Here is a 44,973-nt window from a genome sequence, read left to right as displayed (position 1 = left end):
TCCAATTCGGACACATCCTCTCAAAATAATTGTAAGGACTTAATTAAACTGTGTCCATGAAACTATACTAACTCCAGTTCCAGTTGTGAAATCTTATTAAGCTAACGGGTGCTTTAGTTAAAAAAGAATTAAACAACTTTATTATTCATGTTTAAATATAAACACATTTATATGAATAGAAATTAAACAACTTTAATGAGCCTTGCTACAATAAAATGTAGCAAGGCTCGTATCTTTTAAAACAAAATTCAATAACTTTATTATCAGTAGACACATCTGCTTTCTTCATTTTTCAGGGGATCGACTTTTTTAGTGATTCGCTAACGCAAAAGTTTTAGTAATGTTGCTGGTATTAATTAAGTATAGCGTTTTTTAGTTTACCAACGATTTTTTATTAATTTGTATAATCTATAGAAAAGAGTGATGTTCTTTATGTCGTTGTTTAATCAGGGCAAATTTAACAAAGCGGTTAACATACTTTACCTATAGGGGCTTTACTTTAATAACAAACTTCCACAACCGGGCGTGATTATGGAACAGGAAGTAAAAGGGTGATACCTATTAGTCATGACTAATAGATATTATCCTTTGCTTCGTTACAACTTTTTACGGATTAGGTGTGGCTATGATTTGTTTTTTTAATTATTATAACAGCATTGTTTTTCGAATGTATCTTAGATGAATCCGATCCTTTTAGGGCAGTAATTATCCAAAATTATTTAACCTGCCCAATTTACTGCATTCACTTTAGTGCGTTAAGGGTGATCTCGGCAGCCTGCGCAATCAGCGCATCGTCATATTTGGCATCCTCGGTATCATGACGAGACATAATGGCCATAACGATGGGTTCCCTGTCTGGTGGCCAAACAACTGCAATGTCATTTCTCGTTCCGTAACTTCCAGCTCCACTCTTATCACCGACTTTCCAGCCTTCAGGCGCCCCCGCACGAATCAGTTTATCGCCTGTAGCATTCCCTTGCAGCAAATCTGCGAACTGTTCACGCTTCTCACCCGAAAGCAAGTCGCCGATTGCAAATGCCTGGAGACTAGTGGCAAGAGCTTTCGGTGTACTAGTGTCACGAGTATTTCCTGGAGTAAATGTATTTAAATCTGGTTCAAAGCGATCCGCCTGGGTAACGTTATCACCTAGTTGTCTTAAGGCTTGTTCAAATCCTTTAGGACCTCCCAATGCCTCAAATAAGAGGTTCCCCGCAGTATTGTCACTGAATCGAACTGCCGCCTCACTTAATTCCAAAAGGGTCATCCCGGTATCTATATGTTTCTCTGTAATCGGAGAATAAGGAACTAAATCATCCTTGGTGTAGGTGATAACTTCTTTAAGCTCTTCCAAAGAATTTTGCTGCAGCAAGAGGGCTGCGGCTAAAGCTTTGTAAGTAGAGGCAAAGGCGAAACGCTCTTCTGGTCGATATTCGATCGTCTGGTTCGTGCCCGTATCAATCGCATAGACACCAATCCGAGCATCAAACTCGTTCTCAAGCTGGGCAAGCTTTTCGTCTATATTTGCTCTTTGTCCTACTTCATTTTCCTCTTTAGATGGGGCCTCAGTCGAATGGTCTTTATCCACGCAAGCAGTGAGTATAATCACTGCCAGCAACAACATGAGCTGTGTAAAATGACGCATGCTAAATTTGTGTTTATGTGTGTTTTTCAAATCCATAACCTCTTTCTAGTTTTTATCTATTCAAAATGTAACGGGCTTCTTTGGACTAGCCATAATGAAGCGAGTCCTGTTTTCACTGATTGGCTACTAAAGAACATTGATTGGCTGGCTGTTTACTTATAGCGCTAATTTAAAATCACTGAGTAGTCACGAAATATCCAATCTATGCCTCCCTTAATCAATATTGGACTACATTTGTAATCAAATATTACATTTGTAGTCTATAGAAGTCAATCTCTTTAAACTAAAAAAATTTCTCACTCTTTCAGGAAAAGATCCTAAAGGCCATGATTCTCTAAGATTATGTGTTTTAACACTTTATACTGAAAATTGATAAATAGATAATGAAGTGCTAAACTTGAGTGCTTCAAAGATGTGATAAAATTGCAAATGGATAAGAAACAAATTGATGTCCATTTTTATGGAATAAATCACAATAAAGGCAATTGAAATTCTTGGAAGGGATCAGGGGAGTGTAAAGGATTACAGTGATACTTCGGAAAATGGAGGTAAGGAGATATGTTCTTCAGCCATTTAGTCACAAGTTTTATTGTGTCATCTATGACTATAGTAGTTATTTTGCTTATTAGGAAATTATTCTCTGATCAACTTTCAGCAAAATGGCAATACAACCTATGGTTTTTATTATTAATCGCATTAACGCTTCCATTTATACCGAAGCAATGGATTCATTTTGAAAATCATTTTAATTTGTTCAATATCAATCACGGCAATAGAGTTGGTAACGCTTCTATCCATGCCACTGAAGGTTCTGCGCTTAGTAATACAAATTGGATAGAGGACTTTACGGTATCTGTCAATCATCTTAATTTGACATTCTTGAATGCTGTTTTAACAAGTATTTGGATTGCAGGCATGTTAGTTATGGCTGTCCTTTTCCTCCATGCCTGGTTTAAATTAAAGAAAATAAAAAATACGATAACCGTCTTGAACAACAAAGCCATTTTACACTTATTTGAACGATGCAAGCAGGATTTAAATATATCTAAACCTTTAATAGTAGGAGAATCACCACTCGTCAAATCTCCAATGACATTCGGTCTATTTAAGACCTATGTTGTGCTGCCGGTACGTCTCGACGAATGGTTGTCCAGAAAAGACATCGAATACATTTTTATGCATGAACTGCATCACTATAAATACAAAGATATAGCAACGAATTATCTCATTATGATGTATCAAATTTTGTATTGGTTTCATCCGCTTGTATGGATTGCTTTTAAAAACATGAGAATGGATCGTGAAATAGCTTGCGATATGGCTGTTTTAAAATCTTTAGATGAGCATTGTCATACAGATTATGGGAATGCGATTATTAATTTTGCAGATCTAGCATCACACTCAAAAGACTTGGCTTGGGCCAATCAGTTTAATGGTTCCAAGGAGCAGATAAAAAAACGGATTGAAAAAATCGCATCCTTTACAATTGAGTCGAAGTGGATGAAGCTGAAAAGTATTTCAATCTTTACCGTTATAGGTGTATTTGTAGCAAGTCAGATCCCCTTCATTTCTGCAATGGCCACTACTAATGATCGCTATGATTTTACTAATGATCGCGCGTTTTACAAGGATTTGAGCGATTATTTTGTTGGATATGATGGAAGCTTTGTATTATACGATACGAAAGCTAATCAATATAGTATATATAATAAAGATAAAAGCACGCTGAGAATTTCCCCGAATTCTACTTACAAGATTTATAGCGCGTTAATTGGACTAGAGTCAGATGTAATAACAAAGGACAATTCCATTATGAAATGGAATGGAACAAAATATCCTTATGAATCTTGGAATGCGGATCAAAACCTATCAAGTGCTATGAGAAATTCAGTCACCTGGTATTTTCAGGAGTTAAACCAAAGAATCCCGCAAGACACCATCAAGGCTTATCTCGAACAGATAGGCTATGGAAATTCTGATCTTTCTGGTGGATCAGATTATTGGTTGGAATCTTCATTAAAGATTTCTCCCATTGAACAGGTACAATTGCTATCAGCATTTTATACAAATCAATTTGGTTTTGAGAATAAGAATATCCGAACCGTGAAGGATGCCCTTATATTAGAGGCATACAACGATTCCCAGCTCTCCGGGAAAACGGGGACTGGCAATGTTAATGGCAAAAATATAAACGGTTGGTTCATTGGATATGTAGAGACCAAGGATAATACTTATTTCTTTGCAACAAATATACAAAATGAAGATAATAGTTATGGAAGCAAGGCAGCGAAAATAACGTTATCAATTTTGAGAGATAAAGGAATCTATTAGGGAAACAGCAGAATAAGTTGAAGCATGTTGTATGTCATCTAAAAGAAGGAGGAGGGTAAGGTTGGCGAAGGAAATCCCAAATATTTCAGAGTCAGAATGGGAAGTAATGAATGTTCTGTGGAAAAAGGCTCCGCAAACGGCCAATGATGTTATATCTGTCTTGCAGGAAAAAACGGATTGGAAGCCGAAAACTGTGCGTACTCTTTTGGATCGTCTCGTTCACAAGAAAGTGATAGGTGTCAATAAAGGTCAGAGGGTCTATACCTTTTTTCCACTTTATTCGCAAGATGAATGTCAGCGCGCCGAGGCACAGTCTTTTGTTAAGCGAATTTATGGTGGAGCGTTAAAGTCGATGCTAGTTCAGTTTATCCAAGAGGATTCCTTGTCAGAAACGGACATTAAAGAATTACGTTCCATTTTGGACGAAAAGCCTAACAAAAAGAGAACCAAAAAGTGAATTGCAGGTAGTTGAAATCATAACATTTGATCACTGAATGTCCATTATAGTTTGTAGTAGGAGAAAGAGGAGGGTTACCATGTGTTACAGCTCCTCTATATTTGATAATAGGGGGGCAGAAGACGAGGATCGAAAAGACAATCACTTAGGAAATGGAGGCTTTATGTAGTTGCACAAAAAGCAGTAATTTTAAGAATAATTTATCGTTAATTTTTTTGGCATAGGAATCTAATTTCCATGTTTTCACCCACAAAAACTTTCAGATTTGTGGGTGAAAACCATTGTCCAAATGAAGTGGTGCACATAATCTTATCCATTATAAAGGACTTTTTGTTTGTACAAACTAATAAAATTGAACATTTTAATTGTCTTGAATAGCGTGATTAAATGAATGCAACGCTAGGGCTATTCTACGGTTTCTTTAAAATCCTTGCCCTCTACTTCGATTTGGTTCATCAATTTCTGGTAATTTTCTTTCTCTTTGGTTGATTGGCTCCAAGTTTCCGAGTAAAGATGTGTAATTTGTCCTCCTGCCGCTTGGACAATGGCCTGAACGTTCTCTTCCTCATTGATCAACAAAAAGTAAGAAATAGCTAAGCCTAATTTTTGATTGCTTACTTTGTCTATTTTAGCGTTGGCTAATTGTTTTAGAAGTGGATGATTGATATTTTCCTGTAGTGCTGGTTCATAATCTTTGGCAACAAATTGTTCCATAGTATCTATTAGGCTGCCATCTTTTAAACTTTGCGTAAAATGAGTGACAGCAGGCGTATTTTCCTTGATAATCGCCATGTCCTTGTCTTGCTTTTGCTGTTCTTGTACCATAGTAATGGATTCTTTCATTTCTGGTGATACAGGTTCAGGACGATTATAATCGTCGATCATCGCTGGAATAAATCGTATCATAAAGCTTAGAACAATCCCTAACATTAAACAATAGGCTGGCCACTTCCTATATTCCTTTGGCCAATCCATCGTTGTCTCCTTTTTTTGAATAGCCGGCTCAGGCTGTAGTACAGCACCTTTCACCACTGTTTTCTCCTTAATGGCGTCAATGTATGCAGAACCCCAAATTTGTGATAATTTTACTTCTAACTCATTGGATGACAATGCAGCTTGCGTTTGAATAGGCTGCTCTTGATTTTTTGCCAGCTCTTTTCTCATCTCCTTTAATGCCGTTTTTTGCGTAGCTTTTGTTTTCCTCTGCATTGCCGCTTCTTCCGATTCAGTAAACCCGGACTTTATTAATATCGATTTTGCTATTTTTGAACATATAAACAGGACCAGAAAAAAAGCACCCATGATAATAAATAAGTTATTCCCTAAAAGAGCGTAAGATCCGGCTAATTCTAAAAGCAATACAATCACTGCTAATAATCTTAACGATATTTTATCTTTTGAAAATCTCACAATAAATTGAACAGGAGCAATCCATATTTTTTGTAGAGTCAGCATCATTTCTCGTTTTGCGCGAATGAAGACATTTTTGGTAGGATAGATTTTTTTATAATATTCTCGAATGGTTGGATCATTAGGTTCGAGTCTCATTGCTTCTTCAATCAGCATTTGGGCCTTTTTATATTTTTTTCTCTCGTAGGCGGCCCAGGCAAAATCCAGCAAATTTTTGCTATTTTCCGGATTTGCTTGCAATGCTAGCTGCTCATATTTTTCTGATTCCTTCCAGTTGCCAAGATTAAACATGGCCATACTATAATCCTTTAAATAATCATCATTCTGAGGATGGAGCCTGATTGCCTCTTGAAGGGCAGCTAATCCTTGCTCCTGTGTAATAGAAGAGAGACGGGCATATTGAGAGTGCAGATAATGACTCTGAGGGTAGAGACGGAGGCCTGTTTCTATCAATTCTTTCCGCTTTGATTCCTCTATTCGGAGATCATCGTACATCAATACCGCTAGCGTAAGCACTTCCTCATCTTCAGGTGCTCTACGAAGTGCTTCGTTTATCCAAACCACCACATCATCAGGCTGCTTTAACGTATAGTAATGATAGGCCATTAATAAATAGCCAGGATAATCTTCTGGCTGTTTTCGAATAACCTCTCTAGCCTGCTCTCTTGATTGATCAATTTCCCCATTCTGGATGTAAGACTTAATGAGGTTCACTTTGCTAATAAATGATTCTTCCATTTATTTCATCCTTTATTTCAAATTGTTTTTATAAATATAGTCCAGCACATCTTTATATTCTTGATTAGCATCACTGAACGTGGCATAACTTTTGGCTGTTGCAAACCATTCAAGCGTCGTTGGCTGCCGTTTTTCCATCGCAGACAATAAATCTTGATTGGTTAAAGGCTGAATTTCTCCTGTTTCAAATGATCTAGCAATGGCTGAATCAATCGCGTCTTTCACTAGGTATTCTAAATCTGCACCAGAAAAATGTTCAGTATATTTTGCCACTAGATCCAATTGCAGGCCTTGCTGTGGTTTTCCTTTCGTCTTAATCGTTAAAATGGCTTTCCGCTCTTCTAATTCCGGCGGCGGCAGAAAAATCAACGAATTAAATCGGCCAGGACGTCTTAGTGCCGGATCCAGATACCATGGGGTATTGGTAGCACCAATGACATAAATTCCTTCATTATCTGAAACCGAGCCGTCAAGTTCAATTAACAATTGATTGACCAGCATCCGTTCATGATGGGCAGACATTTTTTGCCGGTTCCCTCCGAGGGCATCTAATTCATCAATAAACAATACGCAGGGGGTTCTTCTTCGAGCATCTTCAAAAAACTCATGCAAATTTTGTTCTGCCTCACCCGTCCACTTTGAAAGAATGGACTGCAGGTCTAAATGGATAAAACGAGCATTAATTTCACCCGCTACCGCTCGAGCCAAAAAGGTTTTTCCACATCCAGGCGGGCCGTAAAAGAGTAAGCCGCCCCCTATTTCCTTTCCAAAGGCTTTAAAAATATCCGGCGATTGAATCGGCAGGATAAAATCCATTTTTATTTTTTTCTTCACTTCTTCTAAACCGCCTACATCCTCAAACGTTTCGCGCTTCTGATCTAACTCCACAATTTTATTTTGTTCCTTATCAAACGAAATCACTTTTAATTTGTCCTGTTGATTTTCCTGATTCATTTTGATTCCCCCAGTCAAGGACTTTACAGATTGAAAAATCTTTGTCTAAAAGTATGAAAAATCTTACTAGAAGGTATTACCAATAAAGCACCTTATTCATCATAAGTCACTAAATGCCTATTTTTCAATATTATAAAAGTCTTAATGTTCTAGAAAATCGGATCAGATCCGCGCTTAGCTAATATTTTAATGAAGAGGAAAAATGATTTTAATAGTACGGTTAATCATAAGAATCCTATAAGTGAATTCTCCGCAAAAGGGCACAATTGCCGAGCAATACAGGGCCAACCTTTTTATAAAATCAGAATAAGCTCGTTGGATAAGAAATCATTTTGATCAATCTTTTTTCAAAATGGTTTCTTTAGGGTGTGGTGAATGTGGTTGTGACAGTTTTTTGTTCTATCGTTTCAAGCATACTGGGAGGAATCTCCTGCGTTTCAAATAAAATGGTTGCATGATGATGGATGTGTGTATATATTGTATATATAGTGTATATACAATATATAAAGATTTGAATGATCATATGTAAATCGCTCTTCAATGACAATCACTGAAAGGGTAACAGCCAGCTACCCTTATCATCTATTTAAGGATCGTTTAGTAAAGACTCAGGATGTTAAAACGTGAGAGGAGAAGACTTCAATGTCAGGCGTAGAAAAAACACTTCCTATGAATCGAGCAAGACGCTGGATGATCACCATTGGACTATTTTTAATGGTTCAATTGCTCTTTGTCGCTATTGATGGCACTTTCCTGGAGCCAAATATAAATGATAGTGGCCATTTATTTGCCAGAATAGCGAGAGGAATTTTAGGATCGAGATTATTTACAGAATGGATTACTCCTTATTCCTTCCCGTTTTTTAATATGTTCATGACCATTCACGTTATAGCTATAATGATTCAGGCCGTACAAGACCTTATTTCAAGTATGTTTTCAAAAAAGTAAAGAAGAGGGATTGGCATGCAAATAATTATTTCCAACAGTTCAAAGGAGCCGATTTATGAGCAAATTACGAATCAAATTAAATCGTCTATTTTAGCAGGTGAGTTACAAGAGGGGACAGCATTGCCTTCCATACGCCAGCTTGCAAAGGATTTGCAAATTAGTGTGATTACAACGAAACGAGCCTATGAGGAATTGGAGAAGGCGGGCTTTATTTATTCTATTGTTGGAAAAGGCTCTTTTGTTGCAGAACAAAATTTAGAGGTTATCAGAGAGAAGAAACTGAAGGTCATTGAGGAGCAGCTAAGTGCGGTGATAACGAATAGTAGAGAAATTGGACTGTCACTTGATGAATTGCAGCAATTATTGAAGATTTTATATGAGGAGTGAAACGGATGGAAAATGTGGTTGAACTAAAGAATGTCACGAAAAGATTCAAAGATTTTTCTGTAAAAAATATTAATTTACAAGTGAAGCAAGGCTTTGTAACGGGATTCATTGGAGCAAATGGAGCGGGTAAATCGACAACGATCAAAATGATGATGAATCTATTAAAGCCCGATGACGGGGAGGTGAAGATTTTCGGTTTAGACTACACGACACATGAGAAGGCGATCAAGGAGCGGATTGGGTTCGTATATGATGGCAACGTATTTTTTGAAGGGCTGAATTTAAAAGATATAAAACGCATTGTGGCGCCAGCTTACAAACATTGGAATGATACACTATTTTATCAATATATCGAGCAATTCGAATTACCGCTTAATAAAGCGATAAAAACTTTCTCAAAAGGGATGCAAATGAAGGCGTCATTGGCGATAGCCTTATCGCATCATGCAGAGCTGATTATTATGGATGAGCCGACAGCAGGCTTAGATCCCATTTTTAGACGGGAGCTGCTGGAGTTGTTACAGGAATTAATGATTGATGGTCAGCGTACCATTTTCTTCTCTACGCATATTACAACAGATTTAGATCGTATCGCAGATTATATTGCTTTTATACAGAGTGGAGAAGTCGTATTTAATCAATCCATCCACGATGTAGCTGAAAACTATGCGCTCGTTAGAGGAGGAATGGATCTTTTAGATAGAGACACAGAAAAAGCTTTTGTTCACATTCATCGCGCACCAACAGGATTTGAAGCATTAACCGATGATATTAAAGAAGTCAAAGATATCTTTGGAAATTCTGTTGTCATTGAACGAGCGTCTCTAGAGGATATTATGTATTACTTGAAAGGAAGAAAAAGCTATGCTTAATTTAATCAAACGTGATGTCATCCTACAGAAACGACAGCTATTGATCTTTATTCCTTTTATTGTATTTTTTATTTTCATGGACTCACATCCGGCTTTGATTTTTCTAGTGGCCAGTATTTTTATTCCTTTTAATACGTATGCCTATGATGAAAAAGCAGAGACAAATATTTTGTTAAATTCCCTACCTTATACACGTAAGGAAATTATCGCATCACGCTATTTTGGTGCCATTATTTATATGGTTTTAGCTATTGGTGTGACAAGTCTAGCATTATTTGTATTAAATAAATCGTTTACGATGACTGATATGGCGATCGGCAGCGGCTTATTTTTATTATTCGCTTCGTTTACCTTCCCATTATTTCATATTTTCAAACCGGGCTATATTACAACGGTCGTACTTATTAGCTTTATCGTTATAGCAGGGGTAGGTCCGCATATTGTATTGTTTATAGCTGAACGTTTGACAGTGATAACTGATTTTATCCTCAATTTATCCAGATCGGCTTTATATACAGGAGCGGCAGTGGCTATCCTGACACTCTATGCTGCTTCTTGGGGGATTACCACTGTTATTTATCAGCGGAAAGCATTTTAAAATGATATCATTCGCTCATCTCAAGATGTATAGGCCAAACAAGAGAGAACGGTTTCATTAATGGTTCGTCTGTTAGACATTGGTAATAACTTGCTGTAGAATAGTTTCAATGTTTAGTGGATTTGGGGAGGATATGATGAACGAAGAAGAAAATAAAGCTGGTTGGGATGCAATTGATCAAGCAATGAAGGATTTATATGGAGAACAAGAGCCTAAACATTTTGGAACGTTGATTTCCTATATGCTCGGTGGGAATGACCCTTTAGATGGGATCAGTGTATATGTGGCAAAAGAACCTATTGAGCATTGGCATTTTGTGACCTATGGATTTTCAGAGCTCTACGAAAAAGAAACAGAAGATCCTGAAAACAGCGGCTTTGGATTTGAATTAACGTTCAGGCTAGCAAAGGCGGATTATGAAACAGAACCGCCAAACTGGGCACTGAACCTTTTACAAAATCTCGCCAGATATATATTTGGAAGTGGAAATGCATTTAAAAAAGGTGATTACATGGATGCCAATGGCCCCATCTGCCTTGAATCAAATACAGCTTTAACAGCACTTGCATTTAAGAACGATCCTGAACTGTCTAGTATGGATACGCCGAATGGGAAGGTCGAGTTTATTCAAGTTGTGGGAATTACAGCGGATGAATTGGAAGCCATGCAAATATGGAACACACTTGGTGTCTTAAAGGCCTGTGCCAATCATATGCCCTATTATATTACCGATCTATCGCGTACATCCTTTCTTCATGACGCAAAGGTAAATGACGCTATTCAAAAAGGAAGTAAAACAGACGGATCAAATACTGGCTTTCTTTTTAACGAACAAATCACATGGAAGCCTGCCCAAAAAAAATTGTTCAAGAGATTGCCTGCTACCGTAACATTTGGAGCTAAGCAAGCGAATACTATTGGGAAGGTACTTCAGGGGCGTGCGGTGAAAAAAGAACCGCTTAGATTAGTAAGTAATGAAGCGAAAGTTGTTTTTTTATTCGGAGATCAGCCACAGGTAACGGAAAAAGAAGGTTACATGGAGATTATGTTAAACGAAAAGGCCATGAAAGAATTAACAGAGCAGCTTCAACCTTGTGTAAAAAAGTTTTCCATCCCTTCTTTAGAATCGGTTGTCTTTGAAATTGTGAAAACAGATGTAAAAGATTCAGAGGGACATGTCGTTGAAACGATTGGGTAGATCTGATTTGGAGATAAAGTTTGATAATTAAAGAGCATAATCAAAAGGATTAGCATGTAAATAAAAGAGCTCCCTCATAGGGGCTCTTTCGTTCGTCGATGTTGCATTTTTTAGATTTGAAATAAAGCACGGTGTTTATAAAAAGCTTAACTAAAACCCCTGAGTTGATAGGCAGGATTTTTTCTTTTTCTACAAACGGGCCCAATTCTTAAATAAGGAATGTGGCATCAGAAAAAATACGGATTTACAACGTGAAGGAAATGTGAATGCTACCATCAAAGACGTTATGCACTTATTTTATAATCTCTAACAGGCTTTCTAATTTATTTATTTCGTAAGTAGGTGTTAAAGTGGTGTTATTTTCCTTGTGCTGAGAATTGAACCAACAAGTATCAATACCATAGTTCATTCCACCTTGAATATCAGAAGTCAACGAGTCGCCCACAATTAGTACGTTGGCTTTTTCTGTAATCTGTAACTTATTAAAAGCATAATCAAAAATACCTGTTTGCGGTTTTTGGAATCCAGTGGATTCAGAGATAATAATATGTTCAAATGTACCGTCTAACGGGGAATGATGAATCCTTGATGTTTGTACATCAGTGTAACCATTCGTAATAACGGCTAAGCGTTTATGCGAGAGACCCCTAATGACTTTTTCGGCTCCTTGGACGAGATGCGTTTGTTCTCCAAGAAATTCTAAATAATCTTGATTGAATACAACGGCGTCAATTTCGAGTTCATGTTCTAAAAATAATCTTCTAAATCTCTCTGGACCTAGTTCAACAAGGCTTGTTTTTCCACTTTCTACATCTCTCCACAATACTTTACTAATTTCTTGGTAACTCTTTTCGTATAGCTTTAAGCTATTTAATAAATTATATTTATCAAAGACTTTACTAAAAGCTGCTTGCTCTGATTTAGTAAAATCAAAAAGTGTGTCATCTATATCAAAAAATATAATATCGTAATTTTTCATTTTACCCACTACTTTCTCATTCAGTTAAGCCTGCTTAAAAATTATCTGATTCCTATACACCTCTTCTCACAAATCATTATTGTTTATTGAAGTATATAGAGCGCATTTGCAAAATAAAGTTTTGAATGGCTGTTAGATAAAGACTGAGAGGTATTTCTTAATGAATCTTTATTCGTTGCCGTGATGTACAATAGTTAGCCCAGGTTCCCCGTACAAGGTGTTCACTTTATTAGCCAGGCTTCCCCACTCAAATTATGTTGACTCATTTAGCTTTAAAATTGTTCATCTGTCATGATGGTCATAAAGTCAGAAAAGAATCGTTGATAATTGAGATAAAAAGCAATACGGTGTTTATGTTCGTTTTCATCGAATGTCTTCCAAGGACGTATGTCAGCAATAGCTTGCCCCCGCGAAATTCCTTCTGCCGTCACAACATGGACAGGCAAAGTTTTAAAGCTGAACCAATCATTGTGAATGATGGCCATTAATGTGATAGCATCATGAACAGGGCTTCCTTCAATGGCTGGATTGCGTTTTTTATAAAAATGATAATAATAATCGAGCAAGGGTTTAAGAATTTTTGCCTTTCCTTTTGCATAAATGTAATCTACCATCTCTGGTGTGACGATGGCTTTTTCTGTGATATCCAAGGGTATAATCGTTACATTTTTCGCGTGTTGCAAAACGATCTGTGCGGCCATTGGATCCCCATAAAAATTGGCTTCCGACACAGCGGTCACGTTCCCTGGAACAAAAAAAGCTCCTCCCATGATATAAAATTCCTTTACTTTCTCCATCAATCCACTGTGTGAAATAAACAACATAGCTAAAGAAGTAAGGCGGCCGATATTGACAATGGTTAATTCTTTTTTATATTGGTCAACTAAGTTAACAATCTCATGAAAGTTTTCAATAATTGCCCCTTCCAGTCCCTGTATGGGAGCTGGTTTAATCGGTCCTAGGCCGTAAACACCGTGAATTTCCGGAAAAAAAACTGGTTCTTCTCCTGTCATGGGTTTTTTCGCTCCTGCAATCACTTTAACATCAGGAATGTTAAACAGCCGGATTAAATAATGAATGTTTCGTACAGTTTGATCACGGGAGGTGTTCCCATAATCAGCCACAACGCCCACGATATCGATTTGTTCATTAAAATAACCATATAAAAGGGCAACCGTATCGTCAATGCCTACATCTCCAAACAATAACACCTTTTTTCTCATATAACCATCCTTTGCAGGTTTACTTTAAAGGGGTAGATTAGGAACTATTTTCTAATTATTCCTATTAAAGGAACATAGCTTAGTATATGTTCTTTTTTAGGATGGAATGATTAGACGTAGTCTTAATTCTTTTTATTAAAAGTTAAACAACGTGATTATTGCTATACAAAAATGGCATCGAGAAAGAGGGCTGTAGTTTTATAAAAAAGATTGATAGTTTTCAAGAGAGTTTGATTAAAAATCCTGTATTGGTATATAGGATTTTTTTGTTCTATACTCTGTACTGTAGATTTGGAATGAGGTCGCGATGTGTTGAATAAAGTCATACTGTTTATAAAAAGTTGCACCGTTTTGCCTCTTTAGGTACGATCATCTAAAGAGGTGTTTTTTTACAGTGAGTGGAAAAAATATGCGAGTAAAAAAGAGGGGGAAATAACTCGTATTAAAGTCTAATAAAGAGGAGCTATTTTTATGGATCAAAGAGTTCCCACACCAGTTCAAAATATTTTAAATGAGTATATTTCCTTATTTCATGAACGAATTCCTAATACCCTTGAAGGATTATATTTACATGGTTCCATTGCTCTTAATGCTTATATTCATGGTTCTAGTGATATTGATTTCATTGCAATTGTTAACCGTCAATTAACTGAAGCAGAGATAAAAATTCTATCTAATACTCACCGAAGTTTAACCAACAAATATAAAAAAACAGGAATGGACGGATGCTATCTTCTTTGGGAAGACATCGGTAAGAAGCAGACTGAAACCAAAAAATGTTTATATGTAAACGAAGGAAAAGTAGGATGGAGCAATCATGAAATCAACCCGGTCACTTGGTGGACTCTGAAAAACAAGGGCATTAGTATGATAGGTCCTGATGTTACTTCATTTCATTTTGACGTTGATGAAAGTGATCTGACTAATTATGTACTAAATAATATGAATACCTATTGGTTGAATCGAATAAATACTATGAAAAGATTCAAAAAAGTGGCACTTCTATTGCCAAACAAAATTTTAGAGCAGGAGTTACAATGGTCTATTACTGGAATGTTACGCCAATTCTATACACTTAAAGAACATGAAATCATTTCAAAAGTAGATGCAGGCAAATATGCAATTGATTATATGCCAGAAAGATGGCATAACATTATTAGAGAAGCGATAAATATTCGAGAAGGACTAGACATGCGTTACTATAATTCTAAGAAACATCGGATTAATGACACTTTGCAATGTATGGACTACATATTTAATTATTGTAGTAAGATGTAGAATATCTCACTATTATATAAACGTTTTTTCAAGAAAAAGGAATGACCGTAGAAAAGTACAGCTAGGGAATGATTAAACTGCTTTATAAAAACTAACCTCAATATGTTGTAAAAGAATTGATTTCGATCAATCTTTTTTCAAAATGAATTCTTTTTATTTATCATAGAATATTAGTTTATGAGGTGTTTTTAATCAAACTTTATTTTAAAGCAACATGTACAGAGATAATAAATTTGTTTAATCCTGAATACCATTGGGCCCGATTTTTGAATACTGAAGGTGGGAGGATGTTAAAGTAAGGAGAAGCTTATGAAGGAAAGTTAGAAAAAGGAGAGCATAATAATGTTTGAAGATTCTTGTTTAATTAATTTTTAAGAAATACTGTAAGGGATGATATAGATTTTATTTGCTATTTAGAATCTGATATAGAAAATTCCCAATTTATAATCCCTTGGTCTAAATTAAAGCATTTGGATGCTTTAACCGACGATAACCTATTACATTTGATAATTGAGGATAAAAATAATAACAAACGTGTTGGATATATTGTATTGGCTGGTTTAAGAGATCTCAATCAAAGCCTCGAATTAAGGAGAATCACAATTGGCTCAAAGAGTAAAGGTTATGGAAATGAAGCGCTTAAAATCATCAAGGATTGGACCTTTAATAAGTTTAAGGCAAAACGGTTATGGTTAGATGTTAAAGTTAATAATATGCGTGCTATGCACCTTTATAAAAAACATGGTTTTACAGTTGAAGGTACATTAAGAGAATGTTTAAAAAGTAATGATGGATATGAGTCACTATTTATAATGTCCATATTGAAACGAGAATACGTAGATTAACGTTCTTTTCTATTCTTATGTTAGTAAAGTAATGCTAACTTTCTATAACGACTTTCAAGAATCGGATGATTTGATTAAATAAGGATTACAGAAATGATCAAACTTTCTTCAAAACGAGCTCTCTCCTTTTCTTTGTTTACCAAGGTTATTAGTCTCAAACTGATCAAATTTCACTTTAAAGCCACAGTAAGAACAAGTTTTGAAAATGAATAAAACTTGTTCTTTATTTTCACCCATTTACACGTTTTCACTTGAGTTAATGTGTAAATGTGTTATAATTTATTCATCAAATAAAAAGAAATAACAAATAAGTTATCCCTTAGATAATACATATTTTTTTATTTTTGGATTACACTTCTCCTCTTGTGTATATGTGTAATCAAATTTATACTAATAAAAAGGAGCGAGAATCATGACTAAAACAATTACATTTGCAAACTTTAAAGGTGGAGTGGGGAAAACAACTGCTAGCGTTTTATTCTCTTATCTCTTACAAAAGTCAGGAAAGAAGGTTTTATTAGTTGACTTTGACCCACAATATAACGCAACAGAAATTTTATTTAAAACATTTGGTGTCAAAGGTAAATTAAAGACGAGTCTTTTTGAGGCTATCGAGGAACAAGACTTATCAAAAGCAGTTGTAAATATCACTCCTACACTCGATATACTGCCAAGTGAAATTGATTTAGCTGGTTTCCCGATGCACTTGTACTCCTTAACACAGGATAAAACAAAGCGGTTTTATTTTCTCGATTTTCTTTTACGCCAAATTAAAAAGAATTATAATTATGTTATCATTGATGTGCCTCCAACAATTAGTGAATTTACAAACAATGCAATTGTAGCTTCCGATTACATCGTTGTTATTATGCAGACACATCAACAGTCTCTTAAAGCGGCAGCACAATCTTATCAGAACATGAAAGTTCTTAAAGAATATAATCCAGCAGTTAAACTATTAGGGGTAGTTCCATATCTAGTTGATAAAAGAGGTAAAGTAGATAATGAAGTTATTGAAGAAGCCGAAGAACTATTCCAACATTATCTTTTCAAAAATTGTATTATGAAAAGAGAACGAATCAAAATGTTTAGTAAAAACGGTATTACTGATGAAGATATGCATGATATAGATGTCTTAAATATGTATCAAAAAGTAGTAAATGAATTCTTAGAAAGGATTGAAGCAGAATGAGCGAAAAGCCAAGGTTTGAGGATATAGATACAAGTAAATATTCAGCACAGAGAAAAAACCCCTTTGAAAAGGCACAGTCGAAAGCTGCACATAAAACCATTCGTATTTATGAGGAAGACTATAAAGAACTTAGAGCGCTTGCTTTTCATGAAGATAAAAGTATCGTTCAGATCGTAGCAGAGGCAGTTGAGCTACTAAAAAGAGAAAGAGGAAAGTGAAACAAAAAAGAAGTAATAAGCAAATTATTACTTCTTTTTCATCGTTATTTTACACAATTATACATGTGTAATTGTGTAAAAGATTGTGATTTTTATATAGCAATAGTAAGTTTTGATATATGATGTTATAATCTTCATACTTTGTTAGATTATAAATATAAACAAACAAAGTTCACAAATTTTCTATTTGTTTGTTGAAAAATAAAAAAGAAAATCCCTACTCCCCTCATTTGTTTGTCCGGTCGCCAAACAGTTCAAACAAATGAGTAACCATGCAGAGAAATTCAAAAAGAGATATTTCTTATTTTTAACACGTTTTTATACGCATCGATTGTATCACATTTTTTTATGAGGTTAAAGTAAAACCTCTAGTTTTCGTTCTCTTTTTGTCTTTCTCTGTTTATAGCACTAGCAGAGATACAGGAGGAAATTTTTGATGGCTGAAAAGTATAATATTTTAGAAGAATACAGATTGAAATATTATCAATTACCTAAAGTTCTTTTCACAAATGATAACTATAAATCTTTATCAAATGATGCAAAAGTAGCTTGGAGTATTTTGCATGATCGTTTTAATCTGTCCAAGAAAAACAATTGGATTGATGATCAAGGGAATATCTATTTTGTTTACAATAACAAAGATCTTATGGATATTTTAAATATCAAAAGTGAAGCTACTGTCATCAAAATAAAAAAAGAATTGGTTAAAGCTAAATTACTTGAACAAAAACGTCAAGGACTGAACAAATGTAATCTTCTCTACTTGCTTAAACCTAGGATTACTAGAAATGATATTTATGCTATTGATAAACTAGAAAACTCAACACCATTAGATGGTGGTCAAAATCAAGAGTCACAAGGAACTACAAAAAATGAAGTTCAAGAAGTCCAAAACTTAGAGTCTATTAATACTGATCTTAATAACTCTTTAAATATAGATACCAATGATACATATGAAGATACAAACATTAGTAATTTTTCAAAAAATAGTCCTTTAAGATTCACCGAAGAGGAACAAGATCAATTATTCAAACAAGCTTTTTTAGCAAATAATACAATTGGTATTGATAAGCGGATTCCGGAACTAATTGTTAAATTTGCGGAAAATATAGATCAGGTTGAGTCCTGGTATGGAATTTTAAAGAGAGCCAAAAGTTCTGCTGAAAAAGAATACCGAGATCAATATTATCGTTTAGCTGAAGAAACAGGAGACACGGCATTACTGAAAAAAATCGAGTCCACAACTTTCTTAGTCACATTAGAAAATGGGGAAGTGGCGAATCAAATCATAAATTCACTCATTTATTGCGTTAGAAAGATAAAAAAAGATGAATTAATCGAAAAAGCAGATAGCTATCTTTTTATATCACTTAAAAAAACATTTTTTGAGATTCTAAAAGAATCCAATTCGTTCAGTGAATATGTCTGTGAACATTTAAAAAGCAAACATATACCGGGTTTATCGCTTGATGAATATATAAATTCTGAATCGGGAGTAGACGAATAATCCTATATTGTGTAAAAAAGAAATATACTTTCCATTTTTTAGAAATAGCACCTCTCTTCCTGTCTACTATCTAATTATAAGGTTATGTTAAAATGATGACTGATGAGGAAAAATCTCATTTTTTGTTGATTAAAATCTAAAAAAAATTGAATTGATATCAATCAAATGTTAGAATCGGGGTAATTTAGATGAAAGAACGATTTTTTCAATCTCTGGAGAAATTTGGCGTTGAGTATAATAAAGAGACAGGATATTTGAGCGAACCTATTATTTTTATTGTGTATAAGAGAAAAAGCCACATGTTGGTGCGGAGAGTTTTCTTAATAGGAGAACAATTTGTAATCTTTCATAACGATACAGTTAGAAAAGTGAGCTTTGACAAAGTTGAAGGATTTAAACTAGAAAAGAAAGCTTAGTAAAGGTGGCCTTTTGGTTTAAAGTATTTAGTTAATTTAAGATGCTAGTATTTTTGTCCATTGAAAACTATTCAACTTTTTCTTTTGCTGCATAGAAAGACATTAGACTGATTTTTATCTGAAAAAGGAATAAGTTTATTTGGGATTCGCAACAGTGTGATATACAAAGTCAGCAACGATACATATAAAAGTTAGACAAGCGAATCCCTCAAACAAGAAAAGTGGTAGATTCAAACCTGCTGCCTTTTTGTTTGAGGGATTTTTATTTTAATTAAAAACTGTGTCTTGATTTGCCGAAATAGATCTATTTGACTGGATTGCGCCTCGTTATGCAATGGAACTAGAATAAAAGTAGCATGATAAAAGTTGTACGGGAACCTATGTTCCTTTTTTAGGATTCTAAAGAAAAGAGGTTTTTTCATGGAATTAACACCACCGTACCTTGAAAAAGATAATGATGATAAATACATATTGTCATACTCGGAAGATCTACGAAAAGAGATTGATCTAAAGGATCTTATACAAAAATTAAAAATAGAGATTGAAATAACTAGCTATTAAAGGTTAATGCTCATTTATCCTTTTCTTTCATCATTCTTTGGATGCGTACATACCTTATGGCTTCTTCAATTTCTTCTGTTGTTGCTTCCCTACCTTCTATTACAAAACGATAATTTTCTTTTAACTCTTCAGGTGTGATAAAAGGGTTAGCATTTAATTTTTTTATTAAATGACTTTGTTCTGGCGAATAGTCTACAGGACTATTTGTTCTAAGTAAGAGATAATCAGCAGAAACATTGAGAATATCTGCAATTTTTTTTAAGGTATCCATATCTGGCTTTTTCTTATTCCGTTCAAAATATGATATTGATGATTGGTCTATATCTACAGCATCAGCTAATTCTTTTTGCGTTAAATCTTTAGCTTTTCTAATATTTTTTAAACGTTCACCAAAAGTATTTAAATTGTTCATTAGTCTCTATCCTCCTCCTATTTATTTTAAAGGTTTTTATATCTTTTAGTCATATTTTGTGTAAAAAAAAATGACTAAAAACAAAAAAAGTTTGACAAAATGACTTACAGTCATATAGTGTATAATCAATTAATGACTTTGAAACATATTGGGGGGATTATCTTGAAACAGTGTAAAGAAAATGAACGAATGATTGAGCTGGGAAAACAGAAAGGATTAACTCAAAAGCAATTATCTAAAGAATTGCAACTGGGCCAAAGTATGATCTCTTCTGTTGAAAGAGGAAAAAAAGATTTGGAAGAGATAATAAAGTTAAATTAGCTAATTACTTTGGTGTGTCAGTTGAATATTTATTTTATAAGAACTATATAAACGAATCATTGAAGATTCAGAGTCAAATTTCTAATGCATATGACCAAAAGTCATAAAAACAAGGAGGTTCAAATGGAACAATTAGCACTACTGCCAGTAGAGAGAGAGAAGGAAGAGATTATTGAGTATGTTTTAAAGGATTGGATAGAACCTTATTATTCAATGAAATTAAAGTCGGGTGGGTACAGTCCAAAAGTAACAAGCACTATCTCAGACATGCCCTCTTCACCAAATAATTCATTTCGCAGCAGCACTGAAGATTTAGTAATAAAAAATCTAACAGCGAAAGAATGGATTATTTATTTCCATAGCAAGTTAAACAATTTACCTGAACAGCTTCAACAAATTATCGAAAAAAAATATCTGTGTAGAGGCAGCGATGGAAAATACCCATTAGATCAAAAAGTCTATCTAGATTTACATTTGAGCCGGACAGTTTATTATATACGTCGCAAACAGGCCTTATATTGGTTAGGGCTTGCACTAAAGGGTGATGGAGAGAATTTTGAAGCGACTCACTAAGGTATCTTTAAGATTGAAAACATATGCCGTATTTATAAATGATTAAGGAATAGGCAAAATGTATCGTTTGTAAGTTGGAAGGAGAAATTTTTATGAAAAAGGTATCTAAATTTGTCATTACTAGCTTTCTAGGAGCCAGCCTTGCATTAATACCAATAACAGAAAATGTGATGAACGTTTTGGATAGTTCCCAAATTGCACAGGCTGCCACAACTCAAAAGAAATTTAAAGATGTATCAGACAATTCTTATGCTTTTGAAGCTATTAATGAATTAACTAAAAGAGATATCATTAGTGGTTATCATGATGGATCATTTAAGCCGGAAGGAACAGTTACCCGTGGACAATTTGCAGCATTCTTAGCTCGATCTTTAAACTTGCCTAATGCAGATAGCAAATTTAAAGATCTCCCGAAGTCTGCGGCATTATATAAAGATGTTAGCCGTGCTGCCAAAGTAGGGATCATCAAAGGAGACACTAAAGGATACGTGAAGGCTGCTGACAAAGTTTCTCGGGCGGATATTGCTGTTATGATTGATCGGGCAATGCAAGTAAAAGGGAAATACAACGAAACAACTGAACTAAGTTTTAAAGATAATGGCTCTATTCCGGCTTATGCAATGGAGTCAGTTAAAAAAATGACAAAGTATGGCATCATTCAAGGAAAAGGAAATAACACATTCGCACCAACTGAATATGCAGATAGAGCAGTTTCAGCCGTATTTGTACATCGTATGGTAAGTATTATGGAAGGCAAGATGGATACTCCTAATCCAGAAAAGCCTTCTACTGGCGACAAGCCTGATTATCATTCTTGGTCATACGAAAAGATGGTTCAAGAAATTGGGTTACATACATTGTTACTTCGTGATTGGGCGACTGGTGAAATAAAAGAATATAATGTCACAAAATATGTTTATGATATATATCAAGAGCAAACGCCAGACAAAACACAACCTCATCCAAGTGAAAGGCTGAAAACTAGACTTGAAGGTTTATCTTATAATGATTCAGCAATGTATCCGCAAGGTGAAATTATTGCTTACAATGGTAAGGCTCTGAAAGACAGTGCAATTTGGTCAGATGAAAGGGTTGCAGCATACCCAAGTAGACAACAAGTAGGTGAAGTCATGCCTACACACCCAAAACAAAACGGACAATTTTTAATTGATGTATATACTTTCAGACCTGATTTTGTCACTTTCAAGAAAGATAAACTGGAATTGGGGAATTTAGGTGAAACTCCGGTTCCTCATAATGACAATGATTACATTATGAATCTTAAAGGATTATTTGCTCAGGCATCAGGCGTCAAAGTAGTTAATGGTGGTGCAGAGATTTCTTACGGTCAGAATAAAATCACTCTCAAAAATGGCAGTAAGACAATGATTGTTAATGGAAAGCAAACTGAATTGACGGCTCCGGCAACGGTAAAAAATGGTCAATATTATGCTCCAGTGAGGGAAGTAGCGGCAGCATTAGGTTTATCAACTAGAAAAGTTGTGCAAGGGGTCGGTTACTATAAATATGATCGGGCGACTGACAAAATAAACTTCGGTTATAAACTAGAAATTGCAAACTTTGATCTCCCGTTGAAGGCAGGCGTTTGGAAGTGATGATTCAATGAAAAGAAAGATCCCTTTTCTTTTATTAATGATCGCTTTTCTCATAGTTCAACCGATCATAGGACAGGCAGCAATTGGGGTTGTTGAACCAAATATACCAAAAGGAAACTGGGTAAACCCTCAAAAATCCCATGTTTATGAAATAACAAATAGTAACGAAACAAGATTTATTTATACAGAAGATTGGGATGTTGAGGTCGATGGTGCAGTTAAAGGGAAAATGATGTTAATGCGCCCTAAATCCAATAACGCTCTAGGGCTAACCTTTGCTCATCAAAATACGCTAAGACAATGGGCTGAAGCTTTTAATGGAAACCCGGACTTTGTAGCAAGTCGTACACCTTCGGAAGTGCTTACGAATATACACTATCCCGGCTCATATAATCGGTTTTATTCAAGGAAAATTGCCGAAATGAGTGGAGCTAAAGTTCTTGGTATTGAAGGGACGGGGAAATACACAGAGTGGGGACATCAAATAGGTAAAGTATTGATAAAAACAACTCCGTGGCCGAAACCACAGATAACAGGTGCATCTACTGTACAAAAAGGACAATCAGCCACTTACACGATTTCAGGAGAAGAATTTAATCCTTATAGTGAGTCAATTTCATGGAAATTTCTACAAGGTTCAGCAATCACTGATAAGGGAGAAAAAGCCAGTGATACTTTCAATAAAACTGTAAAAGTCACTTTTGACAAATGTGGAGATAATGTATTAAAGCTTTATGCAAAGGATTCAGTCGAAAGGGAAAAATCAACTACAAAAACAGTAAAAGTTGAAGGGTGCGAAAATGATGGAGGAGGAAATACGCCAGTTGATCCCGATCCTAACAAGCCTGAGCCTGTCCCTAAACCGCCTGATACCGGTGAACAAGGCGGTGCTGGATCAGCTAAGGGAAAGGCTTTCTGGGAATTGAGAAGATCCAACACAAATGAAGAGAGCCAAGTGTATATTGAAAGCCGTTTTACTATTAATGGCGATCACTATGCCACTCGTAATGCTTCTCATTCTGTTCAATTTGCTGGACGCACAATTCAACAGGCAGGGGCTATCCAGTCAACAGCACCAGGACGATCCGTGAAAGGATCTAATCTAAATTATACTTTTCAATACGAATACACGAATTGGCCAATTGGATGGGAATGTAGTCAGTCCGGGGTTGATGAAGAGGGAAATTCAACTTGCCTGAGTTGGACGTTTAACAGTAATCCCGATTGGTCAAGAGCACAGACATTTCGTTTATCAGGATCAATACCAATTAATCACAAGCAAGGTGAAACTATAAAGGACAACTCTATAGAGGGCATACTAACTCAAAAATGGATCGTTGGTAAAGAAGACAACTGGAATCCAAATAAAAGTACGAAAGATTACTATGAGCAATGGAAAAAATCAAGTGATTCAAAGGTGAAATCCCAATATAATTTGAAAACACAAACTACATTGCCAATCACGCCCGGATCACTCATATATGATGTGGATCTGCCTTCAGGGGAACATTTAAAATCTGGATTTCAAACATTGAAGAAAGAAAAAAGCAACGGTTTCTTTTTTCCACAAGACATAGATGATAGTTTGAAAAATGATTATAAAAATCGAAGTAAGTATTCCTCATATACTTATGCTTTTCCTTTACAACAAAATGTATTGAAGGATAAAGGAACATCTGGAAACAAACGAATATTTGAGTATGGTTATGTTACTGATCTCTTTTTCATGAGTAAGTACACGGGATTTGCTGTAGGCACACCATATGCACAAAAAGTAAAACAAAACTTTGTGAATGGCACTCCTATCCCTTCTTATAATTCCTTGATGCAAGAGGGGAAACAGAAGTTAAGTGATTCGTTTGAATCATCAACAGGAGAAAAGTTTGTTGATGAAGTATTATACACGAAGTCAGCAAATGAAATGGAGCGTTTACAACGTTATGCAATTCCAGTAAGTCCTACTTCACCATTGAAACCGAAACAAAACTACAAAAATCATATCGTTCTCGAAAATATGGGATTAAGTGACTTGATCTTTGAATACGATCAATCATTTAAGTTTGAACATTATCTTTTTGGATCGGGTACTGATGAAGCTTGGATTATTGAACAGCCGGAATCGAGGATAAAGCTAGATCATCTAAAATCTGATGACATTCATACAATTGTAATCAAAGATAAAGATAAAAAACAAATGTACAACCTCAGTCATAATCGGCCAAAAGAAAAGTTACATAAGTTCCGAGTAACTGATCGAGATATTACTACAAAAATTGAGGCCATTGTTAGCGATCTGTAAAGTAAAAAGCAAGAGACTTATAATTTTGGTCTCTTGCTTTTTTGTGTTATGGAAACATTATTATTGTTTAACTATTATCAAGAAATCCCTATAAAACACAGACGTTTCCATAAAAAAATGTTATTCTGTTCTTTTAAAAACAGATAAAAGTATATTCTTGTTTCAAGAAAAAAGTTTACTTTAAGGGTGGGTGTGTCGTGTCTGAATTGAGAAGTTATTTTAAAGGTGCGTGGGTTTTTATTGTAACCCTAGTGGCTATCACAACGGTTTTTCTTTCGTTAATACTCTATTTATTTACGCAATATAAAAAAATTAGTTGGGATGAGGATGCTTATGCTGCTCTTTCTTTAATTGCTACATCATTAGCATCAATAGGGACTCTGATTCTACTATTCTTCACTCTTCTAACATTTATGGAAACTAGGAAGCAAAGAATAGCCCAAGAGGAACCGGCAATAACACTAAGGATGCATCCAGATTCCAAAACGTCAAACCTTCTTAATTTACACCTTAGAAACTCTGGAGGCAGTCCAGCTTATGATTTAACTGTAAAGTTCGATCCTGATTTACCTTATGGAGATAGCACATTGAATCAACTTCCAATGTTGAAAAGGATGCCTTTGCTTGATAAGGGAGAAGATGTATCTTTCCTTTATGACTCTGCTATAGAGTATTTTGCTACTAATAATCCTAGAAAATCAACTGCACATGTTACTTACTATACTTTGCCAAAGAACTCTCGATTTGCACGAAAAAAAACTAGAAGTTTTGAGGTTGATTTTGAAGAAAGAATGGGTCAAATGAACACGATTAAGAGGGACATGAATGATTTGGTAAAGGAAATCCAAGAACTAAAACATGCAATTTTTATTTCTAAAATTGAAAAACAAAAAAATGAAAGTAGTGCTACGAAAAATGATTGAAGCCATTTTTTCTAAAGGGAAAGAGCCTTTAATTTTAGAGGAATGTATGTTGTTTATAGGCTTGTCATGGTATGAGATTGGCAGAACTTATGTATTTGAAGAACATCAAACGCACAAAGTTGGAAAGTTTAAGAAACCGTGGCGCAATCGTCATATTGTTACCGAACATATGAATTATGGCTATTTTTCCTCTCTACCTCGTAGTGGTGTTTTCACTTATGAGTTATTGGAAAGTGAAAGTGAAAAGGCAGCTATAATTGGTTATTCAAAAGGGAAAAAATACTATGTATATGGTATCTCAACAGATAAGTATCGAGATAGATTTGATGGTAAGGGTTATTCTACTGTTATCAAGTTTAGATTTCTCGAATTAAAAGAAATCAGTAAATAATCTTTTTATAATCAAGAACAAATTCGGGACAATTACCGGACTATTTCGGGACAATATGAGAACTATTTAAGGACAAAAAGTCGAATTTTACATGGTATATTATTAGTATCAAAAGAAAAGGGCTTTCCATACAGGTTCGTGAAAAGCATTGAGAATAATATTAATTCAAAGAAGCTAATTGACTTTATGTCACCAATTAGCTTCTTTTTTTATGCTTTTCAGCGTTCTGAAGAATAGTGGAGAGCGCTTTTTTTATGACATTAAAGGGGTGAGAAAGCAGATGAACAACAAAAAAAAGGTTCTTGTAACTTCTTTAGTTCTTGTAAGTGTAGCTGCATTATTTGCGCTTGATCAAAAACGAAAAGCTGACGCTTGGTAGATCTCACGTTAAAACAAAACAACAGTGAAAGGAGGGAAAACAATGGGTGAACATAAAGGGGCTATTACAATAATCATTGCTGTTTTAGTTGTATTCGGTCTTTTTGTCGCTTTCTCAACAGATGTACTAGATCCACTTTTAGATAAGATCGGTGTTGCCTTTACTAAAATGGTGGATAATGTTTTCGCTGGTTCGGGAATGCCGAAGTAATCATGATACGATTACAAGTTGTTTTAATAATTGAATAAAGAAAGGAAGGGAAATCGTGCAAAACCAAGAGTTTTCACAAAGTCAAGAATCTTCACAATCAAGAGCGTCTAGTAATAGAAGACGCTCTAATTCTAAACCTGCCAAACCTTCTGGATTTACTGAATTTGAAGTTTTAGCAAAAGAAATTTTGTCTGGCCAAAATATTTCTTACTATGAATGGCTTCATAAAAAACATCAAGAGGTTGTGCTGAATTTTAATCTTTCTAATAAAGATGAAATTGCACAACTTGCAAAGGAGTGAATGAAATTTGGATAAACTTGTCTCTACTTTTACAGGCGTAGCCGCTGATGTTAAAACTGTAGCTCCGCCATTAGCCGGGTTAGTCCTTATCATTATTGGATTAATATACATGTTTGCAAAAGATCCTCAACGAAAAGAATCTTGTACAAGTTGGATGATCAATGTTGGGGTGGGTTTCGGACTGGTTTATTTAGGTGCTTCATTAGTCACTTGGCTTGGAACAAAAGTTGGTGCTGGCGGTGGATTTTAATAAATGAAATTGGGGTAATCAAGTTTAACTTATTAGTACTTGATTACCCTTTTTTATTTTTGCGGAAAGGAGAGTAAATAAAAATTTGCGAAATTTGTTCATACGATTTAGTGATGAGGGAGAATATTTACGTGAGATTGATGAGGATAGATTCTATTTTTTATGCGAGGCAGAAGAAATTGTACAAAGAATGAGAAAACGATTAAATCGTGAAAAACGAGTTATAGAACCTAAGTCTTTTGAATGTTGGATTGATGGTCAACAATTAGTAGTTACTCAGGTTTTTTTTCAAAACGAACAGTCTCTTGAAAATCAACTGAAAACGACTATTTTAAATTTTGAGGAATGGGAAGAAGAGATTCGACACAAGTATGCTAATAAATTGCGTGAGTATGCTGAATTAGAGAGACAACTATTTTTAAATAAAGAATTTCAATCATTTGCTGTACGAATTGATCAGACACTTGGAAGGGCTGATGTAAGTCCATTTCCCTTAGTATTAGATGTTCAACAATTAAAACAACTGTTTGATGAAGTATATGTGCATGTCACAACTGGATTTTTTTCAGAGCTAGAAGAAATTATAACTACGGTAAAAACAGCATTTCAAGCTACTGTTGAAGAAATGACAGCACATCAAGATTACCAAAATAATGATTTGAAAAAGGCTGCTTCTATTTGGTTTCAATCAGAAAATAATTTTCAACGGTTTGTTCAATATGCGACTGCTAGCTATCAATCTATTCCTAAAGCAAGGCTGGAAGCATTATATATACGGTTTTTACCTTACCAAAAACTAGAAAAGTACTTGTTTGATAAATATGTAGAGCTTAACGGATTTACAAAAGCTTATGAACTGCATGTTAAGCTGATTCATCAATTTTTAAGAAAGTATGATGAGATTTTGTTTAATGGTTTTGTTTTGAACACAGATGAAATTATTGAATCCCTCGTATTTAGTCCAGTAATATCCTCTTATTGGAAAAAGGTGCGTGATGTGGATGGAGAAGAACAGGAAAGTCATTTATCAAAACATTGAAGATGCTCTAATAGATTTGAATGCTAGTGATAAAGGCCGCTATTTTATGTGTACTTGTCCAGAGTGTGAAGAACGTGAAGCTTTCATTTATAAGAACAATTTAAACTTTATTCAGTGTAATCGGCAAAATGAATGTGGTGCTAGAATGATAATTCACTTTCAAGAAAAAGAAGAAACTTTATCTTCTCATCAGTTAACAAACGCTTATCCCACATTAACCAACAAACAAGCCCACAGCTTAGAAATGATTACTCGCTATTTAAAACATATGCAGTTCCAAGTAGAAAGTAAAAGTTTAGAAGGGGGATATAGAGGGCTTTCCCGAAAAACAACAGAACCTTTTTTAATAGATTTAAGTCATCCTTTACTAGTAAAAAAAATGTTTGAACATGGGAGAGAACTATTTCCAAAGAATTATCAAGAAAATGATTGGATGTGCAAAAGAAATCTAGTCTTTCCAATATACGGTGAAGAAGGCTCGGTAGATCGTATTTTGCTACGGTCAAGTATTGATCCCTCTCTTGAACCTAAAGAAATTCAATTAATTGTCAATCCCTCTAAAGAGACGAGGGATTTTTTTATTGATGTTTCGTCAGAAGCAGAATTAATTGTTATTGGAGAAAGTGTGTTAGATGCAGCCTCATTTAGAGAGATTGATCCGGCTATAGGATTATATGCTCTGACAGGTGCAGCTAAATCAAAAAGTTTAAGTGACTATCTTGTCAAAGAAGCAGAAATGATTAAAGAGAAAAAATTTGTGATTGCTCCAGATGATGACATAGCAGGGTGGAGAGCAGCAAGAGCACTTGTTAATTCATTAGAAGTGATAAGAGCTGATTATCAACTTTTTACTACTCCTTCTAACATAAATGATCCGAATCAATATTTAACACAAGACTATGAGGGATTTAGAGAAAGCTTTCAACAAGTCAAACGATCTTTCAGCCATGAAGATAGAAGTTTCATAGACATAAAAGAGAAATCAGATGTAATTGCTTTTTGTTCCTCTAGGTTAGATGCTATTTCATTTCGGTGTGTTGATTCAGAAATAGGAATTGTATCAGCAGGGAATGAAGAAATCCTGTTAAAAATGAAAGAACTACTCAATAACCCTTTAAAAGAAATAAATCAAAAGAAAATTCTGCTTGCTATGCCGAAAGATCCTAAAGGGATATATGCTACAAAACAACTAGAAGCTCTATTAAAAGATGAGCAAGTTCATTATCAAGTTTTTACTTATCCTTCGGGCATAAAAAACATTAGTGATTTTTTTAATCATAGTGAAAAGAAGTTTAAAGCAGCTTATCAACAAATGCAATTAACAAGTTCAGTCCATAAGCCAAGAGAAAGAGCATAACAAGGAAGGTGGCCAAGTATGTTTGATGTCGACTATTTTAGAAAAAATTTGAAGGAGAGAATTGAAAAAAGAAAAAAGACATTAAAACACTACGAACAGGCTTCCAATCCCCACAATGACAAAATGTGTGAGTTGTTAAAAGAGGGGATTAGCACACTAAATTGGACAATTAAAGAGACTCATAAGGAAAACTATTACAAGAACAAGAAAAAAGAGAGGAGGATAATTTAACATGGCGACACCATTAAAATGGTTGATTGCAGCTTTGCTTTTTATGGCTCTAGTGTTAGGAATCTCTTATGCCTCCTCTGTACAGAACATTACAGTAAGAACCACATCAGAAGCAGAAGTTTTAGCCGATACTGTAGCAGCAGGTGCAATCCGAAATGAGTTAAATGAAAACGGAAAGCTAGATCGTGCTACTGAATATGTCAATAAAGAGGAGTTAGTAGCAAATTTATCAGCGAATCTTACTGCTGTACAAAAAAATCATCCTTATGATATTAAACTAGATTATGTATTTGTGGATGGCAAAGGGAAAGTCACAGAAAGTGACCCGGAGATACGAGGAATTCAATTTCGTGTGCAGTTAGTTGATGACAAAGGAACAGTCAAAGGTACAGCAGAGAGGCATCTTTCATTACATCAACTAGAGTCGTAGGAAAGGAAGTGACATTATGGGTGAAATGAAAGCAGCTATTTTTTCAATGGCTCTATTCATTGGAGTACTATTCCCTGGGCTGCTCATGATAGGTATAGATAGTCTTCATAATCACGGTTTTATGAAAGTTACTACAGAAGTAGCTGAATTGGTTAAAGAGGAAGGCGGAGTAACATCTAACGTAAATCGTGTGGTTGATTCTTTAAAGGATAAGGGATATAAAATCACTTTTAAAGATTCAAACGGGAATATAGTATCTGGAAAACGAACGTTTGGAGATACCATTTATATCGTGTACAACTATACGTATCAAAGTGTTAAAAATAAGCGTGAGTTGAAATCACAAAATGTTGTCCATGTGATGAGAAGATAAATACATTTATAAATGAAAGACGTTAAAAAAAGAAAGGGGTGTGAAAGGGTTGAAAGACAGGTTGTTTTTAGAAAGAATAGCCAACACAAAGATATTAATTGTTATTGTGGCGGCTTTCTTATTTATCAGCTTTTTTCTAGCTAATTTTCTCCTAGCTTTCTTACAAGAGATATTACGGGTTTTAGAACAATTTGCTGAGAACCCTGAAAACGTCTACTTTTCTCTTACGGGGAAAAGTTTTTTTGTGTTTCAAGAAGCATATTTCCCTTTTTATATGGGATTTTACATTATTGCGTTAGTTGGAGTAGTGAAATTTGTTTATAACGTTCGCTTAAACTATCAATCTTTAAATGAGGGACAGCATGGAACGAGTGAGTTTGAAACAGTTAAAGAGTTAAAAAAGCAATACAAAATTATCCCTGCTTCTCAAAAAGAATATGAGGGAGAAGGTGGAGCAATTGTTGCTGGATTGCAGGAGAAGTATCGTCCTTATCGTTTATTGATTGATGAGGGGCCAGTTCACACAATGTTGATTGGTATTTCTCGGTCAGGAAAAGGAGAGACTTGGGTAGTTCCAATGATTGATGTATTGAGTCGTGCTAAAAATAAGCCGAGTCTTGTAATCAACGATCCAAAAGGAGAGCTGGCAGCAGCTAGTTATGAGACATTAACAAAAAGAGGATACGAGGTACATGTATTTAACCTAATTCAGCAACATATGTCTATGGGATTTGATCCACTAAAAATAGTTGTAGATGCGTGGAAGAAAGGGCAAACTAGCTTGGCTCAACAATATGCGAATAGTGTGGCTTTTAGTCTTTATAATGATCCAAACGCTAAAGATCCCTACTGGTCAAATTCAGCTAAATCATTAGTAACAGCAATTATATTGGCATTGACGGAAGATGCCGTTGCTACTGGGAAAGAAGAGAAAGTAAATATGTATTCAGTCGCCAACTTTCTTTCAACTCTTGGAAGTGACAATGATGATCAAGGAAACAATGCATTGGATCTATTCTTTAAGGCAAGGGATGAAAATAATCCAGCTCGAATGATGTATGCAACCAGTAACTTTGCGGCAGGGAATACAAGAGCAAGCATCTTCTCTACAGCAATGGATAAGCTACAAATTTTCACACTAGAACCAAATGCAAAGTTAACTAGCTATAACAGTGTACCACTAAGTGATGTTGGATTCGGTGACAAGCCGATTGCTATCTTCATGGCCACACCTGATTATGATGAGTCTAACCATGTGTTGGCAAGTATCTTTATTAGTCAACTTTATCGTGTCAATGCTGAAAAAGCTACCATGAGTCCAAATGGAAAGATGCAAAGACATGTGCATTTCATATTAGATGAATTCGGTAATATGCCGACAATTGATGGTATGGCTGGAATGGTGACAGTAGGAGCCGGACGAGGATTCCGATTCCACTTAATTGTTCAAGCATATTCGCAAGTGAAATCAATGTATGGAGAGGAAGCTGACACGATCATTGGTAACTGTTCAAACCAAATTTATATATTGACTAAGGATGAAAAAACAGCTGAACAATTTTCAGCGTTAATAGGAAAGAAGACAATTACGGATATTGGCCGAAGTGGAAAACTCTTATCTACAGATAAATCACATAGTGAATCTGTAAAAGAGCGTGCATTATTGATGCCGGATGAATTAATGCGTTTAAAAGAAGGAGAGTCTGTAGTTGTTCGAGCAAATAAACGACAGGATAATAAAAAACGAAAAATAGAGCCTAAGCCGATATTTAATCGGGGTGTTACAGCTCAAAAATTCAGATGGGAATATTTATCGGGTGACTTTGATACAAGTCGATCAATCATGGAGTTACCTATTATGTCCTCTACTTATCATGATATGGATTTGAAAGAAATGGTCTTTACTACAAAAACAGAAAACGATCAGTTTATATCAATGGGTAGCCTCATGGGAAGAGAATCCTTGTTAACACTTAGCAGGGACATCCGAAAATTATTGGCCATGTCAGGTGAGGAACTATCATCTGATATAAACTTTGAACAATGGTCGCCTTTACATTTGTTTAGTTATCTGACTTACCAAACAGATATTCAGCCGAGTATGTTTGCGAGAGTGATAGAAAAATGTTTAGCAACTTACATACCTGTATCTGTTTTAAATAGATGGATCAAGCAAATGAAGCAGGTTAGAGACAAACAAAGTCTAGAAAGAGTCAATGAACTTACTAGCCAAGAACTGTATAAAGAAAATTATGAGGAAGAACAAGTTGAAGATGAAGATGAACAAAGTGAGGTTGACATAAAAGAACAATTAAAAAATGAAATAAAAGGAATGGTGTAAATTGATCACAGAGCTGATAAAGGAAAACCATTTGAATATGTATTTGTCCTATTTCCGAATGGATAAAAAGAGATTTTCACGTGTTCGGTATGTGTATGGGGGAATTCTCTTTCTTATTTTCGCTTTGGGAATCTTACTTATCAAAGAGTACCTTTGGTTTATCACATTACCAGTTGCTTTTTATCTCGGTTATAAGATTCCTTTTTTAAATTTAATCTTTAGTAAAAGAAAAAATGATTTACTAAACTCTTATTTGTTTCCTCAATTTTTACAAAGCTTTCTAGCGTTGCTTTCGTCGTCTGGAAACGTGTACCAAACATTAGTGGAAACTATTAAATATACCAGCGATCCGCTTCAGACGGAGCTAAAGAGACTTGTAGAGAACATCGAACAAGGGAATCGTCGTGATGATTATTTAGCTTTTGCAAACTACATTGGAACAAGTGAAGCCTATATGATCATGGATATGATTTATCAATTTAGTGAGTATGGAGTAAAGAAAGAAGCCTTAAAAGAGTTAGAGAACTATATTTACATTTTACATGAAAATAAAACGGACGAATTAATTCAAAGAAAAATGATTGAAATGGACAAGTATAGTTACATGCCAATTTTTATTTCTCTAATTGTATCATTTGGTTTTGCTGCTGTTATTTTCTTTCATTACTTTAAAGACATCACGAATGCAATTAGTGGATTGTAATTTTATAAAGAAAGGGGGGAGTTGACTTGAATGAATTAAGAATGAGCTACACGATTCTAAAAGAAATTGCGGTATTGAATGTAGGTTCAAATGGTTGGACTAAAGAAGTGAACTTAATCAGTTGGAATGGTGCTGAAGCAAAGTACGATATAAGATGGTGGCCACCTAATAAAAAAGCAATCGGAAAAGGAATGACATTAACTCCTAAAGAGATGCATGAGCTAGGCAACGTTTTACACACATTACCACAAAACTTGCATGAAGAATATAGAAAGGAGAGTCTTTCACATGGAAGCTAAACAAATAGAGGAGAAGAGAATACAAGAAATTTTGGAAAATAGTTTTATTGGTGAATATATAAAGGATGAAGGTATTACGGATATTAAATTTAACGGTACATCTTTACGTCTACAACATAATGAAAAGGGACGATACCCTGCTCCAAAGCAACCTAGCTATGAGGAAGTAAAGCGTCTGATTAAACAGATTGCCGATATTCAAAAGGAAGAATTCACTAATGCCAAGCCAGAGTTAAATACGGAAATTGGTTTCCTAAGAGTGAATGCTGTTCATGAATGTATTAGTGAAGATGGGATGACTTTTGCTATCCGTGTCTCACGTCCAAGATTAGCGGTTTCTTCGATTTCCGATCTTACATCGGGTGTGCATACAGATGTTGAGAATTTACTAAAAGTATTAATGTTAGCAGAAAGTAATATTTTGATCAGTGGTAGAACAGGGACAGGTAAAACGGAATTACAAAAATTGCTTGTTAGCTTCATTGATGAAGACTCTAATATTATCCTGGTGGAAGATACAAGAGATAGTCACATTAAAACACTTTATCCTTTAAAAGATATTAGTAGCTGGAAAACGATCTCTGATAAATTTACAATGGCCGATTCTGTGCGAGCCGCATTACGAAATAACCCAGACTGGATCATTATTGCAGAAACTAGGGGTGCTGTATCTGCTGATGTTTTAGACAGCGCAAAGACAGATCACGCAATCATTACGACCATTCATGCAAAAGGTGCGATGAACATTCCTTCTCGATTAATCCCTATGATACGTCAATCTCCTGCGTATGCTATCATAGATGATCAATTAATTGGAAATGAAATCATCGAGTTTTTACGTTTCGGGATTCACTTACAATCAAAAGTAATAAATGGGAAAACAGTTAGACGTATTAAAGAGATTGTAGAATACACTGATTTTACTGAGAAAGGGGCTGTTGGAACTTACTTGTATCGGGAACTAATTAAGTATGATCCGAGTTTAAAAGAATACCGATTTGAACAAGAGTTTAATCCTTTGTCACAAAAAGTATTAGATAGTATAGAGGACAAAGAGTTATATCATCTGTTGCCAGATGTGTTCAAACAAGAAAGGAATGAAATACATGCCATTTAAACAAATATGGAAAGAGATAAGAGTTCTGTTCAGTGGATGGGAACTCTTATTTCATTTGATTTTCTTATTTCTTTTAAACTATGCGTTCTTTTATTTTATCTCAGAGTCCTACATAGTGAGTCTTTGTGTAGGGGGGATAGGATCATTATTTTTCTTTTTTAACTTTACTTATCGACATAGGAAACTGGATAAGCATCAACTTCATCTTAAAGAGCTATTAAAGTATGTTACGAATATGATCTTTTTTATGCAGGCAGGGGAAAATGTTTTGCATTCTTTAAAAGCAACAAGAGAAACCGTTACTGCGGATATTCAGAGGGACATTGACAAAACTATTGAGGACATTGAAAACAATGCAGCATTAAATACAACACACTTCGAGAAATATGAGTTTCCTTCGTTGGATCAATTTCACCAAAATTTAAAAATTAAATATGATCGAGGAGGAGAGGCTAACGACCTATTCAAACAGGTACAGCATAATATGATGTTTGAATTAACTAAACGGGATGAACTCTATAAAAAGAAAAAAATATTTTCTTTTAATGTTTATATTCTTTTAGGAATGGTTGCCTTTATTGCTGTTATGTTACGCACAGTTGTTTCTGAGTTATGGGAAATATTTCTCTCCGTTTCAATTGCAGGAGTAGTTGTGCTGCTATTGATGTACGGTGCGATACTATTAAACCTTTATCTTTTGCAAAAGAAAAAGGTAGATATATCGGTTCGTTTATAACTTGTGTAAAAGAGTGAAAGTGTAAAAGTATACAAGTGTAAAAGTGAAAGGAAAAGATGATATGAACAGCAGAATAAAGTTTCTTAAATGCCTCTTCAAGAATGGTTTGTCTTCTCTATTAGCTGTCTTTTTACTACTAGGAGTGTTGTCCGGGTGTGAGAGTTCATCACAAAAAGGAATGAATGAACTGACTATTTCTCAACTAAAAAAAAAGTTTGAGAATCATGAAACATTTATTTTGTTTTCTTTCACTGCTAATAATAATGACATAGAAAAAACAAAACTAATTGATGCATTTCATGACTCTTTTCGTCGGGCTGGCTTAACTGCTTATTACATTAATGTCGGAGAGATGGGTAATAAAGAAGCACAAAAATTATCTCAAACATATATTCATCCAAAATCAGAGAATATGTGGAACCCTTTCTTTAGTTTATCCCTTGTAGAAAACGGTGGAGTTAACACATTAATGACTAAAGAAATGACCTCTAAAGAGGCAAAGGATTTATTCAAGAAAGAAGCAAAAGACAATGTAAATCATTTAGAGGAAATTTCGAGTATAGATCGGGACGTTAAAAAGATACTGGAATATATACAAGTTTCTCAAATAAGTTTGACTGACCAAAAAGGATCTACCAATTAGGTAGACCCTTTTTGGTTAGGTGAAAGGAGTGATCATGTGAGCGATGATCAATTGATTGATTTATATAAAAAGTTAGATCATATCTTGCATATTAGTGACGGATGGTTGTGGCAAGACGCTCTTCGGAATGTCGGTGGAGGTCTTGTATTTTTATTATCATGGTTAAATACATTTATTGAGAATATTGTAGATAAAGTCATTACATTAAATAACTTCTATGCATCAGAGCCGGTTCAAAACTTTATGAACACTGCTCGCCCTATTATATGGGGGTTGTTTTTGCTTGCCCTTATTGTATTAGGGTTTCAATTTATGTTAAATAAGATCGACAAGCGCAATGAAATATTCTTAAATGTTATTTTGGCTGCTTCGATGGTTGTGTTGATACCTGATTTAATGACTAATATGGGGAAGTTAACCAATGCAAGCATTAATCAAATAAATCCAAAGGAAGAAAGCCTTTCAGCAGGAATAGTTAAAAGCAATGTAGCAGATGTACTTTATTATGCTCAAAATGACTTTAGGTTTTCCAAAAGTAATTCAGGTGAAGGAGGATTGCCGCCTCGTCCTGCTGACAGAAGCAATCCTGAAGTTGGAACAACAGATTTCACTTATGCGAATCGTTTATCTGAGAAGTCTTTACCTTATATCTCGTTTAGTGAGAAATTGGACTTAAAAGAGGATGACGGTTGGATTAACAAGGAAGATTGGGTAAAAGATCTGGATGATGATACTAAGAAAGTTCTACAGAAGAAGCTTGCAGCTACAGGGAATGGAGATCAATTTGTTGTAAGAGATCTGCGTGACAATCAAGTAATAGGAACTAATTTAGGTCAGGAAAGTTATTATCGCTATCATGTGAACTGGGGCGTATTAACCTTTTCATTGGCTGTAACAGCTTTTGCCATGCTAATCACTGTGGTTAAAATAGGAAGATCTATTTTTGATCTTGCCTTTCATCAAATTTATGGAATGTTCGTAGCTGTGACCGATTTAACAGGAGGACAGCGAACCAAAAAAGTCTTGGTTGAAATTATGAACACGTTCGCAATTATTTTTATTATGATGATGCTCTTAAAAATCTTCATAATGTTTGCAACGTGGTCAAATGGTTTGAAAGCTGACATTGGAGGAATCGGGGTATTATTGCTACTTATTGCTGGTACGTGGGCTTTAATTGATGCACCTGATATTGTACAACGGATGCTAGGAATTGATGCAGGACTACGCAACGGCTCACAGGCTTTGATGGGAGCTTATGCAGGGGCTAAAACAGCAAGTGCAGGAATTGATGCAGCGAAAAAAGGAATCAATGGACTTGGTAAGGCAGGAGTGGGTCTAGCTAGTGCGGCAAACTTTGCAAGAAGGTCTGTTTCAGGAATGATGAGTAAAACGCCACAAGAACAAGCAAAGAGTGGCATACCCAAAATGCCAATTAAACAGATTCCTAATAATGCGGAAGGAAATGAGGATAATAAAGATTTGTTATCTAATAACTATGACAACCAAAATGTAAAGGGAGCAGTTGGAGAAATGGATAAAGAGAAAGATAACGATATGCCTATTCCTCAGTCTAATGAGAATGATAATGGTAGAGATGGTGTAGTTCCGTTAGGAAGAGAACTATCAGCAGCTAGTTCAATTCCTGACTCTGATCAAAGCAAAAATCTCAGCACAAATAATTTATCAGAAGGAAATAGTTTGTCAGAAGGAAATGAAAAACCTGGTATATCGACGATACCAACTGAAAAAAGCTCTTCATTGGAATCTAAGAAAGAATCCAAGTCAATTCCTTCAGGGCAAGAATCTAAACCAATTCCTTCAGAAAGTTCAGAAACAAAGCCGGGTTCGGCTGTGCCTAAACCTGCGGCTGTCTCACCAACTAATTCAAGTGAATCAAGTAAAGTTCCTAGCCAAGTGAGAGAAACAGGTACTTCGCCAATGCCAAATACAACGAGTCAACCAAGCTCAAAAATAAATTCAAATGTTCAACCAATTAATCATAATGGAAATAGTAGAGAATCAGCATTAGCAGTTAAAAATGATAATCCTGCTGCGCCAATGCCGGATACAAACCATGCTACAGGCGAGTCTACTTCTTCGGTATCGAGTGTTCCGTCTGGAAGAATGGATAAAGCCGTAAACGATGCTACTATTCCTGCAAGTGGTCAATATACAAGTAGTCAACCTGCAAATGGACAAGGACAGGTTAGCAATTATGGACACAAGCAAGCGTCACACTCTAATACACTTATCGGAGGAAATCGAGCTGTTCAACAAGCCAAAGAAACAATTGTAAGAGCAGGAAATAGTGGGTTTTCTTTAGGGCAGAATATTAGAAAAGCAACTACAAGTTTAGGGCAGATCTCGAATATTAAAAATCAAGTCTCAGCAAAAAACCGCTCTTCAGAAATAAGGCCAGCCAAGCAAAGAAATGAGAGAAAGGGGATTAACGAATGAAATATAACATTCCAAAGGAAATACGATCTAAGCCTAAACTTTTTGGCTTAGAAATGAAGGAGCTATTCATTTTCGTGATTAGCTCTCTTTTTATTTTTACCGTATTAAAGGATCTTGTTCACAGCGTCTTTACAATTCCATATTTTCTTGTGACAGGCTTGTTGCTATTTTGGGCATTTATGCCGTCAAGCAATAATCCGGGAGTGAAAAACTATATGTCTGTTTACTTGTTTTTTAAACACAATCGCCATTTTTACTATTCTATTGATACTAACAAAATTCTAAATGAGATGTTATACGGAGACAAAGCTAAGGAAGGAGGAGAGAGTCAGAATGGCCAAGCAAGAAATTAATACATTGAAACCAATTGTTGTTCCGACATATTCAGAGACGAATAAAAGAAAAGAAAATGCTTTTTTGGAGAAATTCAGAAAAAAGAGATTGAAAAGTAAAGGGAATGCAAAAACAAAAGTCGCCAAAAAGAAAGTGGATAAGGTACTAAGGCAAACACCAGCTATTTTGCCGTTTATTAAAGGAAATGAAGATTATCTTACTTTGAAAAATGGGGTAATGGATATTTTTCAAGTTAACACAAAAGACTTGTATTCTATGAGTGATGAAGATTTGCAATATATGCTATTATCTCAAACTCGGTTTATGCGTAGTTATTCTTATGATTACAAAGAAGTGGTGTTAAACTTTCCTGCAAACACTCAAAAACAAAAATTGTATTGGATGAAAAAAAAGGAGAAGACAAGCGATCCACTTCGTTTAAAATTTATTGACCGTAAACTGTTTGAACTAGATTACTTAGAAAGAGAGCGTACTAATCGGGAATTTTTCCTTTTTATTTATGCTGATACTCCTGAACAGTTAGAGGAAAGAAAAAAACAAGTTATTCGTAGTATGCAGCACTCGTTTCCTTTAGAGAAATTAACTTTAGATAAAAAAATTGATGTTTTATTTCTGTTAAATAATCAAAACTCGAAAATTTGAGGTGAATTGCATGAAGACGTTGCTTAATAAATTTACACATAAAGCAAAGCCAAAAAGTAATGAACAAGTTGAAAATAAAAAGAAAAATGAAAAATATGATCCCTCCTTTCTAGCTGCTATTCAGCCAGTAGGAGGTGTTTCATTTAAGGATAAGTACATACAGAAAGGTGATGGATATGAAGCATGTATTCATATTTGGGACTATCCTTCGGCTGTCGATGAATTATGGTTAGAAAAGTTATCATCCATGCGTGATGTAATTCTTGTTAAAGATGTATCAACTATGCAAAAGGATCAAACAATCTCTTCTATTAATAAAAGTATGTTGGAGCAAAATACACGTTATATGAGTTCTAAACATCAATCTGAACGAATGGATGCCTCTCATAGTTATAGTGAGTTAGAAGAGTTATATAAAAGTATTAGCCAAATGGGAGAGGTAGTTAAGCTCATGCACATTCGTTTATTTGTGCATGAAAAAACGATCATGCAGCTAGAGCAAAAGATTCAAAGTATTATTACGGATTTAACCTCTTATGGATTTAAGGGACAGATCTTTTTAAATGAATCTCGATGGGAATGGCAATCGTTATTTCTTCCATATAAAGAACAACAAAATTTGCCTAACAGCCGAGAAGGAAAAGGGCTGCCAGCTCTTTCTTTAGCTGCTGGATTGCCGTTCCATTTTGCAGAGTTAAACGATGAAAAAGGTAGCTATGTAGGTCTATCGTTTACAGGCGGGAATGTTATCTTTGACATGTTTCACAAGGATAAGAAAAGAAGATTCTATAATGGTGTAGTCGTAGGTACAATGGGTGCTGGAAAATCGACTCTATTGAAAAAATTAACAACAGACAACACTTGTCGTGGCAATTTTATCAGAGGTTTTGATGTTACAGGAGAATTTAGTACACTTGTGGATGCATTACAAGGAAAAAGCATTAGTTTAGACGGAACTCAGGGAATTATCAACCCATTACAAATTTATAAAGTAGAAGATGGAGGAGATACGGCTAAAAATGAAGAGCTGAGTTTTATGCAGCATCTTTCTAAAGTAGCTACATTTTATGAATTTATTGCTAACGATCCCTCTGCGGAAGAGCTAGAAGAATTCAAGAAGCTCTTGCGCAATTTTTATGATTCTCTTGGGTTTTCAGAAAAAATTGGTACAACAGGTGTAACAAATTTGCCAAATGAGGAGTATCCGATACTTAGTGATTTACTGAAGTTTAATCGTGAAGAATTGTATGAAAATCCCGATCAACGGATTATTCGACCTGAACTTTCAACTGCACGCGCCAATCGTTTAGAAAAGATTGAATTGGTTCTTGATAATTTGGTTCATAGTTATGCCTATCTGTTTAATGGTCACACTACTTTGCCTGAATTTACAAACGAGCAAGTTATCTTTTTTTCTATAAGAAATTTGACTCGCTTAGAGAAACACATTTTTAATGCTCAGATGTATAATGCTTTAACATTGATTTGGGATAATCTAATTCAAATTGGTGCTCCTCAAATGAAAGCAATGTATCAAGAAGGATTTGATATAGATGATGCGGCACGCTTCTTAGTTATCATTGATGAAGCTCATCGTATGGTTAATTCTGAAAATATGTTAGCTGTTAACTTCCTTACAGGCTTTGCTAGGGAAGCACGTAAATACTTTGGTGGTTTACTGTTAGCTAGTCAATCAATACGAGATTTTGTACCTGATCATTCTGATTCAGAAGTAGTTACTAAAATTAGAACATTGTTTGAATTGACTCAATACAAATTTATTATGCAACAAGATTCAAATACTTTTGATGCATTAAGGACTATCTTTGAAGGGCAAATGAGTGAGAGTGAGTTAACACAAATTCCTCAATTCCAACAAGGAGATTGTTTATTATCAATTAATGGTGTCGGAAACTTGATGTTTAGTGTAGAGGCATCATCCGAAGAATTAGCCTTGTTTACAGGGGGAATGTAACATGGATAAAGCGACAAAGACAAAGTTTTTTATGCTTGTGGCCATTGGTTTAGTCATTGTTAGTGTCGCCGCATTTAACATATTTAATAAGGAAGAAGGTAAAGAAGACTCTGATTTTGAAGATGGTTTTGGCCAAGTAAATTATGAAGAAGAAACCAATAAGAATGAGCTTGATGTTTCTGATCCGATTAAAACAGAAACGGATTTTTCACAGGATGATCAGAACTATGACAAAGAATATACAGATCAATTTGGAGCTGATTCGTTGAAGTTAGCAAAAGAAACAGCCCGTAAGGCAACTACTATGTGGTTGCAAGATGAAGATGATCTGTCTGCATGGGAAGGAATTTCAGATCCTTCTTTTTTTATGTCTATTAAAGAAGAATTAGCAACTGGATCAGATGGAATTACACGAAACATTAAAGAATTAGAGTTATTTTCTGTTGCTTCTGATGAAAGTGATGAAGTGAAAATTGAAGTAATTGCTACATGGGATATAATGAACGGTCAGACAGTTGTCAAAGAACAAACACAAGCCATTTATGTCACACTCATTCAATCTCCAGAAGAGAATAAGTGGATTGTGAAAGGTATTGTTTAACCATGAAGAAATTGCAACAAGCAGTTATAAAAGCACTTCAAAAGAAATTAGTTTTATGGATCATTGGATTATTTGGAACATCGGGAATTGCAATTACTGTAGTGTTTGCCATACTTGTACTAGCCATTCTAGGGGCTGTTGTAGGATCATCCAATAACAGCAGTTCTCCAGATGGCTTCTCGTCTTCTTGCTCTATAACAGGAGAGATTGATTTGGCTAAATTTCAAAGCACTCTTGCAGGTGCAGGAAAACTAAAAGGTACAGAAAACACCATTATTAAAATAGCAAAAGAACAAGGGATTGATCCAGTACTTTTTGCTGCCATTGCTCTTCATGAAACAGGATTTGGAACGTCGAATGCAATAAAAAACAAAAATAATCCCGGGGGCTTAATGGACCCCAAGACAGGGAGTAAACGCTTATATGTATTCGCAACATTAGAAGAGGGATTAGCAGCTATGGGAAGAACTTTGCATAACCGTATTATCAAAGATGGATTGAATACGATTGAAAAGCTCGGATCAGTCTATGCTCCACTCGGTGCAGCTAATGATCCGAATAATTTAAACAGTCATTGGGTTCCACGTGTTACTGAATATGCTGCGCAACTTGGCGGCTTGACAATGAATTGTGAGGTAACAGAAGGACTAGAGGGATTGCCGCTTGATCCTAATGTTGGTGGTGCAACTTTTAAAGCAATGAAAGCAGAATTTGAAAAATATAATGGATGGAAGTATACATGGGGCGGTGCAAGTCCGAAAACTTCTTTTGATTGTAGTGGACTAACTCAATACATTTATAAAGCTATCTTAGGTGTTAATATCCCTCGAACGGCAGCAGCGCAATACTCAGCAGCAAAAAAAATTCCTGCTTCTGAAGCGAAACCAGGCGACTTAGTTTTTTATAAAAATACGTACAAGCAAGGAATATCTCATGTCGGAATTTATGTAGGTAATGGGATGATGTTTAACGCTCAATCAAAGAAAAAAGGAATCCGTTATAACCCGGTTAAAGATAATTATTTTAATGACTCTCGATTTGCCGGTTTTGGTCGTTTTGCAAGTATTGACTAGGTGGTGTGTTAATCCACCTAGTTTTTTTGTTGAGAAAGGAGTGTAGAAGAATGAAATTAAAATTAAATCGAAAGATTGAAAACAAGTTTTATATTGGTTTATTTATTGTATCTGGCTTATTACTTATCACTTTCTTTTCGTCAAAAGTGTGGATGTATGATGATAGCCCTATCATGCAAACCCCTTTTTATACGGAGATTAATGGACTAGATCAAACAAATTTGGTTTTGCAAAAGTGGGAGTATAATCCGAAACAACATCTGATGGAAGTGGTATTAAAAACGAAACATGTAGGCACAGATCATATTAAACCAACGTTCTCTTTTGCAGCTAAAGAGAGAGATAGTAAATTAAAAATCCCTGTTAAAGTGATGTATCAGGATGATGAAAATGTTGTGTTGCAAATAAGAAAAGTGCCTGAAGAGTTTCGCTATATTGGATTGTTCGTGCGTGAAACTAGAGATCCAAAAATTATAGAGAATGAAATGAAAAAGGATTTGGCGACAGATACGGGTACAGTTAATCCAGAGGAAGAGACAAGAAAATTTGTTCAGCCGAAACCAACGGAAACAGTGGTTGTTGGTGATTATCGGAAAATTAAATTGAATAAGCATCTGAAAACTAACTCTAATCTTGCCTATCAAAAAGAACAAATAATGTTGGAAATTAAACAAGTGAAGAAAGAAATTTTAGCTTTACAAAATGACAATATCCCTCTTCAAGATCAGCTGATTTCGTCCATTCAAGGTGAAATTAAAACAATAAATAATGAAATAAAATACAAAACAGAAGAGGAAAAACAAGATGCATATGCTCAAATTGTATCCCTGCAAGAAGCGATTAAAGAAGCAGAAAAAAGTAAAAGTGAATATGAAAATCAAGTGCAACGATTGAAAGAAAAGCAAGTAAAGTTGTATGAAAAATTAAAAGATGTTGAGTTGAAGACGGTTAAAAAAAGTGTTGAAGATAAAACAAAAGGTACAATGAAAACAGCATTCAATAAAACCGAAGAATGAGTTTTTAAAGGGAGATATGAGATGAAATAGGTCATGTTTTTTTTGGATTTTTGTATGGCTTTTGTATGGCTTTCCTGTTTTTTGTGACCCCATTGAAAAGTTAGGCTCTGCCTAACCCCACACGTTAAGTGGGGGCATTTTTCCCTTATGCTCT

45 protein-coding genes and 2 pseudogenes are annotated in these 44,973 nt (G+C 35.1%); 40 read left to right on the top strand and 7 right to left on the bottom strand.

Annotated elements, in window-relative coordinates; translation table 11 throughout:
• Positions 1-742: 742 nt before the first annotated feature.
• Positions 743-1,642, bottom strand: coding sequence for a class A beta-lactamase (gene bla, locus ACH0BF_RS22325; RefSeq protein ID WP_483879967.1), 900 nt, complete (start codon positions 1,640-1,642; stop codon positions 743-745).
• Positions 1,643-2,200: 558 nt separating this feature from the next.
• Between bla and ACH0BF_RS22320 the strand changes: the two genes are divergently transcribed.
• Both ACH0BF_RS22320 and blaI read left to right on the top strand, forming a co-directional pair.
• Positions 2,201-3,973: a BlaR1 family beta-lactam sensor/signal transducer gene (locus ACH0BF_RS22320; RefSeq protein WP_406910326.1), complete on the top strand. Its 1,773-nt coding sequence runs from the start codon at positions 2,201-2,203 to the stop codon at positions 3,971-3,973.
• Between the two features lie 61 nt (positions 3,974-4,034).
• On the top strand, positions 4,035-4,430 hold the full coding sequence (gene blaI, locus ACH0BF_RS22315) for a penicillinase repressor BlaI (RefSeq protein WP_406910325.1): 396 nt from the start codon (positions 4,035-4,037) through the stop codon (positions 4,428-4,430).
• A gap of 119 nt (positions 4,431-4,549) precedes the next feature.
• Here blaI and ACH0BF_RS22310 read toward each other — a convergent pair.
• From ACH0BF_RS22310 to ACH0BF_RS22300, 3 genes and pseudogenes are all read right to left on the bottom strand, one after another.
• A pseudogene (locus ACH0BF_RS22310) lies at positions 4,550-4,747 on the bottom strand (IS4 family transposase); the annotation flags it as partial.
• An 88-nt stretch (positions 4,748-4,835) separates the two neighbouring features.
• Positions 4,836-6,578, bottom strand: coding sequence for a tetratricopeptide repeat protein (locus ACH0BF_RS22305; protein WP_406910324.1), 1,743 nt, complete (start codon positions 6,576-6,578; stop codon positions 4,836-4,838).
• A 12-nt stretch (positions 6,579-6,590) separates the two neighbouring features.
• A complete protein-coding gene (locus ACH0BF_RS22300; RefSeq protein WP_340856744.1) occupies positions 6,591-7,532 on the bottom strand; it encodes an ATP-binding protein in 942 nt (313 codons plus the stop codon).
• Between the two features lie 642 nt (positions 7,533-8,174).
• Between ACH0BF_RS22300 and ACH0BF_RS22295 the strand changes: the two genes are divergently transcribed.
• From ACH0BF_RS22295 to ACH0BF_RS22275, 5 genes are all read left to right on the top strand, one after another.
• Positions 8,175-8,480, top strand: coding sequence for a YfzA family protein (locus ACH0BF_RS22295; protein WP_406910323.1), 306 nt, complete (start codon positions 8,175-8,177; stop codon positions 8,478-8,480).
• A 15-nt stretch (positions 8,481-8,495) separates the two neighbouring features.
• Positions 8,496-8,867: a GntR family transcriptional regulator gene (locus tag ACH0BF_RS22290; protein ID WP_120038450.1), complete on the top strand. Its 372-nt coding sequence runs from the start codon at positions 8,496-8,498 to the stop codon at positions 8,865-8,867.
• A gap of 5 nt (positions 8,868-8,872) precedes the next feature.
• The gene (locus tag ACH0BF_RS22285; RefSeq protein ID WP_406910322.1) at positions 8,873-9,739 is read left to right on the top strand and encodes an ABC transporter ATP-binding protein; all 867 of its coding nucleotides are present in this window, start codon (positions 8,873-8,875) and stop codon (positions 9,737-9,739) included.
• Complete coding sequence (locus tag ACH0BF_RS22280) at positions 9,732-10,337, top strand: ABC-2 transporter permease (protein ID WP_340856740.1); 606 nt, start codon at positions 9,732-9,734, stop codon at positions 10,335-10,337. Before ACH0BF_RS22285 ends, ACH0BF_RS22280 begins: the two co-directional genes overlap by 8 nt.
• A gap of 136 nt (positions 10,338-10,473) precedes the next feature.
• Entirely contained in the window at positions 10,474-11,535 is a 1,062-nt protein-coding gene (locus ACH0BF_RS22275; protein ID WP_406910329.1) for a suppressor of fused domain protein, read from the top strand.
• Between the two features lie 292 nt (positions 11,536-11,827).
• Here ACH0BF_RS22275 and ACH0BF_RS22270 read toward each other — a convergent pair whose 3' ends face one another.
• Entirely contained in the window at positions 11,828-12,514 is a 687-nt protein-coding gene (locus ACH0BF_RS22270; protein WP_406910328.1) for a YjjG family noncanonical pyrimidine nucleotidase, read from the bottom strand.
• A gap of 272 nt (positions 12,515-12,786) precedes the next feature.
• Positions 12,787-13,737 carry a nucleoside hydrolase gene (locus tag ACH0BF_RS22265; RefSeq protein ID WP_120038446.1) on the bottom strand — a complete coding sequence of 317 codons (951 nt, stop codon included), beginning with the start codon at positions 13,735-13,737 and terminating at the stop codon, positions 12,787-12,789.
• A gap of 471 nt (positions 13,738-14,208) precedes the next feature.
• On the opposite strand from ACH0BF_RS22265, the gene ACH0BF_RS22260 reads away from it, so the two are divergent.
• From ACH0BF_RS22260 to ACH0BF_RS22230, 7 genes and pseudogenes are all read left to right on the top strand, one after another.
• Entirely contained in the window at positions 14,209-15,015 is an 807-nt protein-coding gene (locus tag ACH0BF_RS22260; RefSeq protein ID WP_406910321.1) for a nucleotidyltransferase domain-containing protein, read from the top strand.
• Positions 15,016-15,398: 383 nt separating this feature from the next.
• A pseudogene (locus ACH0BF_RS22255) lies at positions 15,399-15,860 on the top strand (GNAT family N-acetyltransferase); the annotation flags it as partial.
• Between the two features lie 412 nt (positions 15,861-16,272).
• Complete coding sequence (locus ACH0BF_RS22250; protein ID WP_406910320.1) at positions 16,273-17,052, top strand: ParA family protein; 780 nt, start codon at positions 16,273-16,275, stop codon at positions 17,050-17,052.
• Complete coding sequence (locus ACH0BF_RS22245; protein ID WP_406910319.1) at positions 17,049-17,270, top strand: hypothetical protein; 222 nt, start codon at positions 17,049-17,051, stop codon at positions 17,268-17,270. The genes ACH0BF_RS22250 and ACH0BF_RS22245 overlap by 4 nt, the downstream gene beginning before the upstream one ends.
• 436 nt (positions 17,271-17,706) lie before the next feature.
• On the top strand, positions 17,707-18,777 hold the full coding sequence (locus ACH0BF_RS22240) for a replication initiator protein A (protein WP_406910318.1): 1,071 nt from the start codon (positions 17,707-17,709) through the stop codon (positions 18,775-18,777).
• A gap of 188 nt (positions 18,778-18,965) precedes the next feature.
• Positions 18,966-19,193 (top strand): hypothetical protein, encoded by a 228-nt coding sequence (locus ACH0BF_RS22235; RefSeq protein WP_406910317.1) that lies wholly within the window; start codon positions 18,966-18,968, stop codon positions 19,191-19,193.
• A gap of 420 nt (positions 19,194-19,613) precedes the next feature.
• On the top strand, positions 19,614-19,754 hold the full coding sequence (locus ACH0BF_RS22230; RefSeq protein WP_406910316.1) for a hypothetical protein: 141 nt from the start codon (positions 19,614-19,616) through the stop codon (positions 19,752-19,754).
• 10 nt (positions 19,755-19,764) lie between these two features.
• Here ACH0BF_RS22230 and ACH0BF_RS22225 read toward each other — a convergent pair whose 3' ends face one another.
• Positions 19,765-20,166, bottom strand: coding sequence for a helix-turn-helix domain-containing protein (locus tag ACH0BF_RS22225; RefSeq protein ID WP_406910315.1), 402 nt, complete (start codon positions 20,164-20,166; stop codon positions 19,765-19,767).
• A gap of 162 nt (positions 20,167-20,328) precedes the next feature.
• On the opposite strand from ACH0BF_RS22225, the gene ACH0BF_RS22220 reads away from it, so the two are divergent.
• The 26 genes from ACH0BF_RS22220 to ACH0BF_RS22095 all read left to right on the top strand — a co-directional run bounded on the left by ACH0BF_RS22220 (position 20,329) and on the right by ACH0BF_RS22095 (position 44,819).
• Complete coding sequence (locus ACH0BF_RS22220) at positions 20,329-20,487, top strand: helix-turn-helix domain-containing protein (protein ID WP_406910314.1); 159 nt, start codon at positions 20,329-20,331, stop codon at positions 20,485-20,487.
• Positions 20,488-20,610: 123 nt separating this feature from the next.
• A complete protein-coding gene (locus ACH0BF_RS22215; RefSeq protein WP_406910313.1) occupies positions 20,611-21,060 on the top strand; it encodes an ArpU family phage packaging/lysis transcriptional regulator in 450 nt (149 codons plus the stop codon).
• Positions 21,061-21,152: 92 nt separating this feature from the next.
• Positions 21,153-22,676 carry an S-layer homology domain-containing protein gene (locus ACH0BF_RS22210; RefSeq protein ID WP_406910312.1) on the top strand — a complete coding sequence of 508 codons (1,524 nt, stop codon included), beginning with the start codon at positions 21,153-21,155 and terminating at the stop codon, positions 22,674-22,676.
• Positions 22,677-22,683: 7 nt separating this feature from the next.
• The gene (locus tag ACH0BF_RS22205; RefSeq protein WP_406910311.1) at positions 22,684-24,975 is read left to right on the top strand and encodes a hypothetical protein; all 2,292 of its coding nucleotides are present in this window, start codon (positions 22,684-22,686) and stop codon (positions 24,973-24,975) included.
• A 197-nt stretch (positions 24,976-25,172) separates the two neighbouring features.
• Positions 25,173-25,898, top strand: coding sequence for a hypothetical protein (locus tag ACH0BF_RS22200; RefSeq protein WP_406910310.1), 726 nt, complete (start codon positions 25,173-25,175; stop codon positions 25,896-25,898).
• Positions 25,891-26,289, top strand: a complete 399-nt coding sequence (locus ACH0BF_RS22195; RefSeq protein ID WP_406910309.1) for a hypothetical protein — start codon at positions 25,891-25,893, stop codon at positions 26,287-26,289. Before ACH0BF_RS22200 ends, ACH0BF_RS22195 begins: the two co-directional genes overlap by 8 nt.
• Positions 26,290-26,710: 421 nt before the next feature.
• On the top strand, positions 26,711-26,878 hold the full coding sequence (locus ACH0BF_RS22190; RefSeq protein ID WP_406910308.1) for a hypothetical protein: 168 nt from the start codon (positions 26,711-26,713) through the stop codon (positions 26,876-26,878).
• A gap of 55 nt (positions 26,879-26,933) precedes the next feature.
• Positions 26,934-27,179, top strand: a complete 246-nt coding sequence (locus ACH0BF_RS22185) for a hypothetical protein (RefSeq protein WP_340856716.1) — start codon at positions 26,934-26,936, stop codon at positions 27,177-27,179.
• Positions 27,180-27,186: 7 nt separating this feature from the next.
• Positions 27,187-27,429 (top strand): pilin, encoded by a 243-nt coding sequence (locus tag ACH0BF_RS22180; RefSeq protein WP_406910307.1) that lies wholly within the window; start codon positions 27,187-27,189, stop codon positions 27,427-27,429.
• Positions 27,430-27,514: 85 nt separating this feature from the next.
• Entirely contained in the window at positions 27,515-28,468 is a 954-nt protein-coding gene (locus ACH0BF_RS22175) for a hypothetical protein (RefSeq protein ID WP_406910306.1), read from the top strand.
• Entirely contained in the window at positions 28,431-29,825 is a 1,395-nt protein-coding gene (locus ACH0BF_RS22170; protein WP_406910305.1) for a toprim domain-containing protein, read from the top strand. The genes ACH0BF_RS22175 and ACH0BF_RS22170 overlap by 38 nt, the downstream gene beginning before the upstream one ends.
• A 232-nt stretch (positions 29,826-30,057) precedes the next feature.
• Positions 30,058-30,486: a hypothetical protein gene (locus ACH0BF_RS22165; protein WP_340856705.1), complete on the top strand. Its 429-nt coding sequence runs from the start codon at positions 30,058-30,060 to the stop codon at positions 30,484-30,486.
• A gap of 16 nt (positions 30,487-30,502) precedes the next feature.
• On the top strand, positions 30,503-30,859 hold the full coding sequence (locus ACH0BF_RS22160) for a hypothetical protein (protein ID WP_340856703.1): 357 nt from the start codon (positions 30,503-30,505) through the stop codon (positions 30,857-30,859).
• A 49-nt stretch (positions 30,860-30,908) separates the two neighbouring features.
• The gene (locus tag ACH0BF_RS22155) at positions 30,909-33,200 is read left to right on the top strand and encodes a VirD4-like conjugal transfer protein, CD1115 family (protein ID WP_406910304.1); all 2,292 of its coding nucleotides are present in this window, start codon (positions 30,909-30,911) and stop codon (positions 33,198-33,200) included.
• A 1-nt stretch (position 33,201) separates the two neighbouring features.
• Entirely contained in the window at positions 33,202-33,903 is a 702-nt protein-coding gene (locus ACH0BF_RS22150) for a flagellar assembly protein FlaJ (protein ID WP_340856699.1), read from the top strand.
• A 26-nt stretch (positions 33,904-33,929) separates the two neighbouring features.
• The gene (locus ACH0BF_RS22145) at positions 33,930-34,202 is read left to right on the top strand and encodes a YdbC family protein (RefSeq protein ID WP_340856698.1); all 273 of its coding nucleotides are present in this window, start codon (positions 33,930-33,932) and stop codon (positions 34,200-34,202) included.
• Entirely contained in the window at positions 34,192-35,319 is a 1,128-nt protein-coding gene (locus ACH0BF_RS22140) for an ATPase, T2SS/T4P/T4SS family (protein WP_340856696.1), read from the top strand. Before ACH0BF_RS22145 ends, ACH0BF_RS22140 begins: the two co-directional genes overlap by 11 nt.
• 268 nt (positions 35,320-35,587) lie before the next feature.
• Positions 35,588-36,055: a hypothetical protein gene (locus ACH0BF_RS22135; RefSeq protein WP_340856695.1), complete on the top strand. Its 468-nt coding sequence runs from the start codon at positions 35,588-35,590 to the stop codon at positions 36,053-36,055.
• 43 nt (positions 36,056-36,098) lie between these two features.
• The gene (locus ACH0BF_RS22130) at positions 36,099-36,698 is read left to right on the top strand and encodes a hypothetical protein (RefSeq protein WP_406910303.1); all 600 of its coding nucleotides are present in this window, start codon (positions 36,099-36,101) and stop codon (positions 36,696-36,698) included.
• A 36-nt stretch (positions 36,699-36,734) separates the two neighbouring features.
• Positions 36,735-39,158, top strand: coding sequence for a pLS20_p028 family conjugation system transmembrane protein (locus tag ACH0BF_RS22125; protein ID WP_406910302.1), 2,424 nt, complete (start codon positions 36,735-36,737; stop codon positions 39,156-39,158).
• Positions 39,155-39,511 (top strand): DUF5592 family protein, encoded by a 357-nt coding sequence (locus ACH0BF_RS22120; protein WP_340856689.1) that lies wholly within the window; start codon positions 39,155-39,157, stop codon positions 39,509-39,511. The genes ACH0BF_RS22125 and ACH0BF_RS22120 overlap by 4 nt, the downstream gene beginning before the upstream one ends.
• A complete protein-coding gene (locus tag ACH0BF_RS22115) occupies positions 39,492-40,154 on the top strand; it encodes a hypothetical protein (RefSeq protein ID WP_340856688.1) in 663 nt (220 codons plus the stop codon). Before ACH0BF_RS22120 ends, ACH0BF_RS22115 begins: the two co-directional genes overlap by 20 nt.
• Positions 40,155-40,164: 10 nt before the next feature.
• Positions 40,165-42,129, top strand: coding sequence for a VirB4 family type IV secretion system protein (locus ACH0BF_RS22110; protein WP_406910301.1), 1,965 nt, complete (start codon positions 40,165-40,167; stop codon positions 42,127-42,129).
• Between the two features lies 1 nt (position 42,130).
• Complete coding sequence (locus ACH0BF_RS22105; protein WP_340856685.1) at positions 42,131-42,730, top strand: hypothetical protein; 600 nt, start codon at positions 42,131-42,133, stop codon at positions 42,728-42,730.
• 2 nt (positions 42,731-42,732) lie between these two features.
• Positions 42,733-43,803 (top strand): C40 family peptidase, encoded by a 1,071-nt coding sequence (locus ACH0BF_RS22100; protein ID WP_340856684.1) that lies wholly within the window; start codon positions 42,733-42,735, stop codon positions 43,801-43,803.
• Between the two features lie 50 nt (positions 43,804-43,853).
• Complete coding sequence (locus tag ACH0BF_RS22095; RefSeq protein ID WP_340856682.1) at positions 43,854-44,819, top strand: coiled-coil domain-containing protein; 966 nt, start codon at positions 43,854-43,856, stop codon at positions 44,817-44,819.
• Positions 44,820-44,973: the final 154 nt, after the last annotated feature.

This window comes from Pseudobacillus sp. 179-B 2D1 NHS, from assembly GCF_045370945.1.
In the GTDB taxonomy this organism is placed as follows: domain Bacteria; phylum Bacillota; class Bacilli; order Bacillales; family Domibacillaceae; genus Pseudobacillus.
The sequence above is the reverse complement of the archived record's forward strand: the minus strand, read 5'-3'. Positions and strand labels throughout refer to the sequence as shown.

Bases quoted from the DNA above. Each gene is read 5' to 3' on its own strand.
- ACH0BF_RS22105 (WP_340856685.1), top strand. From the start codon at position 42,131: ATGGATAAAGCGACAAAGACAAAGTTTTTTATGCTTGTGGCCATTGGT.
- ACH0BF_RS22250 (WP_406910320.1), top strand. From the start codon at position 16,273: ATGACTAAAACAATTACATTTGCAAACTTTAAAGGTGGAGTGGGGAAA.
- ACH0BF_RS22305 (WP_406910324.1), bottom strand. From the start codon at position 6,578: ATGGAAGAATCATTTATTAGCAAAGTGAACCTCATTAAGTCTTACATC.
- ACH0BF_RS22115 (WP_340856688.1), top strand. From the start codon at position 39,492: ATGGCCAAGCAAGAAATTAATACATTGAAACCAATTGTTGTTCCGACA.
- ACH0BF_RS22270 (WP_406910328.1), bottom strand. From the start codon at position 12,514: ATGAAAAATTACGATATTATATTTTTTGATATAGATGACACACTTTTT.
- ACH0BF_RS22100 (WP_340856684.1), top strand. From the start codon at position 42,733: ATGAAGAAATTGCAACAAGCAGTTATAAAAGCACTTCAAAAGAAATTA.
- ACH0BF_RS22195 (WP_406910309.1), top strand. From the start codon at position 25,891: ATGATTGAAGCCATTTTTTCTAAAGGGAAAGAGCCTTTAATTTTAGAG.
- ACH0BF_RS22280 (WP_340856740.1), top strand. From the start codon at position 9,732: ATGCTTAATTTAATCAAACGTGATGTCATCCTACAGAAACGACAGCTA.
- ACH0BF_RS22235 (WP_406910317.1), top strand. From the start codon at position 18,966: ATGAAAGAACGATTTTTTCAATCTCTGGAGAAATTTGGCGTTGAGTAT.
- ACH0BF_RS22300 (WP_340856744.1), bottom strand. From the start codon at position 7,532: ATGAATCAGGAAAATCAACAGGACAAATTAAAAGTGATTTCGTTTGAT.
- ACH0BF_RS22240 (WP_406910318.1), top strand. From the start codon at position 17,707: ATGGCTGAAAAGTATAATATTTTAGAAGAATACAGATTGAAATATTAT.
- ACH0BF_RS22210 (WP_406910312.1), top strand. From the start codon at position 21,153: ATGAAAAAGGTATCTAAATTTGTCATTACTAGCTTTCTAGGAGCCAGC.
- ACH0BF_RS22225 (WP_406910315.1), bottom strand. From the start codon at position 20,166: ATGAACAATTTAAATACTTTTGGTGAACGTTTAAAAAATATTAGAAAA.
- ACH0BF_RS22215 (WP_406910313.1), top strand. From the start codon at position 20,611: ATGGAACAATTAGCACTACTGCCAGTAGAGAGAGAGAAGGAAGAGATT.
- ACH0BF_RS22230 (WP_406910316.1), top strand. From the start codon at position 19,614: ATGGAATTAACACCACCGTACCTTGAAAAAGATAATGATGATAAATAC.
- ACH0BF_RS22190 (WP_406910308.1), top strand. From the start codon at position 26,711: ATGGGTGAACATAAAGGGGCTATTACAATAATCATTGCTGTTTTAGTT.
- ACH0BF_RS22165 (WP_340856705.1), top strand. From the start codon at position 30,058: ATGGCGACACCATTAAAATGGTTGATTGCAGCTTTGCTTTTTATGGCT.
- ACH0BF_RS22245 (WP_406910319.1), top strand. From the start codon at position 17,049: ATGAGCGAAAAGCCAAGGTTTGAGGATATAGATACAAGTAAATATTCA.
- ACH0BF_RS22120 (WP_340856689.1), top strand. From the start codon at position 39,155: ATGAAATATAACATTCCAAAGGAAATACGATCTAAGCCTAAACTTTTT.
- ACH0BF_RS22285 (WP_406910322.1), top strand. From the start codon at position 8,873: ATGGAAAATGTGGTTGAACTAAAGAATGTCACGAAAAGATTCAAAGAT.
- ACH0BF_RS22275 (WP_406910329.1), top strand. From the start codon at position 10,474: ATGAACGAAGAAGAAAATAAAGCTGGTTGGGATGCAATTGATCAAGCA.
- ACH0BF_RS22320 (WP_406910326.1), top strand. From the start codon at position 2,201: ATGTTCTTCAGCCATTTAGTCACAAGTTTTATTGTGTCATCTATGACT.
- ACH0BF_RS22265 (WP_120038446.1), bottom strand. From the start codon at position 13,737: ATGAGAAAAAAGGTGTTATTGTTTGGAGATGTAGGCATTGACGATACG.
- ACH0BF_RS22095 (WP_340856682.1), top strand. From the start codon at position 43,854: ATGAAATTAAAATTAAATCGAAAGATTGAAAACAAGTTTTATATTGGT.
- ACH0BF_RS22160 (WP_340856703.1), top strand. From the start codon at position 30,503: ATGGGTGAAATGAAAGCAGCTATTTTTTCAATGGCTCTATTCATTGGA.
- ACH0BF_RS22260 (WP_406910321.1), top strand. From the start codon at position 14,209: ATGGATCAAAGAGTTCCCACACCAGTTCAAAATATTTTAAATGAGTAT.
- ACH0BF_RS22205 (WP_406910311.1), top strand. From the start codon at position 22,684: ATGAAAAGAAAGATCCCTTTTCTTTTATTAATGATCGCTTTTCTCATA.
- ACH0BF_RS22295 (WP_406910323.1), top strand. From the start codon at position 8,175: ATGTCAGGCGTAGAAAAAACACTTCCTATGAATCGAGCAAGACGCTGG.
- ACH0BF_RS22110 (WP_406910301.1), top strand. From the start codon at position 40,165: ATGAAGACGTTGCTTAATAAATTTACACATAAAGCAAAGCCAAAAAGT.
- bla (WP_483879967.1), bottom strand. From the start codon at position 1,642: ATGCGTCATTTTACACAGCTCATGTTGTTGCTGGCAGTGATTATACTC.
- ACH0BF_RS22170 (WP_406910305.1), top strand. From the start codon at position 28,431: ATGGAGAAGAACAGGAAAGTCATTTATCAAAACATTGAAGATGCTCTA.
- ACH0BF_RS22290 (WP_120038450.1), top strand. From the start codon at position 8,496: ATGCAAATAATTATTTCCAACAGTTCAAAGGAGCCGATTTATGAGCAA.
- ACH0BF_RS22140 (WP_340856696.1), top strand. From the start codon at position 34,192: ATGGAAGCTAAACAAATAGAGGAGAAGAGAATACAAGAAATTTTGGAA.